Below are 57,671 nucleotides of genomic sequence, written 5' to 3' on the forward strand. Positions count from 1 at the left end.
CAAAGAGCCTTTTAAGAGTTGGGAGCAAGCTAAAATAGTTGGAGAAAAATTGGGAGAAATTATCGTAGAAACCTCTCAAAAAAAAGACAAAACATATTTGGATAAAGGAGTAATTAGACAAATAGCTTTTCAAAAGAAGATTCTTTCTTTAGCTGAGTTTTCTACCGAAGAATCGCAACCAAGCCAGCGATCGCTTGAGGATAATACTGAGGATAATACTTCAGAAGTTGTTGCTAGAGAAGATTCCGGATCGGAACAAGTTGCTCGACCAACAGAAACCTTGCAGACAACTGAGGAATTAACCTCTGCGAAAAAAGAAGATTCCGTCTCTGTAGCAGCTCCCAAAAAAGATTCTGCCCCAATGAGTCTGAAAGATCGTCTGGGAGAAGACATCAAATCAGCTATGAAAGCTAAAGATAAAATTCGTTTAGAAACTGTCAGAAGTATTAAAAAAGCTTTACTGGAAAAAGAAGTAGCTGTACGTCCGTCAGGACAAGACAGCTTAACAGAAGAACAAGAAATAGAACTCCTAGCTCAACAAGCCAAACAGCGACGCGACTCCATCGAACAGTACCGACAAGCGGGACGAAACGACTTAGCAGACAAAGAAGCCCAGGAACTTGCCATTATCGAAACTTATCTACCCAAGCAATTGTCCGATGAAGAACTGAGCGCGATTCTCGATGAGATCGTTGCTTCAGTAGGCGCGACATCTCCGAAAGATATAGGCAAAGTTATGGGCGTTGCCATGAAACAGCTGAAAGGAAAAGCAGAGGGAAAAAAAATTCAGGAAATAGTCAAGGGCAAGTTAGGAGGATAATCGAGTCTGGAAAGTTTTTAAATTCATTGGGCGTAGTTACGCTTGAACTAAATGTTTATCGAATCGTGTAGCCGCGTGCTTTTAGACAGGCAGTTAAAGCTTGATTGTAAGCTTGTATGCGCTGTTGTCTCTGGCGCTGTGCTTGCGGATCTTGAGACTCCTTTTGAGACATAGGCTTGGTAGGATCGAAATCAGTCTGTTCTCTTGCCTGTTGATTGCACTCGCGTAGGTCTTGAGTCTGTTGCGCTTGGCTTTGTCCTTGTTCGGGATAGATAAAAGATTCTCCATAGCTAACCTCGGCGCCGACTAAAATAGCACCGATAATCGCAAAGATCGTTGTTGTGAGAAATATTTTCATAAATCGACTCCTAATGATTTATTTCTCAATCTAGCTTCTACAGAAACAGCGATCGATGAGTTAAGAAGTTCCATGCCCCTCAATTAGTCCTCGAATTAGAGCAAAATAGAGCTAGTAGGCTATCTTTTTTCTATCCAACCTTGACTCAAACTCTATCCCATCAAGAAATTCACTATAACCAAGCTCGCGCTAGCTTGCAACAAGCCTTGTCCTGGTATTCCAGCTTTCGCCGTCACTGGAATTATCCTCCCAATCCAGAACTGCAAGCATCCGTGCGCAAAGACTTACAGTCTTTAAAATCTGCCCTAGACAAACTAGAGCAAAAAGTTATTAGGATTGCAGCTTTTGGGTTGGTCAGTCGCGGCAAATCTGCCGTCGTCAATGCGTTGCTAGGTCAGAAAGTCTTGCAAACGGGACCCCTTCATGGCGTAACTCAATGGCCCCGTTCGGTGCGCTGGACTCCTGCTAGCGGTAAGGTACACGTAGAGTTGATCGATACGCCGGGACTCGATGAAATCGAAGGAGAAGCGAGGGCGGAAATGGCGCGAGAAGTGGCGCGTCAAGCTGATTTAATCTTGTTTATCGTGGCAGGGGATATTACTCGCACAGAATATCAAGCATTATGCGAACTCAGGAAGAGTCAAAAGCCACTAATTCTGGTCTTTAATAAAATCGATCTTTATCCAGAGGTAGACCGAGAAGAAATTTATAAACAATTACAAGTGTTGGGAACGGGGAGTTCGGATAGAGACGCACCACAAATTTTATCGCCCGATGAAATCGTCATGGTAGCGGCAGAACCGCAACCCGTTCCGGTAAGAGTGGAATGGTCAGATGGGAGAGTGACTGAGGAATGGGAAATGCCACCTCCCCAGATTGACGAACTCAAAGAGAATATTCTCAAAATTTTAAATCGAGAAGGGCGATCGCTGCTTGCTCTCAATGCTCTTTTTCAAGCCAAAGAAGCTGAAGCCAATATTGCTAAAAAAACTCTAGAAATCCGTCAAGAAGAAGCCGAAGCTATTATCTGGAGATATGCCAAATATAAAGCCCTAGCCGTTTCGCTCAATCCCATTGCTATTTTGGATTTAGTCGGCGGCATGATGGCGGATTTAGCCCTGATTCGGGCTTTGGCGCGGTTGTATGGATTGCCGATAACCAGTCATGAAGCGGGCAAGCTGTGGCGAACGATTCTGATTAGTTCTGGCGGATTGTTGATAGGAGAAATTGCTAGTAGTTTCGTGCTTGGAATCGAGAAAAGTACGGCTGCTGCAACCAGTCTCTTTGAAAGTCCTGCTGCCTTGGCAACCTATGCTAGCACCGCACTGACTCAAGGCGGCATAGCGGGCTACAGTGCTTATAGAATCGGTAAAGCAGCACAAGAATATTTAGAAAAAGGATGCAGTTGGGGACCGCTTGGACCAAGTACGGTAATTCGAGAGATCTTCGCTCAAATAGAACCTAATACAATTCTGGCGCGACTGCGGCAGGAATTGTCTTAATAAAGATTTCAGACAGGGAATTCGGCTGAAAAATCCTGACGCTTGACGAAGCGATAGGGACCCATCAATGCGCCCCAAATCGCTTGACCCGTCGTCGGATCGATTCCTTTGTCATGGGTTTTCAGTTCGTCGGGAGTGACTTCAAACCCAAGCGATACTTGATAGGTTTGACCCCCGTAGGTGAAACGGCAAGGCTTTTCTGAAGCCGGAGATGCTTTAAACTTAAAGCGATCGCGATCTAGTCTCTCTATCTCGACGTTCAGGGTACAACTCGGTAAAAACTCCACTTGTTCTGGAGTCAGTTGCCGAAGTAATTCCGGCTTACTGCTCGCACCCCGAACGGCATCAAGATCCTTAAACATATAATGCTCTACTCGGAGGGGAAGAGGATGGGTTTGGCTTTGTCTCAATCGCAGCAAACGCGGGCGATAGGGTTGCTCTAGATTAACAATACTCGCTTGTTCGGCAAAGAGCGTCAAACTATCTTCCCTAAATAGAGAAGTCGGGCGCAACCACAGGCGCAGATGAACGTACCAAATAGGTTCGGCAAGGGCTTGTTGCCGATTGTCGAATTCACCTGCGAGATATCGTCCGAGGGCAGCGAGTTCTGGCGAAAAATTCATAGAATAATTGACTTGTTATTCTGATAGGTTGTAAGGACTATATAGCTATTATTCAACCCGCTCTACAACTGATAACTGATATGACCATTTGGCAGCAGCCAGATCGAACATTTTCAACCACTCCAACGATTGAAACACGCAAGCAAGCGAGTCTTTTAGTTTTGCTTCTGCCCGCAACGATTTTTTTGCTGATTTTTTTCGTTCTTCCTTTGTTAATCGTACTGGTATATAGTTTCCTCGATCGCGGAACCTATGGCGGCGTTAGCTGGACGTTTACCTTCAAGAACTACCAGCGACTTGCTGGAAGCGTGTACTGGACGGTGTTGTGGCGATCTTGTTGGCTGGCTTTGCTGACAACTTTCGCTTGCTTGCTGGTTGGCTATCCGCTTGCTTTCTTCATCGCGACTCGTCCCCAACCTTGGCGCAGTATCTGTCTCTTATTGGTTATCGTTCCTTTCTGGACTAACTTTCTGGTGCGTACTTATGCTTGGATGGTTTTGCTGCGTACCGAAGGGGTCATTAATACTCTTCTCCAGGGTTTGCATCTCATCGATAAACCCTTAACGCTGTTGTTTACTCCCTTCGCCGTTGGCATCGGGTTAATTTACGGTTATCTTCCTTTCATGGTTTTGCCTTTGTACGCCGCCATCGAACGCTTCAACTTTTCTTTCATAGAAGCTGCCCACGATCTCGGTGCTGGCGATTGGCGTACCTTTTGGCAGGTAATACTCCCCTTAACTCGGCGAGGCATCCTCGCAGGTTCGCTACTCGTTTTTATCCCTTCTGTAGGGGCTTTTATTACCCCCGATATCTTAGGCGGTGCGAAAACGCTGACGATCGGCAATCTCATTCAAAATCAATTTCTCAAAGCCCGCGATTGGCCTTTCGGTTCTACCCTGTCTATTTTAATGATGGCAGTAATAATAATTCCGATCCTCTTCTATCTGCGCACGGCTGAAAAAGACGCTGGTTAAGTATAAGCTTTCTCTCTAATTTATGTAGGGTTAAATCATGAGCGATCGCAAGAGAAAATTCGATTTATTCATTCGGAAAATAGGACGAGTAGGACTGTGGTTTAATGCTTTTTTCGGCTTTGCTTTTCTCTACATTCCAATTTTAATTCTAGTCATTTATTCCTTCAATTCATCGCGTTTCAATGCAGTTTGGCGAGGGTTTACCCTAGATTGGTATCGCAGTTTATTAACGGGAGTAACCGACGGCAGGGCGCAGATTACAGATATCATGATTTGGGATGCCGTTAATAATAGTCTTTTAGTTGCCGCAATTTCTACGGTCGTTGCCACCTTTTTAGGAACTATGCTAGCCCTAGCATTAGAGCGCTTTCGCTTTCGCGGGCAAACGGCTTTAGAAGGTTTGGTTTTGCTGCCTATTATTATTCCCGATATTGCCATGGGCATTTCTTTATTAGTGTTTTTCAGTCTGGTTTTTCAATTATTAGAAAATTTAACAGGGATTCGTTTAGTACTGGGATTACCTACCATTATCATCAGTCATATTGCTTTTAATATCTCATTTGTCGTCGTAACGGTCAGGGCAAAAATTGCAGAATTAGAACCCTCTGTAGAAGAAGCTGCCTGGGATTTAGGAGCCAATGAATGGCAAACCATGCGGCACGTTATTCTACCGTTAATTGCCCCCGGTATTTTGAGCGCGGCTTTATTGGCGTTTACCTTATCTTTAGACGATTTCGCGATCGCCTTTTTTACTGCCGGCGTGGGAGCAACAACGTTACCTTTATACGTCTATGGCATGATTAAGTTTGCCGTCACTCCTGCGATTAATGCAGTATCCACCTTGATTTTATTGGCTTCTTTAACTTTGGTAGTTTCTTCTTTGACTCTACAACGTCGTTGATATATAAACCCTAGAAAAGTTAAACACAGCGATCGCGCTTGACTTTCCATAGAAAGATTCTTATCACATCCATAAGCAGATCTTCTGTAGCTATCTACTCTAGTTAAGAACCAGACAACGATATACTAGGCATTGAGAAACGTCTTGACAAGATACCAATCGGGTTAACTGAGTAACTAACTGTATTAAAGCTCTATTATCTAAGCAAGCATGAACCCAGGAATTGACCTACAAGGAAGTTTTATCAAATCTCTCATAGACTTAGGAGTCCCTGCTGGTGTTGCTAAAGCCATCTGGATGCCCCTACCCATGTTTTTAATGATTATCGGGGCAACGGTAGGGGTTTTAGTAGCCGTTTGGTTAGAGAGAAAAATCTCTGCTGCCGCTCAACAGCGCATCGGTCCCGAATACGCTGGACCGCTAGGCGTCTTGCAGCCCGTAGCAGACGGGATCAAGTTAGTGTTTAAAGAGGATGTCATTCCAGCTAAATCCGATCCCTTGTTGTTCACCTTGGGACCCGTTTTAGTGGTTCTGCCCGTATTTCTGTCCTATCTAATCGTACCGTTCGGACAGAATTTGGTGATTACCGACCTCAACGTGGGCATATTCCTGTGGATTGCTCTGTCGAGCATCGTTCCCATCGGTTTGCTGATGTCTGGCTATGCCTCGAATAACAAATACTCCCTCTTAGGGGGATTGAGAGCAGCCGCCCAGTCAATCAGTTATGAAATTCCCCTCGCCCTGTCGGTATTAGCGATCGCTATGATGTCGAACAGTCTCAGCACCATCGACATTGTGGAACAGCAATCGGGCTACGGAATTCTCGGCTGGAATATTTGGCGACAGCCTATAGGGTTTATCATCTTCTGGATTGCTGCTTTGGCAGAATGCGAACGCTTGCCCTTCGATCTCCCCGAAGCTGAAGAAGAATTGGTCGCTGGCTATCAAACCGAATACGCAGGCATGAAATTCGGTCTATTTTACGTAGGTTCTTACGTAAATCTCGTTCTCTCTGCACTGGTCTTCGCCATTCTCTATCTTGGCGGTTGGGAATTTCCCATTCCTCTCGATCGCTTGGCAAGTTGGTTGGGAGTCAGCGAAACCAGTTCCTGGTTGCAGATCGTTACGGCTTCTCTGGGAATTACCATGACGGTTCTCAAAGCCTATTTCCTGATCTTCCTCGCCATTCTAGTGCGTTGGACGGTTCCCCGCGTTCGCATCGACCAACTCCTCAATTTAGGTTGGAAGTTTCTCCTGCCAGTTTCTCTAGCCAATTTACTTTTGACGGCTGCCCTCAAACTCGCCTTTCCCTTTGCGTTTGGAGGGTAGATAGAGAATCAGTGACCAATGACAAAGGACAAACGATATGTTCAACCAAATCCTCAAACAAGTCCAGGCATACGCCAAAGAAAGCGTGCAAGCAGCAAAATACATCGGCGAAGGGCTTTCTGTCACTTTCGACCACATGCGTCGCCGCCCTGTAACCGTTCAGTATCCCTATGAGAAACTGATTCCTTCAGAACGCTTTCGCGGTAGAATCCACTTTGAATTCGACAAGTGCATCTCCTGCGAAGTCTGTGTCCGAGTTTGCCCGATCAACCTTCCCGTAGTAGATTGGGAATTCGACAAGAGCGTCAAGAAGAAAAAGCTCAAGCACTACAGCATCGATTTTGGCGTTTGTATCTTCTGCGGCAACTGCGTGGAATACTGCCCCACCAATTGCCTCTCTATGACAGAAGAATATGAACTCGCTTCCTACGATCGCCACGAACTCAACTACGATAACGTGGCTCTCGGACGCTTGCCATATAAAGTTACCCAAGATCCGATGGTAACTCCTCTACGAGAGTTGGCATATCTGCCTAAAGGAGTCCTCGAACCTCACGATTTACCTTCGGGAAGTCAAAGACCTGGCAAGCGCCCAGAGGAAATCGTTAAAGAGATGGAATCTAACAAAGAAGGTGTGAGTTAATCGTAGATTTGTTGTTGGTTAGGGGTTAGTTCCAGACGCGAAATTTTAGCTCTATATAGCCCAATAACCAACAACAATCGTTCCTACTAAGGAGAATAAAAGACTGTGAATCTAGCTGAAGGCGTTCAAATTGTTTCATTTGGTCTGTTGTCTGTGATGATGCTTGGCGCTGCCTTGGGTGTAGTGCTTTTATCCAATATCGTCTATTCAGCCTTTTTATTAGCAGGCGTATTCATTAGCATTGCTGGTATCTATATCCTACTCAATGCTGATTTTGTAGCAGCCGCACAAATTTTAATCTATGTCGGCGCTATTAACGTGCTGATTATCTTTGCTATCATGCTGGTCAACAAGCGCGAAGAGTTTATTGCCGTCCCCAGACGTTGGATTCGCCAGGGAGCAACGGCGCTAGTTTGTCTTGGTTTATTTGCGCTGCTGGCGACGATGGTGTTAGTGACTCCTTGGTCGATAGCTGGCACTTCGTCTGCTGCGGTTGAAAGTACGATCGTAGAAATTGGCAAACATTTCTTCAGCGACTTCTTATTGCCCTTTGAGCTGGCTTCGGTGTTGTTGTTGATGGCAATGGTCGGCGCAATTATTCTCGCCCGTCGCGATATAATTCCAGAACCTCAAGAACCCACGACAACCCCTTTAACATTACCCGAACGTCCCCGCGAAGTAGCTTCATTAGGTAGCAAGTCTTCGGAATTATAAATGATGAATTCTCAAAGAAGACTGACGAAGTATCGATAACCATTGAAAGAGGATTTATGCAACTGCAACTGGAATATTGTTTGCTATTGGCTGCTGCGCTTTTCTGTATCGGGATTTATGGTTTGATTACCAGCCGAAATGCAGTACGAGTTCTTATGTCCATCGAGTTGCTGCTCAATTCAGTGAATCTGAATTTGATGGGCTTCTCTAATTTCTTAGATCCTACAGGAATCAAGGGTCAAGTTTTTACTATCTTTGTGATTACGGTCGCCGCAGCAGAAGCAGCAGTCGGTTTGGCAATTGTACTTGCGATTTATCGCAACCGCGAGACGATCGACATGGAGCAATTTAATCTACTCAAGTGGTAAGAGAAAGGTAAAGGGTAGAAGGAAAAAGACAAAAGTAAAATTTTTTCCTTTTCACTTTTTCCTGATAAAAAATACCGCCAACTTTTGGTAAAGAGGCGGTTTTTTTGTTGCTCGATGGTGTTAAAGCAATTAATTTAAAAGGCAATAAACTCTACAGAGAAGAGCCTAAACCAGCGTAGGCACCGTAGAAGAAAAGACCTACAACAGCAATGACACCCAAACCAGCTATAGTGGCAACAACCCACAGCGGAATACGTCCTTCTGCAAACATAATTTTAACCTCCTATTTTTCTCCGATTGAAACTTCAATTATTATCCAATAATTAGTTGAAGAAATAACTGGAGAATAGGATACCAAGGACTGCAATCAGTAACAAACCCAAGTATAGAGAAGTCCGATTAAGCTCTACTGGTTGTCTGTTGGGATTTGGATTTCTCTCCATGACTTTCTCCTATCTTTGGATAAATTGCATAGCGGCGATCGCGCCTAAAAAGAATACAGTGGGAACGGCCAGAGTATGAACGGCTAGCCATCTCACCGTAAAAATCGGATAAGAAACAGGTTGATTGGTAGGAGTCCGACTTGTCATAATTTCCATCCTTGTTTTATAACTACTTAATTATTAAACTGCTCGATTTCCTGCTTGGCTTTAAAGCGATCGGTGATGATTGGTAATTCTTGACGCTCTTGCGTAAAATACTCATCGGGACGGGGTGTTCCGAAAACATCATAGGCTAGTCCCGTTTGGACGAATAACCAACCCGCAATAAACAACATCGGGATGGTGATGCTGTGAATTACCCAGTAACGAACGCTAGTAATAATGTCCGAAAACGGACGCTCTCCAGTGCTACCAGACATTTAAATTTCTCCTCCTATTGTTATCGTTTCAATTCTATAGTTTATACGATCCAAAACCGCCGATCGTGCTAACAGCTATAGCCTAATTTTAAGCTGTTTCTGCTGGCGGCTCATATCTAAGTAAAACACCTTTTTGACCCAGAATAAATCCTTTCTCAGGGGTCACAAAGACGATTTTGTAAAGGTTAGAGGGAGTATCCTCTATTTCTCTATCTTTTTGCCAAGTTTTCCCATTATCAAAGCTTACCAGCACATTGCCGCTACCGCCACTCACCCAAATTTCTTCGGGGGTTCTGTAGGCTAAATCCAATAAGCCCCAACTGGTTGAGGGTTCAGGATAGATAACTTCTCCCCATTCCTCGTCTTGACCGTCAGTGCTAGCGAACTGAATTTGACCGCCGCGAGCAAGCAACCACAGCCGTCCGTCCTCGCTATATCCCATTGTCTGCAATCTGCGAGAAGAGGTGCGATTGTGAGGAGTCCATTCCGTTTGTCCCGGTTCCCAAGTTGAATAGAAGTTTCCTCTGGCGGAAACAGCAACATATTTACCGTCAGCAGAGCGAGCAATCGTCCGGGCGACCCCCACCGCACCTTCGACTAAAGCTTGCCAGGTACGACCGCCATTGCTAGTTTTATAAATCGCTCCCAGGTCTGTCACCATTTCTGCCATTTTAGAACCCAGTGCAACAATACCATTTGGCGCACCCGGTAACTTTTCGCTTAGGGGAATACGCGACCAAGACTGACCGCCGTCCTCGGTGTGCAGCAAAATAGAGGGTTTTCCAGTAATCCAGCCTTCTTGTCCGTTAAAGCTGACGGCTGTAAAGCTGGCTTTTTCTTCTCCCAAGTCTAGTTTTTTCTCTTGCCAGGTTTTGCCTCCATCAGTTGTTTCAAACAGGGCTGCCTGAGAACCGACCAACCAGCCATGATTTGGGTCGTCGGTAAAAGCTAGATCGGCAAAAGTCGATTCGGTTTCTAACTGGATAACTGACCAGGGATTGTAACTGGTAGAGGGAACGGTACTACAACTGATACAAAATAAGGAAAACGCAATTAATATGAAGATTTGTTTCAGCTTTCTCATGAATATGTTCATATTCTTAGTCGATAACAGCTAGGAATCGATTTATCGGTTTCTCCCCGGCTAAAATTGTTCGGTAAGATTGCATTTAATGCGAAAAATAGGGATATCAATTAAAGGGAGTTGGCAGCGATGCTTGGTTCGAGCCTAATTTAAACCGTATAGGCTTAAGAAAAATAAGAAGGCTAGGGCTAGTCCTCCGAAGATCAAAATATTTTTTTGTCCTGGAGTCAAACGGTTAACACCAAAACCGTAATTGAGATTTTCTTGGAATCCAGAGGGAGCATTTCTGGCTCCAATGTTGACAAAGGCAGAACGGCTTGCCCCACAGACCGGACAGCGCCAATCGACGGGCAATTCCTCAAATGGCGTTCCGGCAGGAGTGTTACTTTTACTATCTCCCTTATCTGGCTCGTAAACGTAGCCGCAAGCACGGCATTCATAGCTTGCTAGAGCTTGCTCTGCCAGCGTTTTCTCTACAGGTCGATCGCTCATTGCTAGTACTAAGCAAATCTTAAAATGTCTGTAACAAATTATCGCATATAATCTAACTTTCTTATCTTACTAGGGATTGGTCAGTTGTCCTTCGTCATTGGTCATAGGTCATTGGGAATTAGTGAGTAGTTAGTAGGGGCGGATCAATCTCAAAACGCTAGCGATTTCCCAACAGTTATTGTTAAAAACCCGCCCGTACAGTGGTTAGTGGTTAATTGTCTCCCAGTCTCCCCGTCTCCTTGCCTCACTCCTCAAACAAACCGCTAAGGCGCTCTACCTCATTCTGAGCTATGTAAATCGGCGCTCCTGCCAGAATTCCAGTCACGTTGCGGAATGGTCTGCCAATATGCATGCCTCGGTTGTCGATCGCAAACTCGCGAATATCCTTATCGTGCATCGAGCCGCGCATTTTTAGTACTGTAATGCCCCGGCGCATTTCTCCGTACATTTCCACGTAACGCAGCAGGATAATCGAGTCAGTAATAGTAGAAATGTGTGCCTCTGTAATCGAAGAACCGCCTAAAAGCGTCGGGGTGGTGGACGTAAACAGTCCGCCAATTTCTTTCTGTTTGATAAATGAAGTCAGACCAATAATAAATTCCCGAAAGCTTTTGAGGGTGGAAACCCTCTCCAATGCCGAGAGACTGTCTACTGAAACGCGATTGGGTTTAAATTCTTCGATGATCTCCTTCATGGCGATTAAATGATTTTCCAGGGTAGTCGTTTCGGGATAGCGACAGACAACTTTCAACTTGCCTTCGCGTTCCATCCGCTCGAAATCGACACCCCAACCGATCGCGTTTCTAAACAATTGCTCTCGGCTTTCCTCAAAAGCAAAAATGAGACACCTTTCCGCACTGTTGGCACCACCTGCCATAAATTCTGTCACCATCAGGGTTTTCCCTGTCCCCGTCGCTCCTGAGACGAGGATGATCGAGTCGCGGAAAAATCCGCCGCCGCACATTCTATCCAATTCTTCGCTACCGGAAGTAATACGGATGTTGGATGATTTCTGTTCGAGTTCGATTGCCGCTAGCGGAATGATCGTAATTCCCCGGTTGCGAATCACGGTAAAAGGAAATTCCCCCTTTTGGTGGTCGGTTCCCCGATACTTAAGAATTTCGATAGTTCGACGGCGCTTTTCATCGGCAAGGACATTGCGCAAAATAACCACGTTATCTGCGACGAATTCCTCGACTCCAAAGCGGCTGATTTCGCCGTATTCTTGCGTTCTCTCTGCGGTCATGACAGCAGTAATCTCCAATTCCCGCAGTGCCGATGCCAGCCTGAACAAATCGCTGCGAACTTGAGCGCTATCGGCTAAGTGGCTGAAAATCGCGCCGAGAGAGTCTAGCGAGATTCGTTGAGCATTGTACTTGCGGATGGCAAACTCGATCCGCGCAATTAAAGCGCCGAGGTCGTATTCGCCGCTGACCATCGGACGTTCCCCCGGTTGGGGCGAGGCATCGACAAACGCCCATTTTCCTTCTTCTTCCCATTTTTGAATATCCCAGCCGAAGCCGAGCATATTTCTTCTTAGTGCCTTTGGGGGTTCTTCAAAGGTGACAAAAACGCCATTCTCTCCGCGCACGATCCCTTCTACGAGAAACTGACAAGCAAAAACTGTCTTGGCACTTCCCGCCGTTCCTGCTACTAAAGTTCCCCGACCTTTGGGAAGTCCCCCCTGAGAGAGAAAATCGAATCCTGGAATCCCTGTTTCTAATTTCTCGATAAACTCCCGTCCGTTGTTCTGACTCATTAGTTTCTTGAATAGCGATCGCTTATTAATTCTCCGTGCATTTTCTCCTCCTCGTCAATCATTGAGCCACTCTCATTTCATCTCCAACTCTTTCGGCAGCAGATCGAGTCCGAGAAGAACTTTTTGAGTATTCGACATATCGCCGATGATGCGTTGTAGCGGCGGGGGAAGTTGTTTGATCAAGGTAGGAGTGACCAGAATTTTTTCAGCTTCCGCCATGTGAGGCTGTTCCAAAACATCGATAATCTCGATCGCGTACTGGTCGGCGAGTTCTTCGTGACAGATGCGAAATAAATTGGCGATCGCTCGCTGGGATTTGGGGGAGTTTCCGGTAATATATAACTTCAGAACGTATTTGCTCATGACTCATTTTCCTGTTCGAGCTGGGGAGAAAATTTAATATTGCTCAAGCCAATATAGTATTTTCGATAAAACGAGGTCAGATACCCCATGAGTTCTAAAACCATCAAGCGTCCTTCAGCCACGTAAGCTTGGGCTTTAGCCAGAGGAACGCCTTGATTTTTTTCCCTCAATGTTTTGGTGTGGATGTCTACAACATCTCTGGGACTGGCTTTGAGGAAGCCCAATTTATCTGCTAAGGCGCGCAAGCGATCGGAGATGTTATGTTCGACTTTATAGGCGCGTTCTTCTAAAGCGAGATCGAGCAATTTTCCATAAGTTTGCGCGAGTTCCTCAAATATGTCTGGTATGCTTTCTCGCAGGGTTTCCGATCCAAACATGCGAGCCGTGATACTGGTCTTGGTCGAGTTGGCGCGTCGTTCGAGTTGTTGAAATTCTAGCTCTTGTTCTTTTTGTTGTTGCAAGCGTTCTAGTTTGGCGAGGTATTCCTGTCTTTCAATGGCTAGGCGGATTTCGTAGACTAGAAAATTGCGATCGAGAGTTTTGGTATGCAAATAGCCATCCGCGCCTAGCTGAAAGGCTTTAACGACTAATGTTTCATCCTCGCTCTCTGTTTGCAGGATAATTGGCACTTTAGGATATCGCTCTCTGAGCGCTATGAGAGAATTAATTCCTTTACTGTCAGGCAGCATTAAATTGAGTAAAATGACATCAAAGATTTCCTTGGCTAAGCATTCGATGCCTTGGGAAAGAGTCTTAGCAAAGATCAGGGTAAAGAACAATCCCTCAGCCAAAGAGCTGCCCTCAGATTCTAGCAGCAATCTCTCAATCAACTTAATGCGATCGCAATTCTCTTCTATCAACAGGATTTTACAGAGATTACCGGGCATGCTCTGCTAGTTACCTCGCTACCTAGGGACTAATGCTAATTTCGCCTATTTTTTAGGGTAAACTGATTTTTTAGAGAGATTGCGTTCGAGCTAAAAATTAATTTTTTTTGTCAGCACATTTTCGGCAATTAATAAGTTAATAAAAATATAATAGAGATGGCGATCGGATTTTCCAAATGTAGGATTCTAATCATTCTCCCCGATCGAGGTCAGCCATAACCGATCGAACGATAGAATATGAGATAAAAAAGAATTTTAATTGTCGGTGGCGTAGCAGGGGGAGCCTCTTGTGCAACTCGTTCCCGCCGTCTATCTGAAGAAGCAGAAATTATTATTTTTGAGCGAGGGCCTTTTGTTTCATTTGCCAATTGTGGCTTGCCTTACTATGTAGGAAATGTCATTGCTGAAGAAAAGAAATTGTTGGTAGCTACTACCGATCTATTTAAGCAGCGTTTTAATATTGAAGTCCGAATTAAAAATGAAGTCTTAAGTATCGATCGCCAAAGCAAAAAAATTACGGTCAAAAACCTGACAACTGACGAAATTTATCAAGAACGATACGATGCTTTGGTATTAGCACCGGGAGCTTCTCCGATTCGTCCGCCGCTACCGGAGATCGATTTGCCAGGAATTTTTGCCCTACGTACCATCCCCGACAGCCGTCGCATTCGCGATTGGATTGCCGAACGTCAAGTCAAACAAGCTGTTGTCGTTGGTGGTGGCTTAATTGGCTTAGAAATAACAGAAAATCTCGTCCATCGAGGCATTGCCGTGACGTTACTAGAAATGGCATCTCAAGTCATGCCAATCCTCGATCGAGAAATGGTCGTTCCCGTACAAGAGCGTCTGAGAAAGCATGGGGTTCAGTTGTATTTGCAAGAAGAAGTAACGCAATTCGAGCAACAGGAAAAGAATATTCTCGTTTCGACGCGATCGCAAAAGCAGTATCCCGCTCAGTTAGTGATTATTGCACTTGGCGTGCGTCCGGAAAGCAAACTGGCTATAGAGGCGGAATTAGAAATAGGAGAAAAAGGCGGAATTCGCGTCAACGAACAAATGCGCACTTCTGACGAGTCTATTTGGGCAGTCGGAGACGCAGTAGAAGTACAAGACTATGTTACCAAAGAATGGACGTTAATTCCTTTGGCAGGACCAGCAAACCGCCAGGGAAAGATTGCAGCCGATGCGATCGCAGGTCGCCCTTCTACCTTTCGGGGCATGGAAGGTACTGCCGTCTGCGGTATCTTTGGGTTAACCGTTGCCAATACGGGAGCTAGCGAGAAAACTCTAAAACGGCTAGAAATTCCCTATGAGAAAATCTATCTCCATCCCGGTCATCACGTCAGCTACTTTCCAGGTGCGAAACCGATTGACCTGAAATTGCTTTTTTCTCCCAAAGACGGGCAAATTTTAGGAGCGCAAGCAGTGGGAGAAGAAGGAGTAGAAAAACGTATTGATGTTATATCAATGGCAATTCAGCGTCACTCTACTGTCTTCGATCTAGAAGAAGCCGAATTGTGCTATGCACCCCAAATTGTGCTATGCACCCCAATTTGGTGCGGCAAAAGATCCCGTTAATTTTGCTGGTATGATAGCCGCTAATGCCTTACGAGGCGATGCTCCGATCGCTCAATGGGATGGCTTAGATTTGACCGAAGGCGTATTAGTGGACGTGCGAGAAGTGGGAGAGTTTGAAACAGGTCACGTCCCTGGAGCAATTAATGTTCCTTTGAGTCAGTTACGCGATCGCCTTCCCGAACTCCCAAAAGATAAAAAAATTTTAGTTTATTGCCAAGTCGGTCAACGCGCCTACTATGCTACTCGTATCCTACGATTAAATGGGTTTAATGCTTCCAATTTAACAGGAGGATATAAAACTTGGAAAAGTTACCATTTAATGTAGTACATCCTCTAGGAAGATTAAGAGGGATAGGGAAACGGGGAGTGGGGGGAGTGTGGAGAGAGTTGGGAGACAATTAACCACCTAACCACTGTACGGACGGGTTTTTTAGAGTAACTGTTGGGAAATCGCTAGCGTTTTTAGATAAACTCGCCCCTACTAACTAATCCCCAATCCTTTCATTGAATAACTAATAGAATAACTAATAACTGTTTATGGTACAAACTTCGCCTAAAGCTGGGGAAACGACAACAATTGCAGCTTCTCTAGAAACTGCTACGCTGGATGTGACGGGAATGAAATGTGCCGGCTGCGTTAAAGCCGTAGAAAGGCAACTTACTCAAAATCCGGGAGTGGTTTCTGCGTGCGTCAATCTCGTGACTGAAGTAGCCGTCGTCCAGTACGTTCCAGGAGCCATTCAACCGGAGAATTTAGCCCAAAAGCTGACTGAAACGGGTTTTCCCTCGCGATTGCGTTCCTCGGCGGCAGGAGGAGCCGGCGAATTAGCTACAAGTGCGGTAGAACGGCGGCAACAGGAAGTAAAGCAACAGCTCCGGAATTTAGCGATCGCGGCTATTCTATTAGTTTTCTCTAGTCTTGGGCATCTAGACCATATTGGCGGTCCGAAGATTCCCTTTTTTAGCAATATTTGGTTTCATTGGGCGCTAGCAACCCTTGCATTACTATTTCCGGGGCGTTCTCTCCTAATTGATGGCTGGCGAAGCCTTTGGCACGGAATGCCCAATATGAATACCCTGGTTGGGTTGGGAACGTTTAGCGCTTATCTGGCGAGTTGCATTGCGCTTCTGTTTCCCCAATTGGAATGGGAATGCTTTTTTGACGAACCCGTCATGCTGTTAGGATTTATCTTCCTGGGGCGCACCCTAGAAGCTAGGGCAAGAATTCGCGCTCGTTCTGCTCTAGAAGCCCTCGTTGCCCTACAACCGCCCCTTGCCCGTTTGATTGGCGATCCCAGTACCGCAGATCCGTCGGGGATTGAAATTCCGGTCGAGCAAGTGCGCGTGGGAGAGTGGGTTTGGGTATTGCCGGGAGAAAAAATTCCCGTCGATGGGGAAATTGTCGCGGGTCAATGTTCGGTGGACGAGTCGATGCTGACGGGAGAATCGCTACCCGTGGCAAAACAAGAAGGTAATACGGTAACGGCAGGAACGCTAAACCAGTCGGGCGCGATCGCAATTAAAGCTACCCGCATCGGCAAAGATACCACCCTAGCCAAGATTATCGCCTCAGTAGAAGACGCGCAAACCCGCAAAGCCCCCGTCCAACAGCTAGCCGATACCGTCGCTGGGTATTTTGCCTACGGCGTGATGGCAGTTGCCTCGCTAACTTTTCTATTTTGGGATCTCATCGGCACGAAACTCTATCCAGAAGTTCTCATGGCGGGAATGTCTCACGACATGGGACATGAGATGGTCATGTCGCCCTCCCCTTTGCTCTTGAGTTTAAAACTTGCGATCGCCGTGTTAGTGATTGCTTGTCCCTGCGCCTTGGGATTGGCTACGCCAACAGCGATCTTAGTCGGGACTGGTATTGGTGCCGAACACGGATTGTTAATCAAAGGCGGAGAGATTTTAGAAAAAGTTCATCAATTAGACGCGATCGTCTTTGATAAAACGGGAACGCTAACTATCGGTCATCCTACCGTTACCGATTGTATCCCCCTAACAGAGATTAATGAAGACCGTCTCTTGCAACTCGCCGCAACAGTAGAAAGCGGCACCAATCATCCTCTCGCCACGGCAATCATTGAGGAAGCCCAAAAACGAGAATTACCTCTCTTAGAGGCTAAAGACTTTTATACCGAAGCTGGACTGGGCATATCTGCTAGCGTTGGCACAGAAGAAGTTTTATTGGGCAATGAAGCTTGGATGAGCGATCGCGGCATAGCAATCGACGAAGCAGCCCAGATTCAGGCGCGATCGCTTGCAAAAGCAGGCAAAACCGTTGTTTACCTCGCCATTGCCGGGAAAGTCGCTGGAATTATTGCCCTTCGAGATCCCCTGCGCCCCGATGCCAAGGAAACCGTAGAACGCCTTCAGCGATTGGGATTGCAAGTTATCCTAGTGACTGGCGATCGCGCAGATGTTGCCGGTGCGATCGCACAACAAGTCGGCATTGCTCAAGTCTTTGCCTCAGTTCGTCCCCAGCAGAAGGCAGAAATTATTAAATCCCTGCAAATGGGAGAACGGAAGTCGGAAGTTAGAAGGCACGGGAATCAGGGGACAAGGGGGAGTGGGGAGAGTGGGGGGACTCCGAAGAAATTCATCCAAAATCCTTTCATCCCCAATCCAAAATCCGCCGTTCTCCTTGAAAAGGTTCAAGGAGCGTGCGGCGGCTTCGCCAAAATCCAAAATCCAAAATCCAAGATTGTTGCCATGATTGGAGATGGAATCAATGATGCTCCAGCTTTAGCACAGGCAGATATCGGAATTTCTTTGCACGGAGGAACGGACGTTGCGATCGAAACGGCGGGCATTGTTTTGATGCGAGAACGATTGCTCGATGTAGTCGAAGCCATCCAATTGAGCCTGGCTACGTTTAATAAAATTCGCCAAAATCTGTTTTGGGCTTTGGGATATAATACTCTTGCCATTCCTGTTGCTGCTGGCGTTTTGCTTCCCGGTTTTGGGTTACTGTTGAGTCCGGCATTAGCCGGAGCGCTAATGGCATTTAGCTCCGTCACAGTCGTGACTAATTCTCTCCTGTTGCGTCGTCAATTCAAAATCCAAACGCGAACTATCTACAAATCAAACTAGCTATTCGCCTTGGTGTTGCCAATCTTAAATCCCACAATCGCAATGCATAGAATTTAGGATAGCGTGATGACTGGTAAGCCCGTACTCCCTCAAAAAGAACATTTTCTCGTTGTTGAAGACGACAAAGGGAGACAAGAAATCCTCTTAAGATACCCGGTTTATTCATTGGGCAGGTCGCAACATTGCGACATTCGTCTGCGTTCTCAATTTGTTTCGCGCCACCACGCTACTCTGTTCAGGTTCGATCTCGACAACGGCTCTAGTTACTATCGCATTATCGATGGAGACGCCCAAGGAAAAGCGAGCGCCAATGGAATGTTAGTCAACGGTCGTAAAGTCACTGTTTGCGATCTCAAAGATGGAGACGAGGTGGTTTTCGGACCGCAAGTAGTTGCTGTTTATCATTATCGACAACTAGATGAATTTACCACGGCTTCCAATAACGACCCTTTCGATATCACCTTGATCAATCCTGCTATGATGGACAATGACGAAGAGGCGCTCGATACAGAAAAAGGAACAGAAGGAAGAAGATAGTCGGTTAACTGGTTACATTTTCTATTAATTTCCATTGCGGATTTTCAGCAATCGCCTGTTGGATGAGAGCAAACTGTTGCCGACAGCGATTGTTTAGCTGTAATGGAAGTTCATCATTCTTAACAACTAAATTCACCTGTACCTCATCATTAATAGCAGTCGTGCTGTCAATGAGTACCTCCACCGTCACCAACTTAGAAAAACCGATTTGACCGAGAAATTCGCGTGCCATTATATAATCGACCGCCTGATAAATCACCTCAAAATGACAAGCTTGCAGAGTTTCGATCATTAGGGGTTGCAGTTTTTCCAGATCGACCTTGACGCGATAGGAGCAGGTATAGCGAGCCATAATTACAATTAGCTAAAAATTCTGACTGTTAGACCCCTTCATTTTGGATCGATGAACTATTTTTCTCAACTCGTAAGTCAACGCCAAGCCGTTGAGTTGCTACAGGAGGCGGTCGCACGTAATCGCATCGCCCCAGCCTATTTATTTGCCGGTCCTCCAGGGGTAGGACGATCTCTGGCTGCTAAATGTTTCAGTCAATGGTTGCTGAGTCTCAATCTCTCGCCCGAAAAAAGTGCAATAGCTCAAAAACGCGCTTTAGCTGGCAATCATCCCGATTTATTATGGGTAGAGGCAACTTATCAGCATCAAGGGCAATTATTGACGACAAAAGAAGCTGCTGCCGCAGGACTCAAGCGCAAAGCTGCCCCCCAAATTCGCATCGAGCAGATTCGAGATATCGCCCAATTTCTCAATCGTCCTCCTATAGAAACCTCTCGTTTGCTAGTCGTTATAGAAGAAGCTCAAGCGATGACAGAAGCGGCAGCTAATGCCTTACTCAAGACCTTAGAAGAACCCGGACGAGCTACCATCATTTTAATCGCTCCCAGCACTGATGTCCTATTGCCGACCATCGTTTCTCGCTGTCAAAAAATTCCATTTTATCGACTCTCGCCAGAAGAAATGGAAGAAGTTCTGCGTCGCAATGGTCATGAAGCGATTCTAACTTATCCAGAAATTCTCGCGATCGCTCAAGGAAGTCCAGGAGAGGCGATCGCTGCCTTCGCTCAACTACAAGCCATTCCAGAAGCCTTGCGACAACAGCTAAGTCAGTTGCCAGACAGTCCGCTTAACGCCCTAGAATTAGCCAAAACTATCGATCGCGAGTTAGACACGCAAGCTCAAATTTGGCTGATCGACTATCTTCAATATATCTATTGGCAAAATTGGCAACAACAAGATTTACTTGAGTTACTAGAGAAAGCGCGTCAATGCCTTCTCAATTACGTTCAACCTAGATTGGTGTGGGAATGTACGCTCCTAGAGATGATACTTTGACAAGCTTAGATAATAATTTTGCAAGGTATCAACGCCTAGAACTAAAGTTCTAGGCTCAAAGCTCAACTCGATTGGGAGCATCCACTTTTGGAAGAAACACCCAATCAGACAGCAAGTAAACCATTAAGATAAGCACAACGAACAGAGAGGATGTGATTGACACTTTCAACATTCCACTGTGCGCCAGAAATTTTGATCCTTAAACCAATTTGTTTAATTGCAGATTCAACTGCCCCTGAACCGATAGAACATAATTGTTCAGCCTGATAATAGCTGTAATTGACAATGCGAGGGAGATGTTTTTCCAGATAAGCGATGAAATTTTTAGCTTGTTTACCTCGGCAATGATTAAATAGGGTCTTGGCCGCTTCTACCTGACCTTGCCACAACAGAGTTTCCGCAGCTTTGAGTCGCTTTAAAGAACCACCAACTTTATAAAGATTTTCCTTCAGGTGATACCAATCCAAAATTTCACAGCGAGAAAACTGGTCTTGTCCAAATTCTCTCACCAGATTCCAGACACCATCATGTCCATCTCCCAAGCAAACAAGAGGGTCTAACAACTGTTGGCTATTGACATAATCAATTAATGATTGGTTGTCATCAAAAAATGCACCATAGTAAATCCCTTGCAGACGAACGGTTTTATAGTCTCGCCAGTGGCAGCCTGCTTTCGGTTTACCCCTGAGTCGGACTTTTCCTCCATCTACGCTGACTTCTGAAACTGATTGTTTAGCAAGTGGTAGTTGAAAATCTTGTGACAGCACTAGTTGTTGTTGTGTTGAATGACCAACTTTTACTCCTGTCAATGCCTCAATCTCGATTTCTGCTTTTTGGTATGATTCGTTAGCTGATAACCTCAAACAGCACTTTTGAAGTAATGGACTTAGGCGAGTTCTTGGCTTTAAACCTAGTCTAATAAGCTGTTTGGCTTTTAATTTCAGTTCCCCTACTAGGCTTTTTATTTTCCTAGTTTTACCTACTTTTGTTCCAGTTTTTTGTTCGATAAAAAAGGGCTATTTCTGGGCTGACTAGTTCTAATACTTGACTGCGAACTGTTTTTTCTATGCCTTCAAGGTCTGTCAGCTTACTTTTGTCTGCTTCTTCATACAGCAGTGTTGACAATTCTTGTAAGCAGGCTTTGATCCGTTCTTGTTTCTCTTGGTTCATTGTCAGCGATCGCACAGGATTATTTCCCTTTACATTTTCCCATAAATGGTAAATCTTCCAAAACTGGATGCTCCCACTCGATTAAAATCGACTGAAATTTCTATCGGGTCTTTTTTAGAAATAGTATAAACCAATTATAAGTGTAACGACACGATTATTTCATAAATGGTAATGTGAGCGTCTCGCTCATACGCTTTTCAAGATGCTCGCACTATCATCTAATATTTAATTAAAATTAAGACGACCTATTTAACTCCCATCGTTTATGAAATATCACGTCATCTACGACGGCAATTGCAATCTTTGCGTTACTTTTACTCAACTGCTGGAACAATTCGATCGCGGGACAATTTTTGATTACACTCCCATGCAAGATGAAGCTGCTTTGCAACGATTTGGCATTACCCCTGATGACTGCCAGATGGGAATGATCTTAGTTGATGCAAAAAATTCAGAATGTCGGTGGCAAGGCAGCGATGCAGTAGAAGAAATTACCCGTTTGCTGCCGATGGGAGAGGCATTTATCGCAGCATACCGCGCATTGCCCGGTGTAAAATGGCTCGGCGATCGCACTTACGAACAAGTTCGAGACAATCGCTATCAGTGGTTCGGAAAACGAGACTCTACTTACTATTCAGCTTATCCGATCGGTTGCTCTGTTACTCAAAATCGTCAGGATGCGAGCTAGTGCCAGACGAGCGATCGCAATTTTTTTCTTAGTTACCATCCTATTGGGGTGTAGGATCGATGGAAAACCTATAGATTTTAACGCTATTGCCGATGGTAACTGGTTTCGTCCTGCGATCGAAACTTCTTGGCAATGGCAGCTTGTAGGAACCGTTAATACAAGCTATAACGTTGAAGTATATGACATCGATTTAATTAATGCATCGCCAGAATTAATTGCTAATCTTCACAGCCAAGGAAAAAAGGTAATTTGTTACTTTTCGGCGGGAACCGTTGAAAATTTTCGACCTGATGCCACTCGATTTAAACCAACCGAAATTGGTAAAGCATTAGATGATTATCCTGACGAACGTTGGTTAGATATACGCTCTCCCAATGTTGGTAAGATAATCATATCTAGATTGGATCTTGCCGTACAAAAACATTGCGATGGCGTGGAACCAGATAATGTTGACGGTTATATTAATAATACGGGTTTTCATTTAACTTATGAGGAGCAACTCGCGTTCAATCGTTTTATTGCTAACGAAGCTCATAAACGGAGTTTGTCGGTTGCACTAAAAAACGATTTAGACCAAATGCCAGATTTGGTTTTCTACTTTGACTTCAGCATTAACGAACAATGCCACGAGTTTAATGAATGTAATTTATTGCGACCATTTATCGAGCAAGGAAAACCGATTTTTAACGCCGAATATAACAAAAAATATCTGCGCGATCGCGTTGAAAGTAAGTCTTTATGCGAACGGGCTTTAGCTGCTAATATTCGCACATTGATTTTACCAAAAGATTTAGATGATTCTTTTCGCTTTAGCTGCGATGGAGAATAAAACTTAAGCTGCATTCAAGCACCCTTTTATTGCAGCTAATAGGCAAAGATGAAGCGGGTAAAGTAGATAAAACCATCTTGCTTTGAGTCCGCGATCGCCACTATAAAAGATTAGAATTAAAGGGGCAAAAACACCGAATCATTCGATTGAGTCATAAATCTAAATACATATTTTTTAATACTCGACGTATATTTTTCACCTTGCGCTGCTAGCCATATTTATAGGCGGCAGTAGCTGCAAATTTTGAGTTGCGATCGCGTTCGTCAACTATACTGGCTATGTAATGTCGATCCCCAATGCAGCTTGAATTAAGCAATTACTCGTAAAATAAACTCAGGGAGTTTTAAGAAATTGCTTTAGCAAACCGTAGCGCTTGCTTTTCTATGCCTCACGGTAAATATCAACCCAAGCAGCTTGGTACCCTTCTAAACATCCTCCGCAGTCATCGTGCTAGCGGGACTTTGCACGTAAAAGCAACGATCGCTCTTGACGCGCAAGCGAGATCTCGCGTTTTGGTTTTTCAAGGCGGCGAAATTACTTACGGTGACTATAGTATCCCCGATCGCCTCTCTTTAGCTAAAAAGCTGACGAAGCAATTTAAGCCCGCCATGAGCGAGATAGCAATCAAGTTTGCCAGGGAAAAAGCCACCAATTCAACATCGGCAAGGGAACTGTTAGAAGTCTTGTGCAAAATTCGAGTCTTGAGTTGGGAGCAAATCGAATCCTTCGTTCTCGCTCGAACTGCGATCGCCCTAGAGCAAATTTTACCCTATGCCGGACAATTTCAATTCAATCCAACAGTTGAATTCGACCTGACCTATGGCGAAGCTCATCGCGGCTTAAATTTGTCTAAGTTAAAGTTTAATATTGCTCGCCGTTATAAAGAATGGTCTTATCTCGCTCCTACTATTCCCTCAATGGAGGCAGTTCCCCACCTCCTACAAACCGATCTAAAACGACTTCCCTTACCAAAAGTTCGCCAGCATTTGTATCAATGGGTCGATGGTAAGCATACCTTGGTTGATATTGCCGAAAAGATCGATCGAGATCCCTTGCAACTGGCTCGACTTTATCAAACTTGGGCGCAAATAGGTTGGGTCAGTTTTAAAGAAAATCTTGCTAGCGATCGCAAAAATCTACCAACCATTCTCTCTGTCGATGATAGCCCAACGATCCAAATGCGGATTTTGCAAGCTTTGGGCGATCGCTATAGAGTTTTATTAGCTAGCAATGGGTCGGATGGACTCAAGTTGCTCCTGCTCGCTCGAGAACCCGTCTCGCTATTGCTATTGGATATCAACCTGCCAGATATCGACGGATTAGAAATGTGTCGTACCGTGCGAAGTCTTCCTAAGTTTCGAGACTTGCCTATTGTCATGTTGACAACTAGAAATACTTTGGTTGACAAAATGAAAGGGATAATCGCTGGAACCAATCGCTATTTAACTAAGCCAATTGAGACAGAGAAATTGCTTAAAGTTGTTAGCGAGTTCGTATGAGCGACTGAAGCGAGCGAAGTTCTGCGTCTGTCGCGCCCTCCCCAGCACAATGTTGAGTAACAATATCTGACAAAATATTTATCGAAGCTCAGCGATACTGTATTTTTGTATTCGAGCGAGTTTTTTGAGCGAGGTGGGCTTTGAATACTGTTTTGGTCGTAGAAGATGGCTTGACTGATACAGAAATCGTTAGCCGATATTTGCAGCAAGCAGGCTTTTTTGTCGTCTGTGTCAGAAGCGGGGAAGAGGCACAGCAGAAACTCGAACAACAAAAACCCGATTTGATTCTTTTGGATGTTATATTGCCCGGTCAAAGTGGATTTGAACTGTGTAGAGAACTCAAAACTAATCCCCGCACTAGTCAAATTCCCGTTGTCATGTGCTCGACTAAAAACACGAATGTGGACAAAATGTGGGGCACCATGTTAGGCGCAGATGCTTACCTGGGCAAACCCGTGCGACAAGAGGAGTTGATCGGAATCGTGCGTCAATTTACCAAAAATTAAACAAGTAAGGAAGTGCAATCGACAGAAGAGAAGTTTTTGCAATTTCAGCTAGAAGGAGAAGAATTAGCCCTTCTGCCAGCCGCGATCGCGCCAGAAATTCGCCTAGTTGCAGCCGAGGAAATCTTACCCGTGCCTCATCTTCCCGACTGGGTTTTGGGAATTTATCAGTGGCGCGATGAAATGCTCTGGCTGATCGATCTGAGTTACTTGTTGGGATATGCTCCCCTATCGTGGGAGGGTAAGCATTACGCGATCGTCGTTGAGATCGAAACGCGCTCCCTGGGATTGGTCGTTCCCAGAGTGCATGGTATTGAGGAGTACGACTGGCAACAATTGCACGATCCCTCAGACGAATTATTCTCGCCGGAGTTAATGCCTTTTTTACAGGGATTTTTTCTAAAAAACGGACAAGAAATTCTCAAATTGTTGATTGCAAAGGGAATTTTTCTCGCTTGCTCGCAAAAGCTTATCGAATAGATAAAAAATTTCTCTCGCAGCTTCGTAGTTACGGGAACAGTCAAAAAACGATATTTGTGGTAAATCTACTCTATTGACTCTAATCCAGGCACGCTCGCAGCCAACTGAGGCAGACAATTCAAACGCCGACTCGCATCAAGCATTGACAACACGAGTAAAATCCCTAGCCATTACTGGATCGATACTTGAGGATACCAAGAAGCTTAGAGGACGCACCCATGACAGCTACCCATCAACCAACCCAATTTAGCGAACCCGATCGCAATTTTGATAACCCGCTTGCCTCAAATGGCGCTCAAATTGACGCTCAGACTTCTTTAGCCGCCGTTGCCGCCGTCAAATCCGTTCTAGAAGAGTCCGGCTATTTAGAAAAACCCGAACTCAAAGAACGGATAGCACAAATCGAGCAACTTGCTTATTTTTTTCAAGAAAATTTACAAAAAAAATCATCCGCAGCAAGGGAATGGTTTAAGCCAGAGCGCACGCTCTTAGCAGAAATTATCGATCGCATTCGTAGAGTTCGAGACTTAAACGAGCTACTCGACCTTATCGTTGCTTCTATGCGCGAGAAAATAGAAGCCGATCGCGTTTTTGTCTATCGCTTTAGTTCTGACGAGCGAGGCAACGTCTTGGCAGAGTCGAAGGTTGCGGGTTGGACTCCCTGTCTTGGCGAAGACCTTCCGGCGATCGCCTTTGGCTTGGAGCGAAGAGGAGACTATTTGACTCGGCAAGCTAGCGCGATCGACGCAGCCTCATTCCAACTCACCCCCTATCAAAGACAATTATTAGAACGATTTCAGATAAAATCCAGTTTGAGCTTGCCGATTTTGGTAGAAGGCGAGGTATGGGGCTTATTGACAGTCCAGCAATGCTCGGCAGGACGCGATTGGCAAGCAGCAGAAATCGATCTGCTCCACCAAATCTGTCTGGAACTCACCACTAGCCTGCAACGCGAAGCATTTAGCGCTCGACTGCAAGAGCGAGTCCAAGAAAATCAACTCCTCGCCAAAGTCCTAGAAAAGATCGGCAAAGTCGAGCAGTCCGACGACTTGAACGCCATCTTAAAGACAGCGACGCAAGAAACAAGATTATTGCTAAAAACCGATCGCGTAGCGGTTTATCGCTTCGCGCCCGATTGGAGCGGCGAATTTATTGCCGAATCAGTAGCGAGTGGCTGGGTTCCTCTGGTTGGCACAAATCCCAGATGGGAAGATACTTACTTGCAAGACACCCAAGGCGGTCGCTTTCGCGGCAACGAAATCTATGTTCTCGATGATATCTATAAAGCTGGACTATCGGCCTGTCATTTAGACCTGCTAGAGCAATATCAAGCCAAATCCCATGCGATCGCCCCTATCTTTCAAGGAAAAAACCTCTGGGGATTGCTAGCTGTCTATCAAAACTCCGCTCCCCGAAACTGGCAGGAAACAGAAATCGGCTTTCTCAAACAAATTGCCACTCAGATTAGCACCGCACTGCAACAAGTAGAAACCTTCGAGCAATTGCAAACCCAAACCAACCAGTTGGCAAAGCTTCTAGAACAAGAACAAGCCGTCTCCAGAGTCATCGCTCGCATCCGTCAATCTCTCGATCTCGACACCGTCTTTAATACGACCGCTAGAGAGGCGCGACTGCTTCTAGAAGCCGATCGCGTAGCGGTTTATCGCTTTAATCCCGACTGGAGTGGAGATTTTGTCGCCGAGTCAGTCGCCAGCGGCTGGATGCCGATTATCGGCAGTCAAGCGACACAAAACCTGCTTAGATGGGCAGATCCTTACTTCCAGGAAACTCAAGGCGGTCGCTTTCGCAACAACGAGCCTTTTATCCTCAACGATATTCACAATACCGAGCTGACTCCGTGTCATATCGAAGCATTGGAACAATACGAAGCACAATCATGCATCATCGTCTCAATTTTCCAGGGACAAAAGCTCTGGGGACTGCTAGCCGCCTACCAAAACGACAAACCCAGACAGTGGCAAATGTCTGAGGTAAATTTTTTGGAAAAAATCGCCGCTCGGTTTGGCACCGCACTACAACAAGCAGAAATCCTCCAACAGGTACAAGCTAAATCGGATCGTCTAGCTCAATTGGTCGAGCAAGAGCAAGCCGTTGCCAAAGTCATTGCTCGCATCCGTCAATCGCTCGACCTCGACACCATCTTTAATACAACGACCAAAGAAGTGCGATCGCTGCTGAATGTCGATCGCGTGGCGGTTTATCGCTTTAATCCCGACTGGAGTGGCGAATTTATCGCTGAGTCAGTTACCAGCGGCTGGAGTAAATTAGTCGAGAGGCAGAATCGGATTTCTGGCTTGCAAGAGAGCATTACCGACTGCGCTAGCATACAAAGTTTGATTGCCAGTAGTGGCAACGAGCAAACCAGTCGGACACGGTGGACGGATACCTATTTGCAAGACAATCAAGGCGGTCGCTTGCAAAACAAGGAAGCTTATGTCCGAGAAGATATTTACCAGGCCGGGTTTCCTGCCTGTTATCTCGAAACTTTAGAGCGATACGATATCAAAGCTTATGCAATCGTCCCAGTTTTTCTGGGGCAAAAACTGTGGGGAATGCTGGCAGCGTTTCAAAACTCCGGAACTCGTCCTTGGCAAGAGACAGAAATTAAATTTCTCAAGCAAATTGCCGCTCAGTTCAGCGTTGCTCTGCAACAGGCTGGATATGTCAATACGATTGAGGAACAGTCAAAACAACTCGCCCAAGCGGCAGAACGAGAAAAAAACTTCGTTCGCTTTTTGGTGAAAATCAATCAAAGAATTATCGAGCAAAGCCAGCAAAAACTTGCGCTAGAGAGTTTGCTGAAAACTAGCGCCCAGGAATTGCGCAAGCTACTGAAAGTCGATCGCGTGGCGATTTCCCGTTTTACGCCAGATTGGAATCGGGAATTTATCGCAGAAGACATTAGCGCTGGCTGCGTCAGATTGGCAGGAACAGAAGCTGCCTTGGTAGAAAATCCCGACCTGCAAGACAGTCAAGGCGGTCGCTACCGCGATCGCCAAAACCTCGTCATCGACAATATCGACAGCGCCGAACTGGCCTCGTTCGAGTCGGAGTGGTTCGAGCAACTAGGGATTAAAGCCTGCGCGATCGCACCGATTTTTGAAGGCGAGCAATTGTGGGGATTATTGGAAATTTATCAAAACAACCACACTCGCCAGTGGCAAGAAAGCGAGGTAGATCTACTCGCTCAAGCCAGCGTACAGTTGGGAGTTGCCATCCAGCAAGCCGACTATCTCGAACGGGTACAAGCCCAATCCCAACAATTGGCAACTTCGATAGAAAGAGAAAAAGCTCTCAAAGAACAACTTCAGCAACGGGCTAGTCAACTGTTAGTTTCGGTTTTGCCTGCTTTGACCGGAGACTTGACAGTCCGTGCCCCGATTACAGACGATGAAATCGGCACGATCGCCGACGCCTATAACGAAACCCTGCAATCGCTGCGGAAAATCGTCGTGCAAGTGCAAGCAGTAGCCAAAAAGCTAGCACAAACCGCCCAAGGAAATACGGCAGTGGTTCAAGAATGCGCCGTTCGAATGGGGAAACAGTTTCAAGACCTCAAAGGAGCGCTCGACCAAATTCAGCAAATGGTCAATCTGACCCGAACTGCCGCCGGGAAAGCCAAACAAGTCGAAGCAGCGGTTCGCGAGGCAAATCAAATCCTGCAAAAGGGAGACACGACCATGAACCTGACGGTGGGCAGCATCCTGACAATTCGGGAAACCGTCTCGGAAACTGCCCAGCGAATCAAGCGCCTTAGCGAATCGTCGCAAAAAATTTCCAAGGTAGTACAGTTAATTGGCAACTTTGCCACCCAGACCAACCTGCTGGCAATGAATGCCGCCTTGGAAGCGACAAGAGCTGGAGAAAACGGACGAGGTTTCGCCGTCGTCGCCGAAGAAGTACGATCGCTCTCCCATCAATCCGCCGCCGCCACAACCGAAATAGAAGAATTAGTGGCTCAGATGCAAAGCGAAACCGAGGAAGTTGCCAAAGCCATGGAAACGGGAATCGATCGCGTTCTCGAAGGAACGGGTTTGGTCGATGAAGTCCGCGAAAGTCTCAATGAAATCGTAGCGGCGACAGCCCAGATCGGCAAACAAGTCGAGGATATTCTTCAAGTCGCTCACAAGCAGCACGCGCAAGCTGGAGCGGTGACTGGGGCAATCAAAAACATCTGGGCAATCGCCAATCACAATGCCGAAAAATCGAGGCAAATCGCGGAGGCATTTCAGGTGTTGCTAGCCCTGTCGCAAGACCTCCAAAAGAGTACCGGACAGTTCAAAGTAGGCTAGGAACTTGTGAGAAGTAAATGGCGACAGGTGAGTAGGAGGTTGCCCGATCTCTAATCGCCAACCGCTAGCAAAAATTGCGAATTGTCAATTGTGAATTGCGAATTGATATGACTGCTGACTCGGAAACCCGCGATAGCGCTTACAGACAATTTCTCGAAGAAGCTCCAGAGCTTTTGGGGACGATCGAGCAAAATCTCCTGACCCTGTGCGCCGAGCCAAGGAATCGAAACGTCCATAGCGTCATGCGAGCCATCCATACGCTCAAAGGAGCCGCTTCTACAGTTGGGCTGGAGACAATAGTTGCCCTCGCCCATGCCTTTGAAGATATCGTCCAGAGCTTCTACCATCCCGGCCTGATCGTAGATATAGAATTGTTCTCGATGTTGCTGGCTGGCTTCGATCGCCTGCGCCATTTGGTAACGGCAAAACTGACCGAAGCCGCGCTCGACGAACGCGAGATCGTCAAAGAAGCCAACGACCTATTCGCACAACTGCGGGCAAGATTGGTCAAGTATTACGGGAAGCAAAACTCGCTTCTCACGCCTCCAGAGCAAGGAGAGTTCGATCTCGTTCGAGCCATTTTTGAAGTGGGAGTCCAGAAGCGCCTGGAAGCACTAGGGAAAATCCTGCTCAAAGCCAAGGAAATGGACGAGATAGCGGCTAATCTGCGCTCAGAGCTAGAGCTACTGATAGGATTGGCAGACTCGCTGAATTTGCCGGGATTTGCTCTAATTGCCAAAACCGCCTTGAGAGCCTTGGAAGTTCGTCCTCAAGAAGCCGCGACGATTGCTAAAGTTGCCTTAGACAATTTGCTCCAGGGACAGGAGCAAGTCCTAGCGGGCGATCGCGAACGGGGCGGCGAACCGTCTCCAGAGTTGTTAAAAATGGCAGAAGCGCCGCCCCAAGAGACTCATCAGTCTCAAGCCTCGCCATCGGAGGATATTTGGGAGGAATTGGAACTCGCCCTGGCAGAATTCGAGTCCGAAAAGAGCTTGCCAGCCTCAGATGCCGTCGAGCAGCTAAATTGGGACAGTTTAACCGAGTTAACCGAGAGCTTGGGCGATTCCTCGGAACAAGCCGAACCAGCGCTCTTGCTAGAGCAACTCTGGAACGAGAGCGCGAACGCCCAGCCCGCCTCCGAACCCGAACGGGCAGAAGAATTGGCTCAAAGCCATGCGATCGCCACTCCAGAACCACTGCCAGACCCCCCCGTACCCCAGAGCGTGCGAGTGAAACTAGAAGGCTTGAAGCGCATCGATCGCGCCTTGGGAGAAATCCAAGTTTATAATAACCGCCAATCGTCGGATCGCGATCGACTCCAGCGCATCCTGCAAGACTTAATCGAATCGCAGAAACACCATCAACAGACAATCGAGCGCCTGCGCGATTGGGTTGAAAAAATCGCCAGCAAACGAAAACAGACAGAAGCTTTGCTCGATCCCTCTCGCCTCGCTTACCAACAACGAGACTCCTATAGCGAGCTGGAATCTCTCGCTCGCAGAGCGCTTGTAGAAACGGGGCACCTACAAGCCGCCATGGAATCGCTAGAGCAAATCGCCAACAGCTCTCGGCAAGCATCTCAAAAACAGCACCGTTTGGTATCCGACCTGCAAGACGACCTGATCGAAACTCGCATGGTTCCCCTGGCAGAGGTGCTCGATCGCTTTCGCCAGACAGTCCGACAATTGGAAAACGTTCACCTCAAACCCGTGCGGTTGCAACTGAGCGGAACCAATATTTTAGTGGATAAAGCCATCGCCGAGAAACTCTACACCCCTTTGCTGCACCTGATTCGCAATGCTTTCGACCATGGCATCGAACCGGCTGAAGTGCGCCGACAACACGGAAAATCGGAAGTCGGTCAGATCGAAATTCGCGCCTATCAACAGGGATGGCAAACCGTCATCGAAGTCAAAGATGACGGTCAGGGATTGGACTTCGATCGCATTCGCGATCGCGTCGTCGCCCTCAATCTGTTTGAACCCGAAGCTGCCAGCCAATTATCGACCCAGCAACTGTCAGAGCTGCTGTTCGAGCCGGGATTTTCTACCTCCTCGACAATTAGCAAACTGTCAGGACGCGGCATCGGTTTAGAGACCGTCAAAGCAGAAGTAGAAGCTCTCAATGGGACTTGCACGGTGCGGTCGGAACCCTATCGGGGCACGACCTTCTCCCTGCGATTCCCCATGACGCTAACCATTGTTAAGTTAACGGTCGTGCAAGCCGGAAAAATGCTCTACACCCTGCTCTCGGATACGGTAGAAAAAATCCTGCTCCCCAACGAGCGCCAGCTCGTGCGCTCCCAAGGAAGAAAATTTCTCAGCTACCGTTTGGCGGAAGACCCCATCCTCGTGCCCGTGCATAAACTGTCGGAGCTAATCGCTTATGGGTCGCCCATTGCCCAGAAAGCAAACCGCTCGTCGGCAATTGAAGCCCAAAAACAAGCAAGCGAGCCTCAAAGCTATCTACTTGTGCTTCGCTACGGGGAAAAACTTATCGGTTTAGAAGTCGATCGCGTTTTTGGCGAGCAAAAGACGGCTATCAAACCCCTCGGCAGCGCGATCTCCTCTCCGAATTACGTTTATGGTTGCAGCGTTCTCGATCGCGATCGCCTAGCCCTCGCGATCGACGGTAGCCTTCTCGTCCAGCAAGCTCAAACCTTGGCAAGGCAAAGCATTAGCGACGCTCCTCACTCATATGGCTTCAAAGCCAATCTACAATCAGCCCTACCTCTAAGAGACATGCCATTGCTCGCGCCAGAAACTCCGGTTCGGCAAACAGGTCTGTTGCCCTCGCACTGTGCCATCTTGGTTGTTGACGATTCGATTAGCCAGCGCCAACAAACAGCCTCGCTGCTGCAAAAAGCGGGCTATCGGATCGTGCAAGCGAAAAACGGTCTCGACGCGATCGAACAACTGCAAATGGATCGTCAAAAAATTCAGTTGGTCATTTGCGATATCGAAATGCCACACCTGAATGGCTTTGAGTTCTTAAGCTACTGTCGCCACCGCGAGGAATGGGCAAAGTTGCCCGTTGTGATGTTAGCCAATCGCGGCGGCAGGCAACATCGTAAGATTGCCCTGGGATTGGGCGCGACTGCCTACTTTACCAGACCCTATATAGAATCCGATCTGCTTTCGACAATAGAGAGCGCGATCGCTCGCTCTTGATGAGCTGGCAATGAAGCAGGGAGTGTGGGGGACAAAGGGACAAGGAGACGGGGAGTGTGGGGAGATGGAGAATTCGGAAGTCGGAATTCGGAATTAGAAACAAATTACTACTAACTACTAACCACTAACCACTAACTACTCCCCAATCCAAAATCGAAATTTTTTCCTTGTTATCTTGAATTGAGAACTTTTGCCAAAGCCTCCCGCAGCACTTGAGAATCGGCGCCGGGGAGATGGGCATTTTCGCTGATGTGTCGCTTCCATGCTTTAGAACCCGGTTGTCCGGCAAAGAGTTCGAGCATGTGTCGGCTGATGGCGTGGAGCTTCCAGCCTTTTTTGAGCCAATAATCAATGTAGGGAAGCATAGATTCGACGACTTCGCGACGGGTGGGAGGAGTCACCTTCTCGCCATAAATATCGCGATCGACCGTAGCAAATAGGAAAGGGTTATCGTAAGCAGCACGCCCGATCATGACGGCATCTACCGATTTAAGCTGCTCTCGAACTTCGGCTAGGGTGGTAATTCCGCCATTGATCTCGATAAACAGATGGGGAAACTCTCGCTTGAGACGATGGACGTCCCCGTAGCGCAGCGGGGGCATGGTGCGGTTTTCCTTAGGACTCAAGCCTTGCAGCCATGCTTTGCGGGCGTGTACGGTAAAGCGACGGCAACCCGCCTCCGAAACGATGCGGACGAAGTTAGCCATATCTTCGTAGCGATCGCGATCGTCAATGCCAATGCGATGCTTGACAGTCACGGGCAAATCGACTGCTTTTTGCATGGCTTCAACCGCCCGCGCTACCTTCTCTGGCTGTGCCATCAAACACGCTCCAAAATTCCCTTCCTTAACCCTAGAGCTAGGACAGCCAACATTGAGGTTAATTTCATCGTAACCCCTATCTTCGGCAATCCGAGCGCATTCGGTTAAGTCTTTCGGGTTATCGCCACCGAGTTGCAGAGACAGGGGCTTTTCTTCGGGAGAAAAACCCAAGAGTTTATCGCGATCGCCTCTCAAAATGGCTGCCGTGGTTATCATCTCGGTATAGAGTAGAGTACGGCGAGTAATCTGGCGCATAAAATAGCGAAAATGGCGATCGGTTCGCTCCATCATCGGGGCGACGCTGAGAGGATTGCCGCTGGAGTTTCTTTGTCCGTTATCGTCGAGCATCATGGAATGGACAGTATATGCCACAAGGTCCTAACTTTATCGTCACATTTCTTTATTATTTCGCCACTACAACCCTAATCGTGCTTCTACTCGCATCACAGGGAATGGGAATGAGTTTGGAATCGAGATTTCTCTATCAGTTGGGCACGTTATGCGGATTAGTAGCCGGAATACTCGGAGCCTACTTCAATCGTAGCGCGACCATTTCAATCACTTTTCAAAACCCAAAAGCCTTTAGGAAGCAGTTAGACACAGCCCTCGCCCAAATGGGTTTCGATCGACAAACCCAGCTCGACAATTTCGTTGTCTATGGAAAATCTGCCCTAAAAACGATGTTTGCTGGCAAAATCTTGGTCAAAATCGACGAAAACTCGGCAACAATTATCGGTCGTTCCAGCAATCTCAAGCAGCTCAAGCAGCTTATCTGATAGTTATTTTCTCTGGCGGGGTACTCTTAGACTAGAGAAATACAATTTCCGCGTCAATATCCAGTCAGTTATGTCTACTACTATCGATAAATTAGAGCCTGCTGGCAAAGCCGAGGTTATCCTCTACATGCCTTACTATCCCAAAGATAAACATGCCATCCTGCCCTATGCGCTGACCTTATATTCCAAAGGCTATCTAGAAGGACGGCGCCACATTGAAGGAGGTGAAGGGATTCCTTTTGTTGCTACCTGGTTCGTTTCCAAACTTCCAGCTGAATTGACTCGCTGTCGATTGCAATTTGAGGGACAGGCAGAATTAAGCTATGAGATAACTATCTCCAATTCAGAATTTGTCAATTTTCTAATGGATGCCATCACACTTTTTAAAGAAGGGGGTTCGGCGGATTTTCCCCAAGCCTTTTACCGAAAACTGCTACGTTTTGATGTAGCTGAAGTATAGTGGATCTATCCATGGCTAAGGAGTAAAGACGTGGCAAAATCTGCCAAATATCTTTTGATTGGGTCGATTGAAGCTTGTAGCGGCAAAACGGGAATTATCTTGGCAATTGCCCGTCAGTTACAAGAAAAGGGAGTATCGATCGCTTATGGAAAACCTATAGGAACCTGTTTGAGCGATTTAGCCGCCGAGAACGAAGAAAACGAAGAAGGAGACATACAGGCGATCGCCAATCTGCTGAGGCTATCTGAAAAACAAGTGCGCTCGCCGTTGTTATCCCTCGATGAAAAAACGATCGAACAACGCCTGCAAGGCGAAGATGCTATAGATTATCCTCAGTTGTTAAAACACTACATCCAACAGCTTGAAGGAGATTTAGTTTTTTTGGAGGGAGGGGGAACGCTTTTAGAAGGGAGTATCTTTGGTCTGTCTGTCAAGCAAATGGCTCATAATGCCGATGCTTCCGTGTTATTAGTATCTCGCTACACTTCTCCTCTCGTTACAGATAATCTTTTAGAAGCGAAAAAAGAACTCGGCGATCGCTTGTTAGGAGTTTTAATCAATGATATCTCCAGCGATCGATTAGAAAAGGTACAAAATTGCGTCAAACCGTTTCTAGAGAGACGAGGAATTGCCGTTTTCGGAACGTTACCCAGTAGCAGTTTGTTGCGCAGCGTCAGCGTTAGAGAAATTGCGCGTCAATTAGAGGCTCAAGTCTTGTGCCGTCCGGATCGGTTGGACTTTATGGTAGAAAGTTTAACCATTGGGGCAATGAACGTCAATGCTGCCTTAGAATATTTTCGCCAAGGAAAAAATAAAGCAGTCGTCACGGGCAGCGATCGCACCGACTTGCAACTAGCGGCTTTAGAAACCTCAACCAGTTGTCTCATTCTCACGGGTAACGCACCGCCTCAACCCCTCATTCTCAGTCGCGCCGAAGACTTGGAAATCCCTATTTTGGCCATCGATCTCGATACGTTAACAACGATAGAAATTATCGATCGCGCTTTTGGTCGCGTGCGCCTTCAGGAACCAATTAAAGTCGAATACATTCAGAAATTGATGGCAGAATATTTTGATATGGAGCGATTTCTGAAAGAGTTGGGCATATAGTGTATGGAATCCAGCTTTAATTATTAGCTCGATTAACACTATTTTGGCAATTTTTTGCTATTGCTTCTAGCAGTTGATTCCTCGTAAAAGGTTTAATCAAATAATCGTCGGGATTCAAAACCATGCCCAAACGATAGCCAGTTAAGTCTATTGGCATTGCCGATCGCGATCGCTTTCTGGAAATAAGGGATCTCCTCGAAGGTTAAGATAAAGAGTGATTCTGGATCGTTACGCTTTCCGAGTTTATCAAAAGGTTATGCAAACGCTGGACAGTTCTATACAAGCTACTACGAATTCTGCTCCTGAATTTGACACGGTAATCCACAGACGCAAAACTCGTCCTGTCAAAGTCGGAGATGTCACCATTGGCGGTGGCTATCCGGTCGTGGTGCAGTCTATGATTAACGAAGATACCTTAGACATAGATGGTTCGGTGGCTGCCATTCGCCGCTTACACGAAATTGGCTGCGAGATTGTCCGCGTTACCGTGCCCAGTATGGCTCATGCTAAGGCAATGGCAGAAATCAAAGACAAACTCACCAAAACCTACAAGCCAGTGCCCCTCGTAGCCGACGTTCACCACAATGGCCTGAAAATCGCCCTCGAAGTTGCCAAACACGTCGATAAAGTGCGGGTTAATCCGGGGTTGTATGTCTTTGAAAAGCCAAAAGCCAATCGCACTGAATATACGCAAGCAGAATTTGATGAAATTGGCGAAAAAATTCGAGAAACCCTAGAGCCTCTAGTGATTTCTTTGCGCGAACAAGGAAAAGCGATGCGAATCGGGGTAAATCATGGATCTCTAGCCGAGAGGATGCTATTTACTTACGGCGACACCCCAGAAGGAATGGTAGAGTCTGCCATAGAATTTATCAGAATTTGCGAATCCCTCGATTTCAAGAACCTCGTTATTTCTCTAAAAGCCTCTCGCGTTCCTGTCATGCTAGCTGCCTATCGCTTAATGGTCAAGCGCATGGACGAGTTAGGCATGGACTATCCCCTCCATCTAGGTGTAACCGAAGCGGGAGACGGCGAATATGGTCGGATTAAGTCAACTGCTGGCATTGCTACGCTACTAGCTGAGGGAATTGGAGATACCATTCGCGTCTCTCTTACAGAAGCGCCAGAGAAAGAAATTCCAGTTTGCTACAGCATTCTGCAAGCGCTGGGACTGCGGAAAACTATGGTGGAATACGTGGCTTGTCCGTCCTGCGGTCGTACTTTATTCAACCTAGAAGAAGTCTTGCATCAAGTGCGAGAAGCAACCAAACACCTTACGGGATTAGATATTGCCGTCATGGGATGTATCGTTAACGGTCCCGGAGAAATGGCAGATGCAGACTACGGCTATGTAGGCAAACAAGCCGGATATATTGCTCTCTATCGCGGACGAGAAGAGATCAAACGAGTTCCTCAAGACAATGGGGTGGAGGAATTAATTAATCTCATTAAAGCCGATGGTCGTTGGGTAGATCCTTAGCGATCGCAATTTGCAAGAAGTCTATTGCCAAATCCCTTTCGCTTTCTTTGAGTCGGCGTTGCTAGATCGACAGATAAATTGTTATTAGTCGCGTCCGTTATCAGTAAGCCTCATATGCCGCCAAGAAATAAATTTCTTGGCGTACAGCCCAAGTCCATTAAAACTGAGATCTTGCATCATTTTCAACAACTGCTATTGTAATGAATTTCCTGGCCGAGCAAAAAAGTCTCCTAAAGAAGACCCGATAGAAAATTTCAGTCGATTTTAATCGAGTTGAGCTTTGAGCCTAGAACTAAAGTTCTAGGCGTTGATGCTTAAAGTGGCTAATGCGACTGTTCTGACGGGGAGACAACCACGCTAGACTATACTCTGTATGCGTTTCATAGCTCTTAAACCTTTTTGATAAAATGGCAGCTTATTGAGAGCAGTTTTCATTAACTTTTCGACCCAATGCCAACATATATCCATGGATAACACCCAAGTAGTGCCGTATAATCCCGTCCAAAAGTAACTAGGTCTAGGTCGATTTTGACCTTCAATTTTAAGACGATTAATATCCTCTTGATACCGAGTATTTCTAATATTTAGACCCACTAAAAAACTCGCAGTCTAGGCGCTCGCTATTAAGAAAATTAAATTAGTAAGACGTTGAATATTAGCTTGACTTCCTTCCAAATTATAACCCCCAGATTTACAATCTCGAAACATAGCTTCTATGCCGCCACGAGATGCAAATATTTTTATGACCTCTTCTTGATTCTCTAGATTAGTAAGCAGATACCAAGGGTTAGGTAGTTGTTTATTATTGTATTTTCTTTTTTAATAAATTACTACATTAAATCTATCTTGCTTATTTTCTTCTGTGACTAAAACTTTAGAGTATAAGACTCGCGAGCCGGGTTTAATATCTAAAGAATCAAGAGATTGGTATTTCTTGTATCTAGGTTTAATTTTGGTATTCTTATTTAATCTCAGAATAAAAAATATCTTCTTTTTAGTAAGCCAGAGGACAAAGGCAGTACTTCTATATTCTCTATCACCTATTACTACTAGCTTATACTCTTTTAGTAAACGAAGTATCGGTCTAATTGTAGCTACTTGCTCATAAAAATTGCTGCTACCTTTCTTGGATAAGAGTAACCAATAAATTGGTAATGCTCTTTTTTTCCAAATCACACTTACCATTGAAATATTATTAGTTTTCTATTGTGTGCGATCGATAGTTAGGATTAAGCGCTCTCCCTTTTTGAACTGGCTAGAAATTATCTTTTTTATTAAAGGAAACCAAAGTAATGGCAAGCTTAATCTAGGTAAAGATAAAAATCTTTGTATTTTTTTCCTTCGGCTTTCACATTTAATGGGATAAGGAAAGCTAGATGCGAGCCTCTCAATTCTGACTTGACGATGTACTTGTAAAAGCCAAACTAGAATTTGTAATGTTAAGAATTCAGATGATGGTAGATAAGTTTTGAGATAATCAAGATCAAATTGAGGTAACATTATTTTGATTTAAACTGTCTCATCAATCAAATAGGAGACAGTTATTCTTAATCATTTCTCGCCTCATAATTGAAAATAATCAGAATAATTTAAGAATTCTGCTAATTTTCTGAATTTTGCCGTTGAATATTACGTCAATTCCACTGATATTTTGACTGAGTGACAAAATCTGATAAATCCCTTGCTATCTAAGCTTTCTGGCGGTTGTCTCCCCGTCAGAAATTAGAATCCAACCACAGTTTTGGGATGAAATCGTAATGACCTGCTTGTCCGGCAGGATATTTTCCCGCTTCTACTCGTTCGATAATATGAGGTAGAGCTTGAATAAACCTCGGACTGCGCTCTTTTGGATGCAACGTCCAAGCGTTTGGATTCGTTAGCATACCTCGAACATAATCAGTTTGTTCTAATTTTTTCGATATCATAATTTCCCAAGAATCTAACGAGCCTTTTCCAGTCACGTTACTATAAAGAGTTTTCATCGGTACGGGTAAACGATTGAGAAACTGCCGTCGATAGGAACGCCAGATCTTCGGTAAGGGGAGCAGCTGTTTGAACCGTTCGCAGTTAATCAGATAAACTCGACTGCCAAAAAACTTGAATTTGTAAAATCCATCTAAGTCTTTCTCATAAGGGCAACTTTGGTAGATTGTCCCGTCTTCTGTAGGTGGTCCAACGAGAGGTCTGACAAACATTAAGTTGGGATGTCGTTGCATCAGATCTATTCCTTTCTCCACCCAGCTATAACCAGGTTTCTGATAAAGCATCATGTCGCTGTCAAAGTGCAACATGTAGTCACTTTTGCATTCTTCGATGGGAAAAATTGAGCCGAGGATAGGATACCCCTTATAGTTGTGGGTAAAACGAATCGGACTGCCAAAATGTTGGCGATAAACTTGGTTTCGATAGTCTCGATCGTAATTGATATCGACGACGCGATCGACTACACTAGCCTTTAGTAGCTGTTCCGTACAATCCCGTAACTGTTGCATCGTTCCGATTCCAGGACGACTCGCTTTCTCCCCCATTAATGGCGCTGTATCTACAGCTAAGACCTTTTCTTCAAAGGGAAAGTTGCTCATCCTCGCTAGATGAGGAATCGTATGGATCATGAAGGCAACATCAGTTCGCGCTACTAAAATCCAAAGAGAACAGTTTTTCATTTGTTTTTCAACTATTCGATCGCAAATGCGGTAATTATATTTGCCAATTTAGTTGAAAAATGTATCTCTTCGATCCGTCGCTTAACAAAGGAGCAAAGAGACGAGGCTGACGGGGAGACAACCACGCTAGACTATACTCTGTAACAGTTATTCTTAATCATTTCCCGCCTTATAATTGAAAATAATCAGAATAATTTCAGAATTCTGCCAATTTTCTGAATTTTGCCGTTGAATATTACGTCAATTCCACTGATATTTTGACTGAGTGACAAAATCTGATAAATCCCTTGCTATCTAAGCTTTCTGGCGGTTGTCTCCCCGTCAGGCGACTGGTGCAAGATCTGAGTTAAAATGGACTGAATCCCGCTCTCAGTCTTCTTTAGAAGACTTACACTATTAGCCTGCCAATCAAAATCAATTGGCGGGCAAGTTTTCATTCAGACGGCAAGATAACGGTTTCTAGCCAAAACTCTTCAATTCCTTGGACAATTTTAAAAAGTTCGGCAAGATTGCGAGATTTAGAGATGTAACAATTGACATTCGAGTCGTAGCTTTGAAAAACGTCGTCCTCATTTCTTGAGGTAGTCAAGACGACCACGGGAATGCGTCTTAGATGGGGATCGGCTTTGATTTCTGCTAGAACTTCTCGACCATCCTTTCTTGGCAAATTTAGATCGAGCAAAATGAGGTCGGGACGCGGTGCGTTAGCATACTCTCCCTCTCGGCGCAAATATGCCATGGCATCCGCCCCATTCCTAACCGTTACCATTTGATGCGGGATTGGATTGCTTTTAAACGCTTCTTCGATTAGGCGAATGTCGGCTTTATTGTCCTCGACTAAAAAGATAGTTCTGGGCTTTCCTTGTATTCCTGCGATCGCCATCCCGTCCTCCTACTGGAATAGTAAAGTAAAATGTTGCGCCTTGACCCAATTCTGACTCGACCCAGATCCGACCTCGATGACACTCGACAATCTTTTTACAAATCGCCAATCCCATGCCCGTACCGGGATAATCTTCCCGCGTATGCAGGCGTTGGAAAATGACAAAAATGCGATCGGCAAACTTGGGATCGATGCCAATGCCGTTATCTTTAACGGAAAATAACCAAGCGTCCTCGATTCGTTCGGCACCGATATGAATTTCTGGCGGCTTTTCGCTGCGGAATTTGATGGCATTGGCGATCAAGTTTTGGAACAGTTGCATTAACTGAGTGCCATCTGCCATGACAGTTGGCAAGCGATCTCGTGTAATCTTTGCACTGCTTTCGGTGATGCGTCCCCGCAAATTGGCGATCGCTTTTTCTAAAGCCGCTTCTGCATCGGTGAAGGCGAACTCAGCACCTTGCATATCTACTTTCGAGTACGCCAATACGTCATCGATCAGCGTTTGCATGAGGCTGACTCCCTCGACAGTATAGCCTATGAACTCTTGAGCATCTTCGTCGAGTTTTTCCCGATAGCGCATCTCTAATAATTGTACGTAGTTCGCCACTTGATTGAGAGGTTCTTGCAAGTCGTGGGAAGCGACATAGGCAAACTTCTTCAGTTCTGCATTGGAACGTTCTAAATCTTGCGCCAATTGCGCCAATTCATCTGCCTGACGCAGCACGATATTAACAATTGCCTTTCTTAACTCTAGCGCCGCTTTAATTTCGACTTGTTTCCAAGGCAGAGATTTTAGGCGAACCGTTTCTTTCCACAATTCAAAAGATTTCCGAGGCGATAGGCGTAAACTTCTCTCAAGCTGACTTGTTTCATAAGCTTTATTAGGATCGCCTCCCCAATTAACCGTTTGAATGACTTCCGGACGGAACCACAAAACGTAATTTCGCTTAGAAATGGGAATGGCTAACAAACCGCTAGCAACGTCTTTAAATTTCTCTGCATCTGAATACAGTCGAGGCAAAGACTCGGTAGAGAAAACTTCTTCATGGACATTGCTTTGCAGCCATTGAACGAGATAATTGAGGTCTTCTTCGTTGGGAGTTTTGCCGATAATCGTGCAATTTCCGCCAAAACAAACGGCTGCACCCTGAGAACTGGTTAAATCGAGTAAATTCGGTTCGTGTTTGACTAAACCATCAATAAAATTCTCTTCGCTTGCCATACGATCAATTAAGGTCGTTTGAATATATGTCAGCTTCATGCGATAGTCATAATCTTCCGTTTCTTCTCTTGCTGAAAGTTCGGAAAAGATAACTCGACCTAAGAATTCGCAGGCTTTGCGCAGTTCATAAGAAACATATTTCGGGGCTTGATGATGGCAAGCAATCAGTCCCCAGAGCTGACCATCTTTGAGCAAAGAAATGGTTAAAGAAGACCCAACTCCCATATTATGCAAATACTCTAAATGACAGGGAGAAGCACTTCTTAAAATTGAAAGTGCTAGATCTAACGGCTGTTGGCTAATTGGATTATTAATGGGGAAAAGGTTGACAGGCTGAGCCTTAGCATCTGGAATCAATCGGATGTAGTTGGAACTAAATAATCTTCTCGCTGGCGCGGGAATATCCGATTCGGGATAGTGCAGTCCTAAATAAGATTCCAGACTTTCTAGCTTATCTTCTGCAATAACATCTCCATGGTTTTCCTCATCAAATTTATAGAGCATCACCCGATCGAATCTTGTCAATTTTCGGACTTCTTTGACGATTATTTGACAAAAATCGCGAAGGTTTGCAGTTTCTTCAAGCTTATTGATAGAGGCTTTCGCCAGGTGATAAAAACTCAGAAATGGGATATTTTCTAGTGAGATGGCTGGTTCTAATTCCAGAATTAAGAATCCATCTATATTGCGATGAAAAACGCCATCAAAAACAACATAGTCATCCCCTTTTACTCTTGCCCAAAGCTTACTGGGGTTGATGAAGTCTAGATTATCGTCGGTTACTCTCTGTTTGATTCTTTCTGTTTGAAAAGGATCGAAGATCTCCTCAAGTGTTTTTCCAAGTATATTTTCGGGATTAATTCCGAAGATATGATAAGTATTCGTACTAGCTTGTACGATCTTGAGTTCGGGTTCTTCTAGAACGAAAATAACGCCATGAGGTTGAATTTGACCGCGAATATGTATCGGTTCTTGTTCTAGAGTATGTAGATTAATATCTTGTAAAGTTTGATTGATGGCTACCACAATATCCCCCTGCTTGTTTGCGCAAAAATTAAACCATTCATCTTTGAGTTTCTTTTGACTTAAATTCTCCTCTACAATTTCTGTAGCGTTCTAAAACTTATAACAGGATAAATAATATAGCGTTTTGTAGTATAGCAATAAAGTTTTTTGCATTTTCGATATGTTAATAATTGCAGTCAAATCATTAATAATTGTCTTATTGTCTTGCGTTTTATTAACAGGTTGTCTGAAAAGTAGAGAATGTCATGTTGAGCGTCGCGATCGCGAAGCGAAACATCTTCTACCGATTCGCAATTGGCAATTATCAGTTCGCAATTGGGAAATAGAGATGGATTCTAGCCAGGAATTCAATGTTTTTAGATTTTAATGGCGAATGGCGAATTATCAATTAGTCAACCGCTCTGTGCGTAAGGCTTTTTCCTCGAGCATCTGTAGCGTTCTTGTTTAGAGATGGTCTTATAGCAGTTTTCAGTTAGATGAGAGACCCAATTGGTCGATTGGGGGAAAGGGGGAGCCAACGCGCACGCGGGAGCGAGTAACTCCCCTTATCAAGGGGGGACAGCAATGATTGTTCTCGACTTGTCCCCCCTGATAGGGGGGATAGCAAAGCTTCTTTGAGCATCGAGGGAAAAGGGAAAAAATCCTGTATTCTACTGACTCGAAAATCTATCTAGCATACCAACTCCAAACAGAGATTCTTCGTTATGTTCTACTGCGCTCAGAATGACAAAATGGACTTTCCAAACATCCTCCAAGTGGCTCTCTCAAAGGTATCAAAGATCGTGTTAAGCCAAGGGAAACATCTCCAGATAACCAAATAATTTATATTTGGTTTTTAAAAGTTGAGATAACCGAACCCAAGATTACGGTTATGTGCCGCGATCGCCCCAACCAAGTTCGATGAAGAAATCTTACAATTATTAGAGAAAAGCTCTTCGATCTATAAGAACACTTCATAGCAATGGGTATTAAAGACAAACCGCCATCTCGTCCTCGCCAGATAGGAAACATACTCCTTCTGCTGGCGGGACTGTTCTTTTTGGCAAATTTATTTTTGCCTCAGTTATTTGGACCTACCATTCCATCAGTGCCTTATAGCCTATTCATCCATCAAGTCGATGATGGGGATGTAGCCAGGGTTTACGTGGGTCAAGACGAAATCCGCTATCAACTCAAAGGAGAAGATAACCAACTCGGACAAGTTCTTAAAACTACTCCTATCTTCGATCTTGAATTACCGAAGCGATTAGAAAGTAAAGGAGTGGAGTTTGCGGCGGCACCGCCTTCTAAAAATGGCTGGTTAAGCAGTATCCTTAGCTGGGTGATTCCTCCTCTCATTTTTGTTGGGATCTGGCAATTTTTCCTCGGTCGCAGCGGTGGAAGTCCGTCAGGTGCTCTCTCGTTTACCAAGAGTAAGGCTAAGATTTATGTTGAGGGAGATACTACAAAAGTTACTTTTGATGATGTCGCTGGCGTAGAAGAAGCTAAGACAGAGTTAGAAGAGATTGTCGAATTTCTCAAGCAACCCCAGCGCTATCTCCAAATTGGAGCGAGAATTCCCAAAGGCGTTCTGCTTGTCGGACCGCCAGGAACGGGTAAAACTTTGCTTGCCAAAGCCGTTGCTGGAGAAGCAGGCGTACCTTTCTTCAGCATATCTGGTTCTGAGTTTGTAGAACTTTTTGTCGGCGCGGGTGCTGCACGGGTGCGAGACTTATTTGAACAAGCCAAGAAACAAGCCCCTTGTATAATTTTCATCGATGAATTAGACGCCATTGGCAAGTCTCGCGCTAGTAGTGGATTTGTTGGCGGCAATGACGAACGCGAACAAACTCTCAACCAGTTATTGACAGAGATGGATGGGTTCTCGGCATCAGATGCTACCGTAATCGTGCTAGCAGCGACTAACCGCCCGGAAACCCTCGATCCAGCGCTATTGCGTCCGGGACGTTTTGACCGACAAGTTTTGGTCGATCGCCCCGATTTATCCGGTCGCTTGAAGATTCTAGAAATATACGCTCAGAAAGTCAAATTAGACAAAGATGTCGATTTAAAGGAGATCGCAACGCGAACTCCTGGCTTTGCTGGTGCAGATTTAGCTAACCTAGTCAACGAAGCTGCCCTGTTAGCTGCCCGCGAACGACGAGAAACCGTTTCTCAAGCCGATTTTCGAGAAGCGATCGAGCGCGTCGTCGCCGGACTGGAGAAGAAAAGTCGCGTTTTGTCTGATAAGGAAAAGACCATCGTCGCTTATCATGAAGTCGGTCACGCTTTAGTCGGTGCTGTGATGCCCGGTGGCGGCAAAGTGGCAAAAATTTCTATCGTTCCTCGCGGTATGGCGGCTTTAGGTTATACCTTACAAATGCCGACCGAAGATCGTTTTCTTTTGTCTGAATCTGAATTGCGCGATCAGATTGCCACTCTCTTAGGCGGACGCGCAGCCGAAGAAATCGTCTTTGGTAGCATCACCACTGGAGCAGCAAATGACTTACAGCGTGCTACAGATTTAGCCGAAAGAATGGTGACGACCTACGGCATGAGTAAGATTTTAGGTCCGTTGGCTTACGAAAAAGGTCAACAGAATAATTTCCTCGGCGATGGTATGATGAATCCGCGCCGCATGGTAAGCGACGATACGGCAAAAGCCATTGACGAAGAAGTAAAGGAAATTGTCGAACAGGGCCATCAACAGGCGTTGGCAATCCTAAGACAGAATCGGGATTTACTCGAACAAATCGCGCAAAAAATTCTGGAAACTGAGGTCATTGAAGGAGAAGAGTTACAGAACTTGTTGAATCAAGTCCGTCCTGTCGAGAAGGTTGCTGCTGCGGTTTGAAAACCTGCAAGCAATCTCTAGAAAACTTGAGAAGCCTGCTGTCGGTGCAGGCTTTTTTGGGGACGCGATCGCAGTATGAGCAGTATGATTAGATCGATGATAGATGTAGTTGACTTCTCTAGCGATCGATAGGAAGCTTCTTTTTTTCTAAATACCAGCGTCGCCATTCTTGGGAACTACGAACTGCTAGCCATAGCAGAAAAATAGCAATCAAACCTCCCTGTTCGGGAGCTTTCAAGGCAAAAAAAACGAGACAAATACAAAGAACATCTTCTAGACAAACCATCCAGATAGGAAGACCTCGCAAGCGAAAAAACCATCCTACCTGAACTAGCTTGAGAACCAGTGCCAAAAGTCCCCCCACTAACCCAATCAACCAAATAGGTGGAATCTCCAAACGGGTAATATTGACGACGGTAATGCCCATCAAAGCACCAACAAACGGGCTAAAGACTAATTCGATCGCCTGCAAAGTGCGCTGTCCTAGCAAGCTTTTGGAGCCGAACAACTCAAATAACGACCAACTGGTGAGAACGGTCAAGACAACTTTAGGATCGAAGTTAGACAGCACAGGAACATTCGACCACAATTCGTCGCTGCGCAATAAGCCAAGAATCAAAAGAGGAAGGGCAATTCTCATGCCAGCGGCTGCTGACGCAGAAAGTACGGCTAGAAGTCCGGCGACAAGCATTATTAAAATGAGGCGAAAAGAGAAACCAACCGTTAGGAACTCTATATCTAGTTTAGAGGCTCGCAGATGCTCTTCTCGATCGCGGAGGTCAAACTTTTTCTTTCCGATTCTTGCGGTTTTTCCGTATCATAAAACTAAAAAATAAAATGTAATAAAAGACACTATTTTTAAAAAAATTATAGCAGCATCTACTTTTTTTGTGATTTAATGAAAATAGATAGAAATTTTATTTTTCTGCTCTTTTGAGGCGCAAACATTGAGTCTGCCCTTATTCTCTTTCGCTTTTAAGGAGAAATTTAAATATGTCTCGCTCTCTGCTTGCCGATGCTAGCACTAGGCTAGAAACTGCCTTAAAATACGTTTCGATTTCTGAAGATGCGAGCGAGCGCTTGAAATATCCCAAAGCTAGCCTGAGTGTTTCTATTCCCGTGCGAATGGATGATGGTTCCCTGCGGATTTTTCAGGGGTATCGAGTACGCTACGACGATACGAGAGGTCCAGGCAAAGGAGGGGTACGCTATCATCCCAATGTTTGTATGGATGAGGTGCAATCGCTCGCCTTTTGGATGACTTTTAAATGTGCCTTGTTGGATCTTCCCTTTGGCGGGGCAAAAGGGGGAATTACGCTCAATCCGAAAGAATTATCTAGACAGGAATTAGAACGATTGAGTCGAGGATATATCGAAGCGATCGCCGATTTCATCGGTTCTGACATCGACATTCTCGCGCCCGATGTCTACACCAATGACATCATTATGGGCTGGATGATGGATCAATATAGCATTATTCAGCGAAAAATCAGCCCTGGGGTCGTTACGGGCAAGCCTCTGACTATGGGAGGTTGTCAAGGACGCGATGCCGCTACGGGAACAGGAGCTTTCTACGTTATTAGTGCGCTTTTACCTAAATTCGATTTGATTCCCGAAAAAACGACTGTTGCGGTGCAAGGATTTGGGAAAGTTGGTATGCCAATAGCAGAATTGCTCGCTAATGCAGGATACAAAGTAGTAGCGGTTAGCGATTCTCAAGGCGGAATTTATGCAGAACAAGGACTAGATATTCCCAGCATCCGACAATACAAACAGCAACATCAAATTATTAAAGGCGTTTACTGCGAAGGAAGCGTTTGCAATATTGTCGAACACAAAGTTATCAGCAATGCAGAACTTTTAACTTTGGATGTAGACGTGTTAATTCCGGCAGCTTTAGAAAATCAAATTACAGAAGAAAATGCCCCCGACATCAAAGCTAAATATATTTTTGAAGTTGCCAACGGACCTACAACATCTGAAGCCGATAAAATTCTAGAAGCTAGGGGAATTTATGTTTTTCCAGATATTTTGGTCAATGCGGGCGGCGTAACGGTGAGTTATTTTGAGTGGGTACAAAACCGTAGCGGCTTGTATTGGAGTTTGCAGGAAGTCAATCAACGACTAAAGGAAAAAATAGTCACTGAAGCAGAAAAGGTTTGGTCGATCGCGCGGGAATTTTCGGTTTCTATGCGGACTGCTGCCTATATTCATGCTTTGAACCGTTTGGGAGAAGCCATGGATGCCAAAGGCACTAGAGATTATTACATCAGCGGTTCTATTGGTTAAAGATAATACCAATTCGCAATTAGTCAGCAGCTCTGTGTGCAAAGCTTTTTTATTGAGCATCTGTAGCGTTCTTTTTTAAGCGTTCTTTTTTAGAAATGGTATAACTTGTTCCGAAGGCTTCTTTGTTAAGATCGCATACCAGTCAGTCAGTATGTTATAATAACCAATAAGACATACCAGTCAGTCAGTAGGTTGTAATCATTAAAAGATCGTGCAAAAACGACTGCATCAAAAGAAGGTCAATCCCTGGGTAATTGGTAGTGCGATCGCCGCTTTTCTCGGCGTAGGAGTCAGTTACTATACCTTGACTCAGGTAAAAACTCAGTCACCACCGCCCGCGTCTACGAAAACGGTTGTCCGCGCTACAGCCGTGACTGCACTGGGACGATTGGAACCTCAAGGCGAGGTAATTAAGCTGTCGGTAGCCAATGCTCAAGACAGCCGAGTCAACCAACTGCTAGTGCAAGAAGGCGATCGCGTCAAAGCCGGACAGGTCATTGCGATTCTACAAGGACTCGACAAGAGAAAAGCAGCTTTAGCAGAAGCCGAACAAAATTTGGCGATCGCTCGCGCGAAATTGGCTCAAATCCAAGCAGGAGAAGCAAAGACAGCAGAGATTGCGGCGCAAAGATCCAACATTGCTCGTCTAGAAGCACAGCTGCGTACCGAAACCACGGCAAGAGAAGCAGAGATTGCCCGTGCCGAAGCCGCACTTCGCAATGCCCAGACAACCTATCGGCGCTATCAAACTTTATATCGGGACGGAGCCGTCAGTGCATCCGACCTAGATAACAAGCGGGAAAGTTTTGAAACAGCTCGAGCACAACTCAACCTGGTGCGGGCACAACTAGAGACTACTGTATCCACTCTACAAGAACAGATCCAACAAGAGCGATCGCTCCTCAACAAACTGACAGAAGTACGTCCAGTGGACGTGCAAGTTGCTCGTGCCGAGGTAGACTATGCCGCCACTCAAGTAGCCAGGGCAAAAGCCGAACTCGATGACTTGTACGTGCGGGTTCCCGTTGCAGGTCAAATTCTCAAGATCAATACCCGCATCGGCGAGCAAGTCAATACCAGCGAAGGAATTGTGGAACTGGGACAAACCGATCGCATGTACGCCATTGCCGAAGTCTATGAAACCGACATAGGCAAAATCCGAGTTGGTCAGCGGGCGACAATAATCAGCGAACACGGTGGTTTTGAGGGCGAATTGGGCGGCACTGTAGACCATATTGGTCTGCAAATTAAAAAGAAAGACGTGCTGGAATCCGACCCCGCCGCCGAAAAAGATGCCCGCGTTGTCGAAGTCAAAGTTCGCATCGATCCCTCCGACAGCCCGAAAGTAGCAGGTCTAACCAACTTGCAGGTGCGCGTCAAAATCGATCTCGATAAGAAGGTTAGTAAAAGGTTAGTAATTAGTTGTTAGTGGTTAGAAGCAACGCAGAACGACTAACCACTAACCAATCGATCGGCAACAAATAACCACTAACCCCTAACAAAATAGAATGAAACTACCATCACTCAAAAATCTATTTACTCAAGTTTCTAAAGAGCCGCTTTTAGGCTGGGCGCAACTTGCTCATCAAAAAGTTCGCTCTTGCGTGGCGATGGCGGGGATTGCCTTTGCCGATATCTTGATTTTTACCCAGCTAGGATTTAACGCTAGCCTTTTTAACGGCGTTACCCGCGTTCACGAGCATCTCAAAGGAGATTTATTTCTACAAAGCAACCGCGCCGAATTTCTCGCTGATGGTCAGACATTTTCTCGTAACCATTTGTACCAAGCAGACGCAGTCGAGGGGGTCGAATCTGTGAGTCCCTTTTACTATGCCTATGGGAAGTGGGTTAATCCTTGGGATAAAAAGATCGTCAACGTAGCTATCATGGCTTTTAATCCCGCACGTCCAGTCATGGATTTACCCGAAGTCAACCAACAACTTGAAAAACTCAAGCTACCCGATACAGTTCTGTTTGATAGCCAATCTCAACCCGACTTCGGACCAGTAGCTGAGACTTTGGCAAAAGGAGAAATGGTTACTACTGAATTATCAGACCGTAGGGTGAAGGTTGACGGCATCTTTGCCTTGGGCAGTACCCTGTTTACAGAAGGGCATATTGTTACTAGCGACTGGAATTATCTGCGCCTGTTTGGAGAAGACAGCATCGATAAGGTTCGCGTTGGCGTTATTAAGTTAGAGCCTGGTGCGGACTTACAAACAGTACAAAGGGCGATCGATTCATATTTGCCCAATGATGTCAAGGTGATGAACCGCGAAGAATTCCTGCAATCCGAAAAAGGTTATTGGGATAAGCATCCTGCTGGCGTAATTTTTAACTTCGGCGTAGCGATGGGATTTATCGTCGGGGTGGTGATTGTCTATCAAGTGCTGTATTCGGATGTGAACGACCACTTAGCTGAATATGCTACTTTGAAGGCAATGGGCTACTCAGATCTGCAACTATTGGCTGTCGTTTTCCAGGAGGGAACGATTCTCGCCGTGTTAGGGTTTTTTCCCGGTTTCGCCTCTTCAATCGGAATCTATTCCTTACTTGGAAGTTTAACCCGCATTCCGATCGCGATGGGAGGTGTTGTAACTTTACAAGTATTTGCGTTGACGATTTTAATGTGTTTGATCTCTGCTGCGATCGCGATGCGAAAACTTCAGTCTGCCGATCCTGCGGATGTATTTTAGTTAGTGGTTAGTAGATAGTAGTAATAACCACTAACTACTATCTACTAACTTCTAACTCCTAAGTCGATTGTGAAGCTTTTTCTAGGTATTTTAAATAGGCGTTGAGTTTGATGGAAAGATCGTTAACAATTGGCTTGAGTTGGTTAACCCGATCGCTAGTTAAAAGTTTACGCACATAAGCTCGTCTCAACCAGTGTCTTGTTTCATTTAAAGAGCCTCTGGCAATTTTTATGAATCGTTTATTGTCTCTAAAGTTATGACGACCATTTCCTTCCGCAATATTTGCCCCAATACTATCTGCGGAACGAACAATTTGTCTGCCGATGGTATTTCGCTCAAATTCATCCCAGTTTTTGACAATAAACCAAATTTCATCAGCGAGTTGTTCGGCTAGTTGGTAAATTTGTAATTTTTCAAAATTTAATTTTTCCACATCCAATCTAGATCGAATAAATTACGCGCGCCCTTAACTTTATTAATCCCAAAATCTCAACCAAACTCTCATCCACTATCCACTAACTTCTAACAATTAACCATGCTTCAACAACCCGCGATCGCGATTCGCAATCTCAATCACGCTTTTGGCAAGGGAGACTTGCGCAAACCCGTATTGTATGATGTGAACTTAGAGATCTATCCGGGCGAAATCGTCCTTTTGACAGGGCCGTCCGGCAGTGGCAAGACCACATTGCTGAGCCTGATTGGCGGTTTGCGATCGGTGCAGGAAGGCAGCCTCAAAGTCTTGGGGCAAGAACTATTGGGCGCTAGTAAAAAACAACTGGTACAAATCCGCACTCAAATTGGCTTCATCTTCCAAGAACACCACCTGCTTTCATGCCTGAGCGCCGAGCAAAATGTCCGCATGTCCCTGCGATTGCACGACGATATTTCTATGAAGGAGCGAACCGAGCGAACGGTTTCTATGCTAAAAGCCGTGGGACTGGGAGATCGAATGGATTACTATCCCGACAACCTTTCTGGCGGTCAAAAGCAACGGGTAGCGATCGCGCGTGCCTTGGTTAGCCATCCCAAACTCGTCCTAGCCGACGAACCGACTGCTTCACTTGACAGTAAATCTGGGCGTGACGTAGTAGAGATTATACGGCGTTTGGCAAAGGAGCAGGGCTGTACTATTCTGCTAGTCACTCATGACAACCGCATCCTTGACATTGCCGATCGCATCGTGCATATGGAAGACGGTCGTTTGGCACAAGACATGGCACTTGCAGATGAAGATGGGGAAATTAAATTTCAAGCCGAAACCTTAATCAATTCCGGTCGTTCGGTAAGGGCATAAATTAGGGAATGAGAGGCTAGCGATCGACATGTCTTTCCTAACTATTACGATCCTGCCTGGGGAGAATCAATCAGTTCTCTGAGTCTGGCAATACGATCTTCTGTCGCTGGGTGAGTACTCAAAAATGCTGGCGGTGAGGGTTGATTGCGCAATTTTTCTAAAAAGTCAATCATGGCAACTTGAGGATAACCAGCCCGTGCTAAAGTCTCAACTCCCAGGCGATCGGCTTCATATTCGGCTTCGCGACTGCGGGGACGGTGTATCGCCAGATCTACGCCTAACTGCACCAGCGCCTCATTATCTATACCCGCCGCCGAAGCTATCCCTTGCGCGATCGCGGCTTCTCGCATTTGCTTGATGGTATGGCGAGCGGCAATATGACCGATTTCGTGGGCGAGAACAGCAGCTAGTTGCGCTTCATTATCGGTAGCGTTTAGCAAGCCAGCGGTGACATAGATGTAGCCGCCAGTAGTTGCAAAGGCATTGATCCTGTTATCTCGCACGACTTGAAAAGTATAGGGAATATTGGGACGAGTGCTATTTTTTGCCAACCGCTGACCGACGCGATTTACATAGCGATTTACCCTGGCATTACGATAAAGTTGAAACTCTCGACCGACAAGCTGTCGATCCATCTGCCTGCCGAGCTGAACTTCTTGTTCGTCTGAAATATTAGATAGTTGGACGATTTGCGCTCCTCGAATCAGCAATTCAAACCAAGGAACTGCTAGGGCGATTTGAGGCGTACCGACGCTAATGCCCAATGCGACTGAGAGGCTAATTAATGGATAATACCAATTCCGACGACGGCGAGAAGACATTTTTTTAGATATCAATAAAAAAACAGTTGTTGCTCAAAATTTTTAAATAGCAAAATAGATGAGATAGCTTGAGGCGAATCTTTTCCTTTCTTCTATTATAAATAGTGAAAATTTTTCTGGCAGTTTTATTCCACTAATTGCAAATATTTTTAACTTTTTACTCTTCGATCTAATTGCGATCGCTCTAGCGGTATATAAAAATCTTACCCAAGTTAGAAATTTTACATTAAATTTGTTAGATCTACTGGAATAGAATGGTAAGACTTAATCCCTACTCAGTTATCTGTAGCCAATATTTTTTTAATTTGTATTACCTAGATTTGCCATTATTATCTAGATACCATTTGTTGAGTACATCCTCAACTAAAACTTCTTTGATCCAAATCTGTAAGACGATCAGAAGAGGGATAGCGAGAAATAAACCCAAAAACCCGAATAAGCTGGCAAAAACAACTACTGCTAAGATAGTGAATACTGGCAACAAATCCACCTCTTGTTTCATAATTATCGGTACTAATACCAAGCTTTCAAACTGCTGAATCGCAATATAAAGTAAAATTACTGCTCCAGCTTTCCAAGGAGAGTCGAGCAAGGCAAGTAGTGCGGGTGGAATGACGCTTAAAGTCGGACCAACGTTAGGAATAAACTCTAATAGACCAGCTAAAGCAGCATTGATCAGAGGCAGCGGTACTCCTAGAATTGACAGCCCGATAAACGAGACCACACCAATGACGAGCATGGCTATGAGAGTGCCTTTAATCCAGCCCACTAAAGAGGTTTCGCACTCCTGGAGAATTTCATCGACGCGCCGCCGATAAAAAGCGGGAAAGGCAAGGATAAAGATCCGTCGATACTGGGAGGGATTTGTTAAGAGCATAACAGTCAGAACCAAGAACAGCAATAAGCTCACGACAGCAGCAAGAGAGTTATTGATGAGAACAAAAAAGTTGCCGATCATTCGCCCTATCCAGGTTTGAAGTTGTTGAGAAAAATTGTCAAACCCCTGGAACCGTTCTAACATCGGTCCTGAAATCGTAGATTGTAGCCAGTCAGACCATACTTCCAACTGATTTGATACTTTTGGCAAGAGATTGACCAACTGTTGTAACTGTTCGATCATACGAGGCGCGATCGCAACAAAAAAACCAACGATCGCTGCCAGTAAAACAACAACTGTAATCGCAATGGCAATTCCTCGCTGGATGCGGTATCGTTGCATTTGCCGTACAACTCGGTTTAAGACGGTTGCCAAAACGATAGCGGCAAAAAAAAGCAAAACAATTTGCCGAATTTGCCACAAAATATAGAGCGAGAGAACAAGAACGAGTAAACCGAGCCATTGCCTGAAATGCACAAAACTGCCTCCATTTATTGCTTTTTTAGCTGTTATGCTTTTTATTCACTACAATAAAACTTTAGATCGGCAATGCGTCATGCTAAAGACTGATTAAGAGATATTATTCGATAAAATAAGGTGCAAGATCTAGATTTTCGCGATCGCTCTTTGGAGAGACTTTGTTTTTTTCTGAGCAACCTTTTACTAAAATCTGCTTTCATACTCGACTAGCGCCCGACTCTCGCCAGCAAAATTAGTAGAGGCACGTACTCTAACTTGGTCGCTAATGCGATAAATTCCGTTGTAACGGAGGGGTTCGTCGGCAGCAAAAACCGTTGACACCGAGAAAGAGATCTTGTTAGTAATGTCAAATACTACCTCTGCCGCTAAACCGAGTACCGAAGTATTTTCAGTTGAGTCGGTCACAATAGTAGGAAATAAACGAAATTCGCTGATTCCGATCGCATTGCTCAGTTCGCCAAAGTTTCTTTGTAGGTAGTTAAATAGGGTAGTACCAGCGATGGTGGCAAGTCCTTGGGCGGGATCGGCTTGACCGGCACTAAGAGCATTGACAAAAGAGCCTCCCAACAGAGCAACAATTTCTGTCTCGCTGCGGGGAGGATCGCTAGTTAACTCTAGATTTTCTTCTAATTCGCTGGCTGGTCCTCGTGCCGTTGCTTGTACGCGAACAGTGCTTACAGATCTCAAGCCAGTTGCGGGAATATCCCTAATCTCGCTAGATAAAAATGGGTCTGAAGGGGCAACAATAATCCTGCCGCCCCTTACCTCCGGTACAGTTGTAACGAGCTGGATATCGAGAATCGGATCGAGTCCTCCCTGGGGAGTGAATCTTGCCGTTTGTTCGTAGCCCGAATCTAGAGTGAATTGAGTCGTAAATAAATTCACTTGTCCCCCTACCAAACTCACGGTTCCTACGGGACGAGGATTATTCAAGGTGCCACCGATTGTTAGATCGCCCTCTACCTCAAAGTCGAGTATGGGTTGAACGGTAACGCGAACATCCTCATCTAAGATCAGCTGCAAATCTGCAAACTCTATCGGCAAGCTGGGTGCAGGAGTTGTGTCCCCTACGGCGAGAGATTCTATGGCTTCTAGATTTGTAGCTGGAGTAGAAGTTTTTTCACCTCCTGCGGCTGCGATCGCGATTTGACCGTTCCTTAAAATAATCTTGCCGCCAATGTCCGGCGATAGAGCCGTTCCCGTAATGACAACGTTGCCGCTAACTCCTCCTTGATAAAGTCCTTCAAGATTGACATTCAAATCCTCTAGGGACACGGTAAGGGGATTAGTCGCCGCTAACTGCTGGGCTGCTTGAGTGGCAAAAATAGGCAAAACGCCCTCAGCGCTCAATGGCTCGTCATCGTACCGTGCTTGAATGCCTTCAACAACAATGCGATCGTCGTTAAATCGTACCGTTCCCGTCACGTTCGTTAGCAGTTGCGGTAAAGCCTGGGCTTTAAAGGTAGCATTTTCAACCGAGGCGGTTCCCCTCACTATTGGCTGGTTTAAAGTTCCCTCAACTGCTACGTTGACTTGTCCTTGACCGTCTACCCAAGCGACTGCATCGGTAAATAAATTCAATAGTGCCAAGCCTTCATCTCGCACGTTAGCTTGAAGACTAATGCGATCGCTATCAGGCTCGACGGAAGCGAACGGCAACGCCACGGGGATGCTGCCTGTAATTGCTACTGGCTGCCGCGTCTGTGCCACCAGCACGGTACTGTCAAAATTCAACCGTGCATTGTTATAGTTAAAGTCGAGTTGGGCTGATTCAATCGATCGATTATTTACAGTCCCATCAATCAGCGCTATCTCGCCTGTGGCACTGGGATTTTCTAAACTGCCTGCTAAGATGGCAAGTGCGTTTACTCTCCCGGCAACCTGCACGGGGAACTCTGACAGGAAAGGCTCTATCAGTGCCATTGGTAGTTCTTCTACTCGCACCTGCCCCGCTAGTTGCCCTTGACCCAACTGTCCGGTAAAAGCCACGAGTGCCTCGCCTAGGTCAACCCGCAGAGGTTGTAGCGTCAAAATATCATTATCATAAGCCCCTTGAGCAACCACCTCATCAATCGTGTATTCGCCCCATAGCCAATCTTGACCGAGAAGATCGAAACTGACATTAAACGCTGGCTGCAATCCCGGCTCTAGAGAGCCAGAAACAGTAAGATTTCCATTGATGATGCCGTTCAATTCTGCCAGTGCAGGGATGGTTGGCTCTTGTCGCCGTTGGCGCTGTCGTGCTAGTAGGGCTTGAATTTCCGAGAAACGACGCAGTCGATCGAGCACGGGGGCATTAGGCAGACCGACAGACAGATTTTGAAGGATTTCTGCTCCTGCTAGTTCTGTGGGTTCTAACCCGGTTACTATATCTTGATAATCGAATAAACCTAGCGTTTGTAAGATATTTTCGATTTTGGCTCGCTCTAAGTTAATTTGAAATTGAAAGCCTTGCCCAGCCTGCAAATCGCCAGTTAGAGCGATACGGCTCTCACCCCGTTGCAATTGAGCCTCTCTCACCGTCAAATCGCCATCTTCATAACGGATGCGCCCTCGGAATGCGTCAGCCGCAATTCTGCCAACTCTGGGTCGCGCGATCGCGATATCTGCTACAACGGTAGACTCGGCTATATCCTCAGCTAAATCGATAGCTAAGTTCCCGGAGATATCCCCAGCAATCGGTTCGATGTTCTGTAAAACATCGCCAGGGATCGCGTTCCTGAGTACCGCTATGGGAAAGTCTTCGAGATTGACAATTAGATTTTCGTCTTTAGTTCTGCCAACTGCCACCGCTTCATCCCGTCGGACAAAGAATTGAGTCGGGCGATTTTCGGGGTCGAGAACGAAGGCAATTCGATCTTGCCTTCCGGCTACCTGGAGTTCCGTGCGCTGTCCTGCTTGATAATTTAATCTTCCTGATAATAGGAGCTCGAATGCTAAATCGTTGACTCTTAGATTTTGTAGCTGAATCGCTCCAACGGCATTGGGAGCGTCTGGAGATCCCGTTATCCGTCCTGTAAAATCTGCGGCACCTGCCAGCA

At 45.6% G+C, this 57,671-nt stretch carries 51 protein-coding genes and 1 pseudogene (1 of these 52 running past the window's edge); 28 read left to right on the forward strand and 24 right to left on the reverse strand.

The features are described 5' to 3' along the window. Positions 1-361 precede the first annotated feature (361 nt). Positions 362-820, forward strand: coding sequence for a GatB/YqeY domain-containing protein (locus PLE7327_RS26350; protein ID WP_041392782.1), 459 nt, complete (start codon positions 362-364; stop codon positions 818-820). A gap of 55 nt (positions 821-875) precedes the next feature. Here PLE7327_RS26350 and PLE7327_RS04315 read toward each other — a convergent pair whose 3' ends face one another. After that, positions 876-1,178: a hypothetical protein gene (locus PLE7327_RS04315; protein ID WP_041391846.1), complete on the reverse strand. Its 303-nt coding sequence runs from the start codon at positions 1,176-1,178 to the stop codon at positions 876-878. Positions 1,179-1,318: 140 nt separating this feature from the next. Between PLE7327_RS04315 and PLE7327_RS04320 the strand changes: the two genes are divergently transcribed. Continuing rightward, a complete protein-coding gene (locus PLE7327_RS04320; protein ID WP_015142643.1) occupies positions 1,319-2,680 on the forward strand; it encodes a GTP-binding protein in 1,362 nt (453 codons plus the stop codon). Positions 2,681-2,688: 8 nt separating this feature from the next. Here PLE7327_RS04320 and PLE7327_RS04325 read toward each other — a convergent pair whose 3' ends face one another. After that, entirely contained in the window at positions 2,689-3,303 is a 615-nt protein-coding gene (locus PLE7327_RS04325) for a chromophore lyase CpcT/CpeT (protein WP_015142644.1), read from the reverse strand. 80 nt (positions 3,304-3,383) lie between these two features. Here PLE7327_RS04325 and PLE7327_RS04330 point away from each other — a divergent pair, with 80 nt between their 5' ends. The 6 genes from PLE7327_RS04330 to nuoK all read left to right on the forward strand — a co-directional run bounded on the left by PLE7327_RS04330 (position 3,384) and on the right by nuoK (position 8,232). After that, positions 3,384-4,277 (forward strand): ABC transporter permease, encoded by an 894-nt coding sequence (locus PLE7327_RS04330; RefSeq protein WP_015142645.1) that lies wholly within the window; start codon positions 3,384-3,386, stop codon positions 4,275-4,277. A gap of 37 nt (positions 4,278-4,314) precedes the next feature. Continuing rightward, positions 4,315-5,178 (forward strand): ABC transporter permease, encoded by an 864-nt coding sequence (locus PLE7327_RS04335; RefSeq protein ID WP_015142646.1) that lies wholly within the window; start codon positions 4,315-4,317, stop codon positions 5,176-5,178. Between the two features lie 210 nt (positions 5,179-5,388). Then, positions 5,389-6,507, forward strand: a complete 1,119-nt coding sequence (nuoH, locus tag PLE7327_RS04340; protein ID WP_015142647.1) for an NADH-quinone oxidoreductase subunit NuoH — start codon at positions 5,389-5,391, stop codon at positions 6,505-6,507. A gap of 37 nt (positions 6,508-6,544) precedes the next feature. Beyond that, a complete protein-coding gene (gene ndhI / locus PLE7327_RS04345; RefSeq protein ID WP_015142648.1) occupies positions 6,545-7,150 on the forward strand; it encodes an NAD(P)H-quinone oxidoreductase subunit I in 606 nt (201 codons plus the stop codon). Between the two features lie 105 nt (positions 7,151-7,255). Next, the gene (locus PLE7327_RS04350; RefSeq protein WP_015142649.1) at positions 7,256-7,864 is read left to right on the forward strand and encodes an NADH-quinone oxidoreductase subunit J; all 609 of its coding nucleotides are present in this window, start codon (positions 7,256-7,258) and stop codon (positions 7,862-7,864) included. 56 nt (positions 7,865-7,920) lie between these two features. Then, positions 7,921-8,232, forward strand: a complete 312-nt coding sequence (gene nuoK, locus PLE7327_RS04355; protein ID WP_015142650.1) for an NADH-quinone oxidoreductase subunit NuoK — start codon at positions 7,921-7,923, stop codon at positions 8,230-8,232. Positions 8,233-8,383: 151 nt separating this feature from the next. On the opposite strand, the gene PLE7327_RS04360 is transcribed toward nuoK, so the two are convergent. From PLE7327_RS04360 to PLE7327_RS04395, 9 genes are all read right to left on the reverse strand, one after another. Beyond that, the gene (locus PLE7327_RS04360; RefSeq protein WP_015142651.1) at positions 8,384-8,503 is read right to left on the reverse strand and encodes a photosystem II reaction center protein J; all 120 of its coding nucleotides are present in this window, start codon (positions 8,501-8,503) and stop codon (positions 8,384-8,386) included. Between the two features lie 52 nt (positions 8,504-8,555). After that, complete coding sequence (locus tag PLE7327_RS23130; protein ID WP_015142652.1) at positions 8,556-8,675, reverse strand: photosystem II reaction center protein L; 120 nt, start codon at positions 8,673-8,675, stop codon at positions 8,556-8,558. Between the two features lie 9 nt (positions 8,676-8,684). Further along, positions 8,685-8,822, reverse strand: coding sequence for a cytochrome b559 subunit beta (psbF, locus tag PLE7327_RS04365; RefSeq protein ID WP_015142653.1), 138 nt, complete (start codon positions 8,820-8,822; stop codon positions 8,685-8,687). 26 nt (positions 8,823-8,848) lie between these two features. After that, a complete protein-coding gene (gene psbE, locus PLE7327_RS04370; RefSeq protein WP_015142654.1) occupies positions 8,849-9,094 on the reverse strand; it encodes a cytochrome b559 subunit alpha in 246 nt (81 codons plus the stop codon). Positions 9,095-9,182: 88 nt separating this feature from the next. Then, positions 9,183-10,178 (reverse strand): photosynthesis system II assembly factor Ycf48, encoded by a 996-nt coding sequence (locus tag PLE7327_RS04375; protein ID WP_015142655.1) that lies wholly within the window; start codon positions 10,176-10,178, stop codon positions 9,183-9,185. A 144-nt stretch (positions 10,179-10,322) separates the two neighbouring features. Beyond that, the gene (locus tag PLE7327_RS04380) at positions 10,323-10,670 is read right to left on the reverse strand and encodes a rubredoxin (protein WP_015142656.1); all 348 of its coding nucleotides are present in this window, start codon (positions 10,668-10,670) and stop codon (positions 10,323-10,325) included. Between the two features lie 244 nt (positions 10,671-10,914). Beyond that, positions 10,915-12,429 carry a circadian clock protein KaiC gene (gene kaiC / locus PLE7327_RS04385; protein ID WP_015142657.1) on the reverse strand — a complete coding sequence of 505 codons (1,515 nt, stop codon included), beginning with the start codon at positions 12,427-12,429 and terminating at the stop codon, positions 10,915-10,917. A 72-nt stretch (positions 12,430-12,501) separates the two neighbouring features. Then, positions 12,502-12,792 (reverse strand): circadian clock protein KaiB, encoded by a 291-nt coding sequence (gene kaiB, locus PLE7327_RS04390; RefSeq protein WP_015142658.1) that lies wholly within the window; start codon positions 12,790-12,792, stop codon positions 12,502-12,504. Next, positions 12,789-13,679 carry a response regulator transcription factor gene (locus PLE7327_RS04395; protein ID WP_015142659.1) on the reverse strand — a complete coding sequence of 297 codons (891 nt, stop codon included), beginning with the start codon at positions 13,677-13,679 and terminating at the stop codon, positions 12,789-12,791. The genes kaiB and PLE7327_RS04395 overlap by 4 nt, the downstream gene beginning before the upstream one ends. Positions 13,680-13,931: 252 nt before the next feature. Between PLE7327_RS04395 and PLE7327_RS04400 the strand changes: the two are divergent. The 3 genes and pseudogenes from PLE7327_RS04400 to PLE7327_RS04410 all read left to right on the forward strand — a co-directional run bounded on the left by PLE7327_RS04400 (position 13,932) and on the right by PLE7327_RS04410 (position 18,893). Next, positions 13,932-15,582, forward strand: a pseudogene (locus PLE7327_RS04400) (FAD-dependent oxidoreductase). A gap of 212 nt (positions 15,583-15,794) precedes the next feature. Then, positions 15,795-18,356, forward strand: a complete 2,562-nt coding sequence (locus tag PLE7327_RS04405; RefSeq protein ID WP_015142660.1) for a cation-translocating P-type ATPase — start codon at positions 15,795-15,797, stop codon at positions 18,354-18,356. A gap of 66 nt (positions 18,357-18,422) precedes the next feature. After that, positions 18,423-18,893, forward strand: coding sequence for an FHA domain-containing protein (locus PLE7327_RS04410; protein WP_015142661.1), 471 nt, complete (start codon positions 18,423-18,425; stop codon positions 18,891-18,893). Between the two features lie 4 nt (positions 18,894-18,897). Here PLE7327_RS04410 and PLE7327_RS04415 read toward each other — a convergent pair whose 3' ends face one another. Continuing rightward, entirely contained in the window at positions 18,898-19,245 is a 348-nt protein-coding gene (locus tag PLE7327_RS04415) for a hypothetical protein (RefSeq protein ID WP_015142662.1), read from the reverse strand. A 51-nt stretch (positions 19,246-19,296) separates the two neighbouring features. Here PLE7327_RS04415 and holB point away from each other — a divergent pair, with 51 nt between their 5' ends. After that, positions 19,297-20,241 carry a DNA polymerase III subunit delta' gene (gene holB / locus PLE7327_RS04420; protein ID WP_015142663.1) on the forward strand — a complete coding sequence of 315 codons (945 nt, stop codon included), beginning with the start codon at positions 19,297-19,299 and terminating at the stop codon, positions 20,239-20,241. Between the two features lie 104 nt (positions 20,242-20,345). Here the strand turns inward: holB and PLE7327_RS04425 are convergent. Further along, a protein-coding gene (locus PLE7327_RS04425; protein WP_076611691.1) for an ISKra4-like element ISPle1 family transposase occupies positions 20,346-21,411 on the reverse strand; the annotation gives its coding sequence in 2 pieces (ribosomal slippage) (positions 20,346-21,255 and positions 21,254-21,411; 1,068 coding nt in all). A gap of 265 nt (positions 21,412-21,676) precedes the next feature. Here PLE7327_RS04425 and PLE7327_RS04435 point away from each other — a divergent pair. The 7 genes from PLE7327_RS04435 (at position 21,677) to PLE7327_RS04465 (ending at position 32,893) form a co-directional block, all read left to right on the forward strand. Next, positions 21,677-22,099, forward strand: a complete 423-nt coding sequence (locus tag PLE7327_RS04435; protein ID WP_015142666.1) for a thiol-disulfide oxidoreductase DCC family protein — start codon at positions 21,677-21,679, stop codon at positions 22,097-22,099. Continuing rightward, on the forward strand, positions 22,089-22,928 hold the full coding sequence (locus PLE7327_RS04440) for an endo alpha-1,4 polygalactosaminidase (protein ID WP_015142667.1): 840 nt from the start codon (positions 22,089-22,091) through the stop codon (positions 22,926-22,928). The genes PLE7327_RS04435 and PLE7327_RS04440 overlap by 11 nt, the downstream gene beginning before the upstream one ends. A gap of 383 nt (positions 22,929-23,311) precedes the next feature. Continuing rightward, positions 23,312-24,427, forward strand: a complete 1,116-nt coding sequence (locus PLE7327_RS23135) for a response regulator (RefSeq protein WP_015142668.1) — start codon at positions 23,312-23,314, stop codon at positions 24,425-24,427. A gap of 140 nt (positions 24,428-24,567) precedes the next feature. After that, complete coding sequence (locus PLE7327_RS04450; RefSeq protein WP_015142669.1) at positions 24,568-24,933, forward strand: response regulator transcription factor; 366 nt, start codon at positions 24,568-24,570, stop codon at positions 24,931-24,933. A gap of 12 nt (positions 24,934-24,945) precedes the next feature. Then, complete coding sequence (locus tag PLE7327_RS04455; protein WP_015142670.1) at positions 24,946-25,410, forward strand: chemotaxis protein CheW; 465 nt, start codon at positions 24,946-24,948, stop codon at positions 25,408-25,410. 218 nt (positions 25,411-25,628) lie between these two features. Beyond that, positions 25,629-29,723, forward strand: a complete 4,095-nt coding sequence (locus tag PLE7327_RS04460; RefSeq protein WP_015142671.1) for a GAF domain-containing protein — start codon at positions 25,629-25,631, stop codon at positions 29,721-29,723. A gap of 107 nt (positions 29,724-29,830) precedes the next feature. Next, on the forward strand, positions 29,831-32,893 hold the full coding sequence (locus PLE7327_RS04465) for a hybrid sensor histidine kinase/response regulator (protein WP_015142672.1): 3,063 nt from the start codon (positions 29,831-29,833) through the stop codon (positions 32,891-32,893). A 170-nt stretch (positions 32,894-33,063) separates the two neighbouring features. Here the strand turns inward: PLE7327_RS04465 and dusA are convergent, their stop codons facing one another. Continuing rightward, complete coding sequence (gene dusA, locus PLE7327_RS04470) at positions 33,064-34,065, reverse strand: tRNA dihydrouridine(20/20a) synthase DusA (protein WP_015142673.1); 1,002 nt, start codon at positions 34,063-34,065, stop codon at positions 33,064-33,066. Positions 34,066-34,079: 14 nt separating this feature from the next. Here dusA and PLE7327_RS04475 point away from each other — a divergent pair, with 14 nt between their 5' ends. The 3 genes from PLE7327_RS04475 to PLE7327_RS04485 all read left to right on the forward strand — a co-directional run bounded on the left by PLE7327_RS04475 (position 34,080) and on the right by PLE7327_RS04485 (position 36,060). Beyond that, on the forward strand, positions 34,080-34,490 hold the full coding sequence (locus PLE7327_RS04475; RefSeq protein ID WP_015142674.1) for a hypothetical protein: 411 nt from the start codon (positions 34,080-34,082) through the stop codon (positions 34,488-34,490). A 70-nt stretch (positions 34,491-34,560) separates the two neighbouring features. After that, positions 34,561-34,950 (forward strand): type IV pilus biogenesis protein EbsA, encoded by a 390-nt coding sequence (ebsA, locus tag PLE7327_RS04480; RefSeq protein WP_015142675.1) that lies wholly within the window; start codon positions 34,561-34,563, stop codon positions 34,948-34,950. 30 nt (positions 34,951-34,980) lie between these two features. Next, positions 34,981-36,060 (forward strand): phosphotransacetylase family protein, encoded by a 1,080-nt coding sequence (locus PLE7327_RS04485; protein WP_015142676.1) that lies wholly within the window; start codon positions 34,981-34,983, stop codon positions 36,058-36,060. A 16-nt stretch (positions 36,061-36,076) separates the two neighbouring features. Here the strand turns inward: PLE7327_RS04485 and PLE7327_RS24720 are convergent, their stop codons facing one another. Continuing rightward, entirely contained in the window at positions 36,077-36,217 is a 141-nt protein-coding gene (locus tag PLE7327_RS24720; RefSeq protein ID WP_186005366.1) for a hypothetical protein, read from the reverse strand. A 99-nt stretch (positions 36,218-36,316) separates the two neighbouring features. Between PLE7327_RS24720 and ispG the strand changes: the two genes are divergently transcribed. Next, a complete protein-coding gene (ispG, locus tag PLE7327_RS04490; protein ID WP_015142677.1) occupies positions 36,317-37,540 on the forward strand; it encodes a (E)-4-hydroxy-3-methylbut-2-enyl-diphosphate synthase in 1,224 nt (407 codons plus the stop codon). An 819-nt stretch (positions 37,541-38,359) separates the two neighbouring features. Here the strand turns inward: ispG and PLE7327_RS25140 are convergent. From PLE7327_RS25140 to PLE7327_RS04510, 4 genes are all read right to left on the reverse strand, one after another. Next, positions 38,360-38,725, reverse strand: coding sequence for a transposase (locus PLE7327_RS25140; protein WP_217523328.1), 366 nt, complete (start codon positions 38,723-38,725; stop codon positions 38,360-38,362). Between the two features lie 530 nt (positions 38,726-39,255). Beyond that, positions 39,256-40,203 (reverse strand): hypothetical protein, encoded by a 948-nt coding sequence (locus tag PLE7327_RS04500; RefSeq protein WP_015142678.1) that lies wholly within the window; start codon positions 40,201-40,203, stop codon positions 39,256-39,258. 433 nt (positions 40,204-40,636) lie between these two features. Further along, on the reverse strand, positions 40,637-41,086 hold the full coding sequence (locus tag PLE7327_RS04505; protein ID WP_015142679.1) for a response regulator: 450 nt from the start codon (positions 41,084-41,086) through the stop codon (positions 40,637-40,639). Further along, entirely contained in the window at positions 41,028-43,337 is a 2,310-nt protein-coding gene (locus PLE7327_RS04510; RefSeq protein WP_015142680.1) for an ATP-binding protein, read from the reverse strand. The genes PLE7327_RS04505 and PLE7327_RS04510 overlap by 59 nt, the downstream gene beginning before the upstream one ends. Before the next feature lie 961 nt (positions 43,338-44,298). Between PLE7327_RS04510 and ftsH4 the strand changes: the two genes are divergently transcribed. After that, on the forward strand, positions 44,299-46,170 hold the full coding sequence (gene ftsH4 / locus PLE7327_RS04520; RefSeq protein ID WP_015142682.1) for an ATP-dependent zinc metalloprotease FtsH4: 1,872 nt from the start codon (positions 44,299-44,301) through the stop codon (positions 46,168-46,170). Positions 46,171-46,288: 118 nt separating this feature from the next. On the opposite strand, the gene PLE7327_RS04525 is transcribed toward ftsH4, so the two are convergent. Beyond that, positions 46,289-46,861, reverse strand: a complete 573-nt coding sequence (locus PLE7327_RS04525; protein ID WP_015142683.1) for a DUF4126 domain-containing protein — start codon at positions 46,859-46,861, stop codon at positions 46,289-46,291. A 302-nt stretch (positions 46,862-47,163) separates the two neighbouring features. Between PLE7327_RS04525 and PLE7327_RS04530 the strand changes: the two genes are divergently transcribed. From PLE7327_RS04530 to devC, 3 genes are all read left to right on the forward strand, one after another. Further along, positions 47,164-48,459, forward strand: a complete 1,296-nt coding sequence (locus tag PLE7327_RS04530; RefSeq protein ID WP_015142684.1) for a Glu/Leu/Phe/Val dehydrogenase — start codon at positions 47,164-47,166, stop codon at positions 48,457-48,459. 211 nt (positions 48,460-48,670) lie between these two features. Continuing rightward, positions 48,671-49,888: an ABC exporter membrane fusion protein gene (locus PLE7327_RS04535; protein WP_015142685.1), complete on the forward strand. Its 1,218-nt coding sequence runs from the start codon at positions 48,671-48,673 to the stop codon at positions 49,886-49,888. Between the two features lie 79 nt (positions 49,889-49,967). After that, the gene (devC, locus tag PLE7327_RS04540; RefSeq protein ID WP_015142686.1) at positions 49,968-51,155 is read left to right on the forward strand and encodes an ABC transporter permease DevC; all 1,188 of its coding nucleotides are present in this window, start codon (positions 49,968-49,970) and stop codon (positions 51,153-51,155) included. 58 nt (positions 51,156-51,213) lie between these two features. On the opposite strand, the gene PLE7327_RS04545 is transcribed toward devC, so the two are convergent. Continuing rightward, positions 51,214-51,588, reverse strand: a complete 375-nt coding sequence (locus tag PLE7327_RS04545) for a four helix bundle protein (protein ID WP_015142687.1) — start codon at positions 51,586-51,588, stop codon at positions 51,214-51,216. Between the two features lie 102 nt (positions 51,589-51,690). On the opposite strand from PLE7327_RS04545, the gene PLE7327_RS04550 reads away from it, so the two are divergent. After that, positions 51,691-52,452 (forward strand): DevA family ABC transporter ATP-binding protein, encoded by a 762-nt coding sequence (locus PLE7327_RS04550; RefSeq protein WP_015142688.1) that lies wholly within the window; start codon positions 51,691-51,693, stop codon positions 52,450-52,452. A gap of 44 nt (positions 52,453-52,496) precedes the next feature. Here PLE7327_RS04550 and PLE7327_RS04555 read toward each other — a convergent pair whose 3' ends face one another. The 3 genes from PLE7327_RS04555 to PLE7327_RS04565 all read right to left on the reverse strand — a co-directional run. Further along, positions 52,497-53,273 (reverse strand): M48 family metallopeptidase, encoded by a 777-nt coding sequence (locus PLE7327_RS04555; RefSeq protein ID WP_015142689.1) that lies wholly within the window; start codon positions 53,271-53,273, stop codon positions 52,497-52,499. 310 nt (positions 53,274-53,583) lie between these two features. Then, a complete protein-coding gene (locus tag PLE7327_RS04560) occupies positions 53,584-54,627 on the reverse strand; it encodes an AI-2E family transporter (RefSeq protein WP_015142690.1) in 1,044 nt (347 codons plus the stop codon). 186 nt (positions 54,628-54,813) lie between these two features. Further along, on the reverse strand, positions 54,814-57,671 hold the 3' portion of the coding sequence (locus PLE7327_RS04565; protein ID WP_015142691.1) for a translocation/assembly module TamB. 1,990 nt of this gene lie beyond the right edge of the window; 2,858 of the gene's 4,848 nt are visible here — the last part of the coding sequence; its start codon lies off the right edge, out of view; its stop codon occupies positions 54,814-54,816.

Origin of the sequence: Pleurocapsa sp. PCC 7327 (genome assembly GCF_000317025.1) — a bacterium.
Lineage (GTDB): Bacteria > Cyanobacteriota > Cyanobacteriia > Cyanobacteriales > Microcystaceae > Hydrococcus.

What these genes read in the sequence shown, in the direction of transcription:
- PLE7327_RS26350 (WP_041392782.1), top strand. Translation starts at nt 362, where the DNA reads ATGAGTCTGAAAGATCGTCTGGGAGAAGACATCAAATCAGCTATGAAA.
- PLE7327_RS04315 (WP_041391846.1), bottom strand. Translation starts at nt 1,178, where the DNA reads ATGAAAATATTTCTCACAACAACGATCTTTGCGATTATCGGTGCTATT.
- PLE7327_RS04325 (WP_015142644.1), bottom strand. Translation starts at nt 3,303, where the DNA reads ATGAATTTTTCGCCAGAACTCGCTGCCCTCGGACGATATCTCGCAGGT.
- PLE7327_RS04330 (WP_015142645.1), top strand. Translation starts at nt 3,384, where the DNA reads ATGACCATTTGGCAGCAGCCAGATCGAACATTTTCAACCACTCCAACG.
- PLE7327_RS04335 (WP_015142646.1), top strand. Translation starts at nt 4,315, where the DNA reads ATGAGCGATCGCAAGAGAAAATTCGATTTATTCATTCGGAAAATAGGA.
- nuoH (WP_015142647.1), top strand. Translation starts at nt 5,389, where the DNA reads ATGAACCCAGGAATTGACCTACAAGGAAGTTTTATCAAATCTCTCATA.
- ndhI (WP_015142648.1), top strand. Translation starts at nt 6,545, where the DNA reads ATGTTCAACCAAATCCTCAAACAAGTCCAGGCATACGCCAAAGAAAGC.
- nuoK (WP_015142650.1), top strand. Translation starts at nt 7,921, where the DNA reads ATGCAACTGCAACTGGAATATTGTTTGCTATTGGCTGCTGCGCTTTTC.
- PLE7327_RS04360 (WP_015142651.1), bottom strand. Translation starts at nt 8,503, where the DNA reads ATGTTTGCAGAAGGACGTATTCCGCTGTGGGTTGTTGCCACTATAGCT.
- PLE7327_RS23130 (WP_015142652.1), bottom strand. Translation starts at nt 8,675, where the DNA reads ATGGAGAGAAATCCAAATCCCAACAGACAACCAGTAGAGCTTAATCGG.
- psbF (WP_015142653.1), bottom strand. Translation starts at nt 8,822, where the DNA reads ATGACAAGTCGGACTCCTACCAATCAACCTGTTTCTTATCCGATTTTT.
- psbE (WP_015142654.1), bottom strand. Translation starts at nt 9,094, where the DNA reads ATGTCTGGTAGCACTGGAGAGCGTCCGTTTTCGGACATTATTACTAGC.
- PLE7327_RS04375 (WP_015142655.1), bottom strand. Translation starts at nt 10,178, where the DNA reads ATGAGAAAGCTGAAACAAATCTTCATATTAATTGCGTTTTCCTTATTT.
- PLE7327_RS04380 (WP_015142656.1), bottom strand. Translation starts at nt 10,670, where the DNA reads ATGAGCGATCGACCTGTAGAGAAAACGCTGGCAGAGCAAGCTCTAGCA.
- kaiC (WP_015142657.1), bottom strand. Translation starts at nt 12,429, where the DNA reads ATGAGTCAGAACAACGGACGGGAGTTTATCGAGAAATTAGAAACAGGG.
- kaiB (WP_015142658.1), bottom strand. Translation starts at nt 12,792, where the DNA reads ATGAGCAAATACGTTCTGAAGTTATATATTACCGGAAACTCCCCCAAA.
- PLE7327_RS04395 (WP_015142659.1), bottom strand. Translation starts at nt 13,679, where the DNA reads ATGCCCGGTAATCTCTGTAAAATCCTGTTGATAGAAGAGAATTGCGAT.
- PLE7327_RS04405 (WP_015142660.1), top strand. Translation starts at nt 15,795, where the DNA reads ATGGTACAAACTTCGCCTAAAGCTGGGGAAACGACAACAATTGCAGCT.
- PLE7327_RS04410 (WP_015142661.1), top strand. Translation starts at nt 18,423, where the DNA reads ATGACTGGTAAGCCCGTACTCCCTCAAAAAGAACATTTTCTCGTTGTT.
- PLE7327_RS04415 (WP_015142662.1), bottom strand. Translation starts at nt 19,245, where the DNA reads ATGGCTCGCTATACCTGCTCCTATCGCGTCAAGGTCGATCTGGAAAAA.
- holB (WP_015142663.1), top strand. Translation starts at nt 19,297, where the DNA reads ATGAACTATTTTTCTCAACTCGTAAGTCAACGCCAAGCCGTTGAGTTG.
- PLE7327_RS04435 (WP_015142666.1), top strand. Translation starts at nt 21,677, where the DNA reads ATGAAATATCACGTCATCTACGACGGCAATTGCAATCTTTGCGTTACT.
- PLE7327_RS04440 (WP_015142667.1), top strand. Translation starts at nt 22,089, where the DNA reads ATGCGAGCTAGTGCCAGACGAGCGATCGCAATTTTTTTCTTAGTTACC.
- PLE7327_RS23135 (WP_015142668.1), top strand. Translation starts at nt 23,312, where the DNA reads ATGCCTCACGGTAAATATCAACCCAAGCAGCTTGGTACCCTTCTAAAC.
- PLE7327_RS04460 (WP_015142671.1), top strand. Translation starts at nt 25,629, where the DNA reads ATGACAGCTACCCATCAACCAACCCAATTTAGCGAACCCGATCGCAAT.
- PLE7327_RS04465 (WP_015142672.1), top strand. Translation starts at nt 29,831, where the DNA reads ATGACTGCTGACTCGGAAACCCGCGATAGCGCTTACAGACAATTTCTC.
- dusA (WP_015142673.1), bottom strand. Translation starts at nt 34,065, where the DNA reads ATGATGCTCGACGATAACGGACAAAGAAACTCCAGCGGCAATCCTCTC.
- PLE7327_RS04475 (WP_015142674.1), top strand. Translation starts at nt 34,080, where the DNA reads ATGCCACAAGGTCCTAACTTTATCGTCACATTTCTTTATTATTTCGCC.
- ebsA (WP_015142675.1), top strand. Translation starts at nt 34,561, where the DNA reads ATGTCTACTACTATCGATAAATTAGAGCCTGCTGGCAAAGCCGAGGTT.
- PLE7327_RS24720 (WP_186005366.1), bottom strand. Translation starts at nt 36,217, where the DNA reads ATGCCAATAGACTTAACTGGCTATCGTTTGGGCATGGTTTTGAATCCC.
- ispG (WP_015142677.1), top strand. Translation starts at nt 36,317, where the DNA reads ATGCAAACGCTGGACAGTTCTATACAAGCTACTACGAATTCTGCTCCT.
- PLE7327_RS25140 (WP_217523328.1), bottom strand. Translation starts at nt 38,725, where the DNA reads ATGGTAAGTGTGATTTGGAAAAAAAGAGCATTACCAATTTATTGGTTA.
- PLE7327_RS04500 (WP_015142678.1), bottom strand. Translation starts at nt 40,203, where the DNA reads ATGAAAAACTGTTCTCTTTGGATTTTAGTAGCGCGAACTGATGTTGCC.
- PLE7327_RS04505 (WP_015142679.1), bottom strand. Translation starts at nt 41,086, where the DNA reads ATGGCGATCGCAGGAATACAAGGAAAGCCCAGAACTATCTTTTTAGTC.
- ftsH4 (WP_015142682.1), top strand. Translation starts at nt 44,299, where the DNA reads ATGGGTATTAAAGACAAACCGCCATCTCGTCCTCGCCAGATAGGAAAC.
- PLE7327_RS04525 (WP_015142683.1), bottom strand. Translation starts at nt 46,861, where the DNA reads ATGCTTGTCGCCGGACTTCTAGCCGTACTTTCTGCGTCAGCAGCCGCT.
- PLE7327_RS04530 (WP_015142684.1), top strand. Translation starts at nt 47,164, where the DNA reads ATGTCTCGCTCTCTGCTTGCCGATGCTAGCACTAGGCTAGAAACTGCC.
- devC (WP_015142686.1), top strand. Translation starts at nt 49,968, where the DNA reads ATGAAACTACCATCACTCAAAAATCTATTTACTCAAGTTTCTAAAGAG.
- PLE7327_RS04550 (WP_015142688.1), top strand. Translation starts at nt 51,691, where the DNA reads ATGCTTCAACAACCCGCGATCGCGATTCGCAATCTCAATCACGCTTTT.
- PLE7327_RS04555 (WP_015142689.1), bottom strand. Translation starts at nt 53,273, where the DNA reads ATGTCTTCTCGCCGTCGTCGGAATTGGTATTATCCATTAATTAGCCTC.